The sequence below is a fragment of the Streptomyces sp. NPDC093085 genome, from assembly GCF_040683935.1.
Classification (GTDB): domain Bacteria; phylum Actinomycetota; class Actinomycetes; order Streptomycetales; family Streptomycetaceae; genus Streptomyces.
Map to the genome: position 1 here is coordinate 56883 of NZ_JBFBFB010000017.1, position 56658 is coordinate 113540.

Genomic DNA, 56658 nt, shown 5'->3' on the forward strand with positions numbered 1-56658 from the left:
TGGCCTCGCCCATGCCCTGCGGGACATCCACCGCACCGGGCTCGTCCATCGTGATCTCAAGCCGTCCAACGTCCTGGTCACCATCGACGGGCCCCGCGTCATCGACTTCGGGATCGCACGGGCCCTGGAGACCATGACCGACGGCCGTATCACGCGTACAGGCGCGCTCGTCGGTTCGCCCGGTTTCATGGCACCGGAGCAGGTGAGCAGTGACCGGATCACGCCCGCCTGCGACATCTTCTGCCTCGGCTCGGTCCTCGCCTACGCCGCTACCGGCAAGATGCCCTTCGGCACCGCACAGACCCGGGCCCAGGTGCTCATGTACCGCATCGCGCACGAAAAACCCGACCTGGAGGGATTGCCGACGGCGCTTGTGGACCTCATCGAGGGATGCCTGGAGAAGAGCCCCGCGTCGCGTCCGGGCCCTGAAGAGGTTCTGCGCCGCACAGGCGTGCAGGACGCAGTCGTCGACGGCCGCTTGACCGCGCCGTGGCTGCCAGGTCCCCTGGTCGCCCAGTTGGGCCGGCACGCGGTAAGTCTTCTGGACACGGAGAGTCCGGAACCCCCGGCTCCCGCGCCCCCTCGTGACACAGCCCCAGGGCGGATGCCGGCCCTGGGGGCAGCCTCCGCCGCAGGGGGGCTCCCGGTCCCGGCAGTGGCGCCATCCGGGAAACCGCCCTCTCACAAGCGCGGACGCCGCACGACGCTGATCGTGGCACTGGCCGTGGCGCTGAGCGCGGGAGGCGTGGCCTACACCCTGATGAGAGGTGACGGCACCTCCGGGGACGGCGTGGTGCCGGAGGAGTTCCTGGGCACATGGACCGCCAGTGTCAATGGCAGCCCTCGGTGGATGACCATCAGCCAGGGAAACCCTGGAGATCCCCTCGTCCGCATGTTCGCCAACGGTCCCAAGAAATCAGGCGAAGGCACCTACCACTGTGAAATCTCCAGCGACCTGACGAGTGTGTCCGGCTCCGCGTCAATGCGTTTGAGTGCGACGCGCATGGTCCACTCCGATTCGGCGGAGGACTGCACGGAGGCGAACTCCAGCAGCCTCATACTGAGAACGCACAACACCCTGATCAGAAAGACCGACAAGCAAAACAACGACGGGCTGACATGGACCAAACTGCCCGACGCCTCTTGATTGCACCAGCCTCGTCCAAGCCGTCCTCACCCCGCGTCGCAACCCGAAGCAAAAAGTCAACCCCCGGGCCAGGATGGACGGTAGGGAGGGTGGGGGGAAACAAGAACCACCCACTCCTCACAAGCAGCGCTCGACCCCCGAAGCTCAAGCCCCGAGCCGCCGCTGCCCCATGAACCGCCGCCCCCCGATAGGGCGCATCGGCAGTGGACCTGTTGGGTACGGTCCGACCGGCGGGCCAGGTCGTTCAGCGGCGGAGGCGCATCATGAAGAGCGCGCACGTGGGGCTCTCGGGGTTCGAGACCAGGGCGGGCGAGGCTGCCCGGACCCTGCTGCGCAACCAGGGGTACGACGGCGGGTGGGGCCTCACCCTGACCTCGGTCTCGTCGATCGTCAACACCAGCGAGGTCCTGCCGATTCTGCGCGCCGCCGGCATCGCCGGACAGCCGGTTCGCCAAGGGATCGACTTCCTTACCGGCGCCATCCCTGAGCACTCTCGGCCCCGCCCCAAAGGCGGTCGTGGTGAGCACACCCGGTTCATCGCCTTCGGCCTGGCCGGACTGCTGTCCCACCCCCGCTTCTTCCACCACAACGGCGTCGCGGAGACCGCGGCCTGGTGTGTCGGCTGGCTGGAGGACCACCAGGTCGACCATGGCTGGCCCGAAGTCCTCGGACTCGACGACACCTCGCTGCACCAGACCGCCTTGGTGGTGCACCGGCTCGCCGAACTCAGAGATGCCCTCCATGACTTCGGCCCCGGGCTCCTCTTACCCGGCGGGGTGGAGACCAACAGCCTGCTGGAGCACGTCGAACCGCTGATCGACCACGGAGTGCACGGCCTGCTCTACCACCGGCGTCCCAGCGGGGCATGGGGGTGGCGCACGTACGTCGACACCGATCCGAGCCCGAGCAAGACCGCGCTGTGCCTGCTCGCGCTGTCGGCCGTCTGTGCCGGTACTGGGCCCGGCGGCGAGCCCGCCTACCGGGATGTCCCGCGGGAGGCGGGCGGGGTGCACGGCCCGGTGCGGCGGAAGCGGCTGTCCGACGTGGTCGCCGAGGCCGGCCAGTGGCTGCTGCACAACCATCACCGGTGGGAGGAGTTCGTCGAGGACGACAAGGACGTGCAGGGAACGGCCTGGGAGCACATGGCATACGCGCTGTGCGCCCAGGCCGCCATCCGGGCCGGCGCGAGCCCGCGCGATCCCCGCCTCGCCAAGGCGTGGAAGTTGATGAACGACCTGTGGGACCCGGAGGCGGGACTGTGGAACGAGCCGGGTGCCTCGGGCAAGCGCGCCACCATCCGGGCCGCGTACTACACGGTGTCGGCCTACGAGGAGGCGATGCGGCGGCTGGCCCGGATGAACCTTGCCGACATCACCTCCGAGGACGCGGGCGAGGCATCGGCCGAGATGGTCATCGTCCATGTCGCCCTCGGTCCGGGCCGGACCGTCCTCCTCGGGGCACGCGACAGCGAAGGAAGGGTGGCGTGCGAGCTGTCGGAGCGCCTGTTCGATGTGGTGAAGGTCGTGTACGACGCCCCCGAGGCCGGAATGGCGACCGAGCGGATCGCGGCGAAGCTCTACGTCGCCCCGTCCTCGGTGCCCAAGTACGTTCAGCGCCTCAACCAGGCCGTCTCTGCGGCCTTCGGCGGTGTCCCGGCCCGGCTACTGGTGGCCGGCACGGTGGAGGGGGCCGGCGGGTACCGCCTCGCAGGGCGGTAGGCCCCGCCGCCTACGACGCGGCGCGCTCCTCCGCCACCGGGTGGTTCAGCAGGGCGAACCGCGCCAGGGAACGGACCTGGTCGAAGGTCTTGAGGGTGTCGAGGTCCTCCAGGCCGAACCAGGCAGCCCCGTGCACCTCTTCGAGCTGCGCCTCCACGGCCTGTTCCCGGGTGCCCGGCTGCCGCTGGACGTAGAAGAACTGGACCAGCGCCGGTGTCGGGAAGCCTTCGCGCTCGATGTCCACATAGAACGGCACGGGTTCAGGAGTGGCGTTGTGGTCGGCCGGATGGATGGCCGGCTGGCTGGAGATCGCCTCCACCAGCAGCCCCGTCTCCTCCTTGAACTCGCGCACCGCCGTGCCCGCGAAGGACTCCCCGGGCTCGATATGACCGCCCGGCGGAACCCATTTGTCGAAGCGGTTGTGGTGCACGAGCAGCACTTTGCCACGCTCGACGAGGTAGCCCGAGCAGCAGTACACCAGACCGATGTCGCGGGATGTCCGGCCGTCGTGGATCAGAATCGAGCGAGGCACCCCGCCACGATAGCCCACCGAGAATTACTCGAACTCCCGTGCGGGCTAAGCCGCTTCGGCGCCGTGTCAGCGCCGCGCCGATGACATGTCATCGGCGATGACAGCGCGATGTCATCGCGGACACGTCGCGACGGGGCGGACCGTGGCCGTATCCCTGCCCGGCCCGAGGCTCCCGCTCACAGCCGGGGCTGCCCGCTGTCCGTCGAAGAGAGGACCCCGATGCGTTCTCACCCGTCCGCCTGGCGCGCCCGGTATCAGGAGCGGTTCGCGGCTCCGCAGACCGTGGTGATCCAGCCCACCACTTGGTGCAATCTGGACTGCCGGTACTGCTACCTGCCCTTTCGGAAGCTCAAGCACCAGATGCCCCTGGAGGTGGCCGAAGCCCTGGCGAATGAGGTGGCCCAGTTCGGCGACAGCGGCCACCCGGTCGGCATCGTCTGGCACGGCGGGGAGCCGCTGGCCGTCGGTCGGCGGAAGTTCGCCGCCCTGCTCGCGCCGTTCGAGGCCCTGCGGCGGGCGGGCCGGGTCCACCACTATGCGCAGACCAACGCGACGCTGATCACCGAGACGTGGTGCGACCTGCTGGCCGCGCACGATGTCCGCGTCGGGGTGAGCGTCGACGGCCCTGCCGCCTTGAACGCCGAGCGTGTCGATCTGCGAGGCAAGCCCGCCTTCGACCGGATCCTGCGCGGCATCTCCCACTTGCGCGAGCACGGCATCCCGTTCTCCGTCATCTCGGTGGTCGGCACCCTGGGCATCGCCATGCCGGAGGAACTGCTGGAGTTCCTGACCTCTCTGGGGGGCCATTCGGTGGGCTTCAACCTTGAGGAGATCGAAGGAGTCAACACTGATCGGCAGCCGCCCACCGCACTCCAGGCCGAAGAGTTCTGGCGCCGCACCCTCACCTGGACCCGCGAGCATCCTGGTGCCCCGCCCGTCCGGGAAGTCGAACGCCTCGCCGAGTACCTCCGGCTGATTCGTTCCGGCCGGAGAGCTGAGTGGGACGGGCGCCGCCTCGACCCGATCCCCACCATCTCCTGGAAAGGCGACGTGGTCCTGCTCTCCCCGGAACTCGCGGACACGGTGGCGCCCGAGTACGGCGACTTCGTGGCGGGGAACATCCTCGGCCGTCCCCTGCCCGAGATCCTCCATGATGCCCACCGACTGCGCTACGTAAGCGACTTCCTCACCGGCCTGGACCGCTGCCAGGCAGAGTGCGAGTTCTTCGACTTCTGTCGCGGCGCCCAGGCCGCCAACCGCTACTTCGAGAACGGCGACTTCACGACGACCGAGACCAACTACTGCCGGGCCTCCCGGCAGGCCCTGGTCACAGCCCTGTCCACGCTCGCGGCCAAGGAGGCTGTCGCATGAAGATCCTGGACCGACTCGCCACATCCGACACCCCCGTCGTGATGGAGTTGACAGCCACGCACGACATCTCGACCCCGGCGATCGTTGAAACGAAGTGGGACAACCGACCCACGTGGGACAACTGGCCCAAGAACCCGGCCCCCTTCGACAACCGTCCCACCTGGGACAACTGGAACAAGAAAAGCAAGCCGCGCCGCCGCGCCGAAAGGCTGTTGATGGACACCCGCACAATCCGCCGTACGAGCGTCACGCTCCCCGCCCTGAACGAGCCGGGCCTCTATCTCTCCAACGTCACCTCACTGGAGGGTGGCCGTGGCAGGTTGGCGGAGTTCCATTACGCCGATGCCGACCTGCGGGACCTCGATCTGGTCGACACCCGTCTGATGGATGGGCGGATCACCGGCCTCAAGACCCACCGCACCCGCCTGGAGAAGCTGCGTGTCGACTCCGTGGAGTTCACCGGCTGCGACCTGTCCTCCCTCCAGTGGACCGACAGCAAGGTCTCCCGAGCCGTCTTCCGCGACTGCAAGGTCATGGGCGCCACCCTCGACGACGTCACACTCGACAACGTCCTGTTCGAGAACTGCAAACTCGACTACAGCACCCTCACCCGCGTCCGGGCCACCGGCCCCGTGATCTTCGCCAAGTGTTCGCTGCGCGAAACCACCCTCACCGCCGCTGACCTCGGTGCCGCCCTGATCGACGACTGTGATCTACGGCTGACCGAGTTCGACGGCGGGAAGTATCGCGGCCTGGACCTCCGGGGTAACGACCTCTCCCAGCTTCGCGGCCTGGCCTCGCTCAAGCAGATCGTCATCGACCACGTGCAGACACTCCAGCTCGCCGAGGCCCTCGCCGCCGAGCTGGACGTCACCTTCGGTGAAGACCTCGACGACAAGTAGCACCACCAGCCCCGCACCTGCGATCGGGAGGCACGGCCGTGGGCCCGCGACTCGTATGCGACACGTACGACGACATACGCGGCCGGTGCGACACCGCACCGGTCCGGCAGGCCGGCAGCGAGCCGGGCTACGACCGCGGCGCCATCGTCCCCGGCGTCGCCGTCACCGGGCTGCTCCAGTTGCTCGCCCGCCGCTAGCCTGCGGTTCGGCACCGGCGGCTCCATCGCGATCGCCAGCGGCGCATCATGACGTTCTACCTGGTGGGCGTAGTCCGCTGGGGTCGCCGGGTGGCGTTGGCCGACGATCCGATCCCCGAGCCCCCGCCCGAACTCGACCTCAGCCCGTGGGCATAACCGCGCCCCGCCCTCCTCCGGGAGAGCGGGGCGCCTTCGTGCGTTCAGGGCCGCCGCGCGCAGTACCGTGGATGCACAACCTTCTGGCGGGGGTCCGTATGAACAGCACCATCGGTGACCGTATTCGCTGCCTGCGCGAGTTCCGCGACCTCACTCAAGAGGAGCTGGCAGAGCGCGCCGAAGTCCACGTCGACACGATCCGCAAGCTGGAACAGAACGTCAGGCAGTCAGCCCGCATCAACACCCTGCGGGCCCTCGCACGCACCTTGGACGTCCAGCTTGAGCGTCTAGTAGGACAGCCCACAGTGACCCAAGACCTCTCCGACGACGGCGGCCTGATCGCCCTGCGCGACGCCATCCAGGACGTCACCGCCCTGCCCGGCGTCCTCGCCGACACCGATCTTGAAGACCCGCCGGACGCCGACGAGTGGACCGCAGCGGTGAAGGCCGCCACCACCCACTACTGGGCAGGCGACTACTCGACGCTCGCCGGCACGCTGCCGATTCTCCTGCGCGACGGCCGCGCGGTGGCCCGGCAGACGGAGAGCGAGCGAGTGTGGCAGCAACTCGCGCTCGCCTACCAACTGGCCGCGTCACTGTCGACTCAGGCCGGCCACCCGGACTGGGCGTTCGCCGCTGTGGAGAAGCAGCTTGCTGCCGCGCAGCGCGCCTCCGACCCACTCATGGAGGGCATGGGCATCTCCACTCTGTCTTGGGTGCTGCTGCGCCAGGGCCGCTGGGAGCAGGCTCAGAACGTCGCGGAGCGGAAGGCGGATGCCTTGGAGCCCAGCTTCCGGCGCGCGACACCTGCGCAGCTTGCGGTGTACGGAAACCTGCTGGTGGCCGCCGCAACCCCGGCAGCCCGCCGCGACCGCCGAGAGGAAGCCTTCACCCTGCTCAACTTGGCCGAGTCCGCGGCCACCCGGTCAGGCCCGGTCCGTGCCTACGGCAGCGCGTTCTCGGTCGTCGACGTCCGCACCCAGCAAGTCAACGTGGCGCTTGCCGGGCGGGAGCCGGACCCTGCCGAGGCTCTGAACCTGTCAGGCGGAGTCACTGTCGACCACATCACCCGGCCAGTGCACTCGGCCGCCTATCGCGTCGATGTCGCCCAGGCGCAGTATCAGACGGGAGACGGCGAGGGTGCCCTGGAGACGCTCCTGGCGGTGGAGGAAGACCAGCCCGAGTGGATCCGGTTCCAAACGCTGGCCACTACCACGGTGCGGGAGATGCTGGAATCGGAGCGCCGGCGCAATACCCCGCTGCGAGGTCTGGCGGCACGTCTCGGTGTCGATCCGGCTTTGTGAACGGGTAGGACAACGCGTCCTAGGCGGGCGATAATTGACTCTCCATTTGGGACATCCCGCCACTGGGGTGTAACTGGGCAGCTCCATAGCGTCGCTGCATGAAGTGGCGTCGGCCAACCCCCGGCACGGCCGACGCCGCACTCCATGCATCCGATCTGGAGTCGGCCATGACGCAGTACCACCCACTCACCATCACCCCCGTCGAGCGCTGGCTCGCGAGATCCATCCGGGATCCCGAGTCCGCCTACCGGGACTGGCGCGACGGGCGCCCCGCCGTGCTCGCCCTGGGCGCGATGTTCGACGCGGTGAAACTCCCGCAGCGCCTTGTCCACGCGGCGGCCGGCGCCCCCGAGCGGTCCGCCGTAACCGCTGTGCTGGCCCCGTTGGGCGGTCCGGTGATCTGGGCGCCGCCCGGCTGGTACCTGGCCCTCGTCCCGGCCGGGACGGCGGACACCTGGGACCCTACGTACGCCTCCGTGCTCGGCCCCGGTGCCTATCTCACCGTGCCCCGTTCCGACCGTAGGGGCCCCTCCGGGATCCATTGGGCCGTTCCGCCTGCCCACGCCCGTACCCTCTGTTCCCCGGCCGCCGTCGCCCGGCTTCTGGCCGACGGTCACCGGTGCCAGGGTGGTATCCGGTGACCGGGCCCGGTACGACGCCGGCCATGCCGGGGACCGGTATCGAGGACGCCCTCGCGAAGGCCGCCGCCCTGGGGACCGCACGGGCGGGCGAGGCCGAACTGGCCCACGCCGCCACACTCCTGCGCACCCATATCGCGGCCCTGCTGCCCGCCGCCGAGGCGCATGTGGACGGGCTGTGGCCGGGCGGGGCGGAGTGGTGTCCCCGGCGGGCGCGGCTGGACGCCATCCGGTACAGCCTCGGTGAGCAGGCCCCGGCTCTGACGCCGCTCTCCGCCCAGGTACGGCTGGCTCTCCTGCACCGGGACTGTGCCTGGCTCCTGGAGCACTATGGGAACGCGCGGCCCGAGAACCCCCGAGGGGGCCCGGTGACCCGCGACCACCAGGCGCGCCGGGTCGCGGCGCATCCGCACCGGCGGGCTGGTGAGTCCGGATGACGACGCCCGAACCGCCCGTCTCGCCCCGCCGTCCGCTGGGGCGCCGGGGCCTGCGTCCCGCCCCGTCCACCCCTGAGTCGTCCTCGCTGCCTGCGCTGTCCGGCCTGCGGGTCGGGATGGCGGCGTACGACCGGCGGACCGAAATGCCGGGCGTCATCAGCTCGTTCGCCGGATCGCTGGTCTGCCTCGTCCGCCCCTCCGGGCACACCTGGCAGGCCACGCTGAACGCCGTACGCCCCGCGACGGAGCGGGAGCGGACCCAGCTCCGTGCCCTCGCCGAGTTGCACCGGCGGCAGCGGCCCCCGGCCACACCCCCCGCTGAGCCCCCCACCGGGTGGCGCCCGGCATGAGCACCGCCCGCTTCTACAACGTGACCGTGGTCTGCGAAGGACCCACCGCCACCGGCACCCTGGTACGAGTCGTCCTCGCCGCCCGACAAGCGGTCACCGCCGATGCCGCCCTGGTCTTCCTGCGCCAGCAGGCCCGCCGCATCGCCAACGGCCTCGACCCCGGCCCGGGAGCCGGATGGACACCACGCGGCACCCTCACCCCCGTATGGTCCCCCGACCCCGACGTCCCCACCACCCTCCGCATCTGGTGCCACACCCCCCACGCACAGAGAACCGCCCGGGAACGACTCCTCGCCGGAGCCGAATTCACCCTCACCGCCGACGACTTCAGCGGCCGGTACACCCTCAGAGCACTCCCCGTCCCCGTACCCCTACTGGCACCCCTGTCCGTACCCGGGTACCGGCCCCTGCCCCTGTCCGCATACGCACTCCCGCGCCACGCGCACCCCCAGGGCGGCTCCGGCCGCCACAGACACCGCAAACCCCGATGGCTCGACCACCTCCGCCACTGGCTGCGCCTCCCGTTTCGGCGGCGGGTCCGCACGGCACATGCGGCCTGATCCCGATGACACCGCACGGGCCCTGCGAACGGTACGGACCGTACTCGTCGTCAGCGCCGCCATCGCCGCCTACACGGTCACCGGATGGCTCCTCGCCGAGCACTTCACCCGCTGACGAACGCTCCCGGGGCGGACATCAGTGCCATGTTCCTTATGCGTAGTTCCGAGACCACAATGGAGTACCAGCCTCTCAGGGAGGAGAACCGGTGAACGGTCGACGGACGGCGGCCCAGCGCGTAGAAGGTGGCGGGCACGGCAAGGACGACGACGAGGGCGACGGCCTTCCTGGTCAGCCCTGGAACCCGTCCGACGAGCCCCACCCGGACGGTTCCACGCCTCCCGGTGACGGGACGCACAAGAAGTGACGCGTCCGGCCGAGCAGGTGGGGGAGGCTGGGCAGGCGGGGTGGTCCGCTCGTGGGGAGTTGGGGCGGCTCCTGCTGGACACCGGGTGTATGGCGCCCGACTGGGCGCCCGTCTTCGACGCGGTGCCGCGTTCCGGCTTTCTGCCCGGCCTGATGTGGCCTCATGACATGCGCACCGGGCGGAACGTGACGGTCGACAGGGAGCGGGATCCCGAGGCGTGGCGGAGGTACGCGGACTCCGACGACCCGATCGTCACCCAGTGGGACGACGGCCGGCACGACGGGGCCGAGCCGGGGACGTCGTTCAGTTCGTCCTCGTCCATGCCGAGCCTGGTCTTCTCCATGCTGGCCGATCTCGATGTCCGGCCGGGGCAGCGCGTCCTGGAGATCGGCAGCGGGACCGGGTGGAACGCGGCTCTGCTCGCGTACCGGCTCGGCGCCCCGAATGTCGTGACGGTGGAGGTGGACGGCGCCGTCGCGGCACGGGCCCGGGAGTCCTTGGCGCGCTTCGGGCTGCCGGCCGAAGTGGTGCACGGGGACGGGTTCCTCGGGCATCCGGGGCGGGCCCCCTACGATCGCGTCATCGTGACCTGTGGGATGCGGAAGATCCCGTTCGGGTGGCTGGAGCAGACCAGGCCGGGCGGGGTGATCCTGGTCCCCTGGGGGACGTATTACGGGCCGGGCGAGGCGACCGCCCGGCTCGTGGTCGCCGACGACGGGCGCGGTGCGACCGGTTCGTTCACGCGGCCCGTGGCGTTCATGCGGATGCGGTCCCAACGGCTGCGGTGGCCCCGGCACGAGGAGTACGTCGCCGCCGATGCCATGAGCAGTGCGGAGGTCTCGGGCACGGCGCTGACCGAGGCGGAACTGCTCGGCACCGGGAGTTTCGACGCGGCCGGCTTCGCGCTGGGGCTGCGGGTGCGGGATGTCGTCCACCACCCCGACCGCAAGCGCGACGGACAGCGCGCCGTGTGGTTCTACGGGCTGACGGACAAGTCCTGGGCGGTCGTCGTCTTCCGTGACGACCGCAAGGAGGCCAGGGTGTACCAGTCGGGGCCCCGGCGCCTCTGGGACGAGGTGGAAACCGCACACCGGTGGTGGGTGGAACACGACCGTCCCGACTGCACCCGGTTCGGGCTGACGGTGGACCGAGACGGCGAACGGACATGGCTCGACTCGCCCGAGCATTCCCTCTGACCGAGCTGCATTGAACTGAGCTGAGCCGAGCTGAGCTGAGAGGCCCTCGCGTGGGCGACCTGCCCGACCGCCACTTCCGGCATCTGATCCTGCCGTACACCGGCGAAGTCAGCCACGTTCGGATCCCGGCCCGGGGGTTCGGGTCCGACTTCTCCGGCGTCGTCGACAGCGAGAAGGGGCGGTTCTTCGTCAAGGCCATGTTCAACCGCCCCGGGGGACGGAGGGAATCCATCCTCCGGGAACGGGCGATCAACCCCTGCGTACAGCCCCTCTCCCCGGCCCTGCTGTGGAGCGTCGACGGGGACGACGCCGGGTGGATCATCCTCGGCTTCGAAGCCATCGAGGAGCGCGGCCTCGACTTCAGACCGGACTCACCCGATCTCCCCCTCGCCGTGGAACTCCTCAACCGGGTGGCGGCCATGGCGGAAGCGGCCGGGGTCTGGGCCGACCACCGGGGCGTCCCGGGAGTCACCGTCCCGGGGGCGGGACGGTGACCCCCGGGTGCTCCCCGCGCACGTACCGCCCCCCTATGGCCGCTCCCCCTACGACCGCTCCCCTACGGCCTTTCCCCTACGGCTGCCCCCTACGGCTCCTCCCCTACTGGCCGCGTACGAACGCCCGGGCGAGCCTCGGTCCCAGGCGTCGCTTGAGGCCGCGTACGACCGCCACCCGGCTCGCGGCGCGGTCGAGGCGGTAGTAGAGGGCGGGCGGGAGGTGCGGGAGGAGGGGTGAGTGGCGCTGGCCCAGGAGCGCGAACATCTGCTCCGGGGGCAGGTGGAGGTAGCGCGGCAGGTTCTCGTACCAGTGGGCGCTGTAGCGGGCCGCGCTCTGCACCGGGAGCAGCGCGCGGCGGCGCTCCCGCTCGTAGCGGGCGAGGGCGGCGGGCAGCCGGTCCGGGCCGGGGTGCTCGCCCAGGGCTGCGGCCAGGGCGATGGCGTCCTCCAGGGCGAGGGTGGTGCCCGCGCCGATGGAGTAGTGCGTGGTGTGCGCGGCGTCGCCGGCCAGGACCAGCCGGCCGCCGTACGACCAGGTGCGGTGGGTGAGCGTACGGAAGTTCAGCCACCGCGCGGGGGCCGATGCGGAGGCCGGCTCGGGGGCCGGCCTGGGGGCGGACGCGGGCGCCGACGCGGGGCCCGGCCCGGCGTCCGAGGCGGAAGCCCCGGCCCCGGTGCGGGCGAGGAGCGGATGCCCGTCGAGCGGTACGGCGAAGATCTTCTCCAGCAGGGCCAGCCCCTCGCCCTCCGGCGCCTCGTGGAGGCCGAGCCCGCGCCAGGTCTCCTCGGAGCACTCCACGATGCAGGTGCTCCGCCGCTCGCTGAACGCGTAGCCGTAGCACCAGATCCAGCCGTGCCCGGTCTCCCGGAAGGCGAAGGTGAACGTGTCGAAGACCTTGGTGGTGCCGAGCCAGATGTACTTGTTCCGGCCCACCCTCACCTCCGTACCGAAGTGGTCCGCGTACCGCTCGCGCAGCCCGCTCCGCACACCGTCGCAGGCCACGACGAGATCGGCACCGTCCGGGGGTTCGCTGACGTCGCACTCGTACGCGATACGCACCCCCAGCTCCGTGGCGCGTTCGGCGAGGATGCCGAGGAGTTCACGACGGCCGATTCCGAACCCTTCGTCGCCGTGGTGGACGGTGGTCAGATCGCCGACATGCGCGGTCCCGTCGCTCCAGCGGACCGAGTTCTCGGCGATGGTCCGGGCGGACTCGGGGTCGTGGGCGCGCAACTTCTCGATGAGGCCGCCCCAGTAGGTCACCCCCCAGCCGTAGGTGGAACCGGCCGGGTTCCGCTCGTAGACGGTGATGTCGTGGGACGGGTCCCGCAGCTTCAGCAGGATGGCGACGTACAGCCCGGCGGGACCGCCGCCGACACAGGCGACCTTCACACGTAACTCCCTGACCAAGAACGAACACGCTCGGTGAATGTGTGGCAGCGGATAGTAACAGTCACCGACGCGTCCTCTCGCTCACATCCACAGCCGGGCCTTCATCAGGAGATGCCCGTGGAGGAGGGAGAGGTCCGCGCGGCCGAGGTCGCCGTCGCGCGTGGCGAGGTAGAAGGTGTTGATGGGCGGGAGTTCGGGCTCCAGCAGCCGGACCACCTCGCCCCGTACCAGCTCCTCGGCGGCGAGATAGCTGGGCAGCACCGAGATGCCCGCCGACGACTTGACGGCGGCGAGCACCCCGCGCAGGTCCGGTACGACGAGGGAGGGCGCGCTGGTGGGGCGGGAGCCGAAGACGGTGAGCCAGTAGCGGCGGACGATGGGCAGCGACTCGGCGTACGCGATGAGCGGGTACTTGGCGAGTACGGCCGGGGCCTCCTTCGCCGTGAGCCGGTGGGCCGGGATCTCCTCGGCGAGGCCGGGCGAGGCGAGGAGGACGAACTCCTCGTCGACCAGGGTGGTGGCGGTGATGCCGCGGAGGCGGGGCCGTACGGTCGAGACGACGAGGTCGAAGTCGCCGCCGGCCAGCCGCGCCAGCAGGTCGTCCGCGAGGCCGAAGCCGAAGGTGAGGCGGAGCCCGTCGGCGACGAGGTCGCTGACGGCGGGCAGCACGCGCGAGGTGACCAGTTCGACCGGCCCGCCGACGTAGAGCGGGTGTCCGTCGGGGGCGCCCCCGAAGTGGCGCTCCACGACCGTGCCGAGGGCGTCGACGGGCCCCTGGACCTCGCGGAGCAGGGTCTCGGCGGCGGGGGTGGGGCGGACCCCCTGGGGGATGCGTTCGAAGAGGGGCTTGCCCAGCTCCCGTTCGAGGTTGCGGATCTGGTGGGTGACGGTGGGCTGGGAGAGTTCGAGCCGCTGGGCCGCCTTGGTGAAGGAGCCGAGGCGGTAGACGGTCACGAACGTCCGCAGCCAGCTCAGTTGTACCGCCGTGGTCAAGGCCGTTCCCCCTGTGCGCGCGTGCTCCCACCCCGCGCGGCCTGGGGGCCGGCGGGGTGCCGGTGACACTCGGCGGGGCGCTTCGGGGATGGCCGGGTGTGCTGCCGCCCATGCTGCGGGAAAGGGTGCGCGCGTGCGGGCGAGTCGGGGGAAAACACCCTTAAGGGCCAGGCGAATACGCGGCGAATACGTACGTATGGCCGTCGAATGGCCGCTTCTCGCGCCTGGGAGCACGAGAAGCGGCCATGCGCGTGGGGGAGCGCGCGTCGATGCACGCCCGGCCTGCCCGGATCAGGCCGGTCCGCCGGGTCAGGCGGCGCGGGCCTCCAACTGCTCCACCACCAGTTCGGCGACGCGTACCGCCGAGGCCGGGTTCTGCCCGGTGACGAGGCGCTGGTCGGCGACGGCGTGCGCGGCGAAGTTCGCCGTCTTGGTGATCTTCGCGCCGCGCTCGGCGAGCCTGCTCTCCAGCAGGAACGGTACGACCTCGGTGAGCCCGACGGCCTGCTCCTCCTCATTGGTGAACGTCGAGACCTGCTTCCCCTCCACCAGGTACGAGCCGTCCCCGAGCCGGATGTCGACCAGCCCGGCGGGCCCGTGGCAGACGGCCGCGACGACCCCGCCCCGCTCGTACACCCCGGCGGCCAGCCCTGCGAGCGGCGCGCACCCCGGGAGGTCCCACATGGCGCCGTGGCCGCCCGCGAAGAAGACCGCGTCGTAGTCGCCCGGGGAGAGCTCGCCGGGCGCGGCGGTGGCGGCGAGCGCGGCGGCGGTGGCGGGGTCGGCGAGGAAGGCGGCCTGCACCGCGTCGCCCGCGTCGTACCCGTCCTGCGGCGGCTGCCCGCCCCGTACGGACACGTACGCGACCTCGTACCCCGCCGCGCGGAACACGGCGGCGGGGTGGGCCACCTCGGGGACGTAGAAGCCGGTGGAGCGGCCGGTGTCGCCGAGGGTGCCATGGCTGGTGAGCGCGAACAGAATCTTCTTGGCCATTTCCTTCTCCTTCTCCATTTCCATGAACGGGAATACAGGCAGTGCAGGAAATGTAGGCACCGCCGATTACGGGTGCCAAATAGCCTGTTCGATTGCCCCCATAGGGAAATTCATGGAAGGTATTCGTTAGGGTGAGCCCCTTCCGGAGAATGGAAGAGGCATGAATGAGCGCGGACCGACGCGCGGACCGATGTGCGGACCGACGCGCGGGCTGATCGTGGTGAGCAGCGTCGCCCGGCTGCCCGGCGGGCGGCGGGCGGGGTTCTGGCTGCCGGAGGCGGCGTACCCCTGGCGCGCGCTGCTCGCGGCGGGCTGGGACTTCGCCTTCGCCGGCACGCGCGAGGCGACCCCGCGCATCGGCGGGGCCGACCGTTCCGACCTGCCGCAGCGGCTCTTCCTGGACGACGCGACGGTACGGGAACGGCTCGCCGCGACCACGACGGCGGACCGGTACGACCCCGGGGAGTTCGGCATCGTCCTGATCGCCGGGGGCCATGGCGCCATGCTCGACCTGCCCGAGGACCCGCGCCTGGCCGGCTTCCTCACCCGTTTCCACGGCGCGGGCGGCGTGGTGGTGGCCGTCTGCCACGGCGTGGCGGCCCTCCTGCCGGCCCGCACCCCGCAGGGGACGCCGCTGGTCGCGGGCCGCAGGGTGACCGGCTTCTCCCGTACGGAGGAGGAGGCGGCGGGCCTGGCTTCGACGGTCCCCTTCTTCCTCGACGAGGCGCTGCGCGAACGCGGGGCGCGGTACGAGGCGGGCGACCCGTTCACCCCGTATGTGGTCCAGGACGGAAACCTGGTCACGGGCCAGAACCCGGCGTCGGCGGCGGGGGCGACGGCGCTGGGCATGCGGCTGGCGCTGGGCCGGGAACTCCCGCCGGACTGGCTGCCCGGCCGGGGCCGAGGGGGTCCTGCCAGGGCTTTCACATCTGCCCGCGACCGGCCGCGCTGAGCTTCGCGGTGATGGTCGCGGCGAGGTGCCTGCCCACCGAGTCCAGCGGATCGGTATGTCCGACCGCCCGCGCGAGCGTGACCGCTCCTTCCCAGGACGCGATCACAGCCCAGCCCAGCTCCCGCGCCTCTGACCCGTCGACACCGGCCCGTGTCAGCCTCGCGGCGATCGCCGCCGCCCACGCGTCGAATACGGCATGGGCCGTTTCCCGTATGTCCCGCTGTCCGCTCAGCGCCGCGGCGACGACCGGACAACTGACGGCGCGGCCGGTCTCGTCACGGGTCCGGCGCCAACGCTCGGCCAGAGAACTGAACGGCTCCGAGATGTTGTCCAGATCGGCGGCGTGAATACGCTCAAGAATTCTGTCCCCGACATAGCGGACCGCCTCCGAGACCAGTTCACCGCGCCCCCCGGGGAAGTGGTGGTACACCGAGCCCATAGGCACGTGTTCCGCGGCGGCAAGGGCTCGCAGACTCATCGCGTCGACGCTGCTGTAGGAGATGAACCGAGCCGCCGCGCGGATCATACGGGGGCGGGTCGAGGAAGTCGTCATGCGCTCAGGCTAGGACACGCTAAGACAGGTGTCATAATGCGCGCATGAAGCGTTACGACAACTGTCATAGCCCTCGCATCGTCGCCGGTGACGGCCGCGACGTGACGGCCACCTGGCACTGGCCCGAGGGCCGGCCGCACACCGCCGTGCTGATCGCGCCGGCCCTGGCGACGCCCGCCCGTTTCTACGAGCGGCTCGCCCGCCACCTGGCAGCCGCGGGTTTCCTGGCCGTGACCTTCGACTACCGAGGGATGGAGTCGCGTGCGGCGGCCCTGGCCGAGCGCGGCGACCTGACCCGGTGGATAGCCGACGCCGCGGCCGCGCTCGAAGCGCTGCACGCCGCCGCGCCGTCCGGCACCCCCGTCGTCTGGCTCGGCCACAGCCTGGGCGGGCAGATCCTGCCGTTCGTGCCCCACGAACTCCTCGACCGGGCCGTCTTCGTGGCCTCCGGTGTCGCCTACTGGCGGTGGGCAAAGGGGCCGTTGCGCCTCGCGGCGCCGATCGCCTTGCGCACCGTCGTCCCTCTCAGCACCCGCGCGGCGGGTTACTTCCCGGGGCGCGCGCTCCGTGTGTTCGACGACATGCCGTCGTCCGTCATGCGCCAGTGGGCCCGGTGGTGCCTGCATCGCCGATACCTGGGCGTCGACTTCCCCGACGCGGCCGGCCGGTTCGCCGCCGTGAAGACCCCGGTCACGGCCTTCCGCATAGCGGATGATCAACTGATCACCCAGCGCGCACACGACGAACTCGACTCCTGGTACTCGTCGGCCCCCCTGACGTCCGCGACAATCGAAGCGCCCGAACCGGAACGGACAGGCATCGGCCATCACGGCCTTTTCCGATGCGCGCATCGACGACTATGGGACCTGCATCTCATTCCTTCCCTGCGCGGACAGCCTATGGCGCCACGCGCGGCCACTTCTCCTCGCCCTGAGGGAGCCGCCGGGTGATCCGGTCGAAGAGGTCCGTCAGCGGCTCCCCGACATCCTGCCCGAACTCGGTGAGCCCGTAGGTGACTTGGGGCGGGGTCGTCGGTTCGACCGTCCGCCACACCAGGCCGTCCTGGACCAGCGAGCGCAGGGTCTGGGCGAGCATCTTCTCGCTGATGCCCCTGATGGACTCGCGGAGTTCGTAGAAGCGGAGGTCGTTGCTCCGCAGGGCGATCAGCACCCAGATGCCCCACCGGCTGGTCACATGGTCGACCACGTCGCGGGCGGGGCAGTCGGTGTGAAACACGTCATACCGGGCCACGGTGTCACCTTGTCTGCGCTGCACGCTTCCCGTCATATCCCGAGCTTACCTTCAGGTATGCCCTTACCAAGAGTTAGCTCCATTCGTAGCGTGAAGATCACGGCGGACATCCGCCGGACTTACGAGAAGGAGCTGAAGATGATCACGGTGACAGGGGCAACCGGCAATATCGGCCGCCCGTTGACGCAGGCGCTGGCCGAGGCGGGACATGAGGTGACGGCGGTGTCACGGCACCCCGCGCCGGTGCCGCCCGGCGCCCGCCACGTCGTGGCCGACCTGGCAGGACCGGCCTCCCTCAAGCCCGCGCTGGCCGGGGCGAAGGCGCTGTTCCTTCTCCTCTCCGGCGACCTGCACGCCACCGGGGCCGCCCCCGCCGACATCGTCCGCGAGGCGGCGGACGCCGGCGTCCGCCGCCTCGTCCTGCTCTCCACCCTGGGTGTGGTGACGAGGCCGTTCGGTACGACGCGGATCGCGATGCGCGCGCTGGAGGACACGGTGCGCGCATCCGGCCTGGAGTGGACGATCCTGCGCCCGGGCGGCTTCGCGTCCAACGCCCTCTGGTGGGCGGAGTCCATCCGTACCCGGGGGACCGTCGCCGCCCCGTTCGGCGACACGGGCGTACCGGTGGTGGACCCGGTGGACATCGCCGAAGTAGCGGCGGCCTGCCTGCTGGACGACCGCCACACCGGCCAGACCTACGAACTCACCGGCCCCGAGGTGATCACCCCCCGCGGGCAGGCAGCGGCACTCGCCACCGCCCTGTCCTCGCCGGTGGCCTTCCACGAACTCACCCGCGAGGAGGCCAAGGCGGCCATGTCCCGGGCCATGCCCCCGGAACTGGCCGACGACACCCTGGACATCCTGGGCGCCCCCCTCCCCGCCGAACAACGCGTCAGCCCCCACATCCGCCACGTCCTCGGCCGGGCCCCTCACTCCTTCGCCACCTGGGCCACCCGCAACGCGGCGGCGTTCCGCTAAGCGCCACGGGACGCGGGACGCGGGACACGGGACACGGGACGCGGGGCACGTGTCAGGGGCCACGGGACGCGGGCCACGGCGTGTTACGGGCGCAGGAGGTCGGCCAGGTGGGCTGCCAAGAGGGCGGCCGACTGGGGGTTCTGGGCGGTCAGGAGGCGGCCGGACCGGACTGCGTGGGGGGTCCGGTCGGGGGCCGAGGTGAAGTGGGCGCCGCGTTGTTCCAGGGTGGTCTGGAGGGGGAACGGGACCACGCCGGCCAGGTCCCGGGCCACCTCAGCGGCGTGCGGGAACGCGGTGAGTTCGCGGCCCGCGACCAGGTGGGTGCCGTCCGAGAGGGTCAGGTCGGCCAGGGCCGCCGGGCCGTGGCAGATCGCGGCGACCACCCCGCCCGCCTCATGGACGGCGCGGCCCAGCGTGTGCAGCGCCGGGTGGGCGCGGAAGTCCCACATGGTGCCGTGGCCGCCCACGAAGTACACCGCCGCGTACGCGGCCGGGTCCGCCTCCTCCGCCTTCGGCGTACGCTCCAGCCGGCCCCCGCCCTCCGGGTCGGCCAGGAACGCCCGCTGGTCCGGGTCGTCCGGGTCGTGGCCCGTCATCGGGGGGCGTCCGCCTCGTACGGAAGCGAAGTCGACCTCGATGCCCTCGGCGCGCAGGCGGCGCCAGGGTGTCGCCGTTTCCCCCAGGTGGAAGCCGGTGGGGCGGGCACCGGTGGCTTCCCTGGGGCCCAGCCTGTCGTGGCTGGTCAGGATGAACAAGGCGCGTTTCGGGGTCATGACCGGAGGCTTTCTCGGGTACGGGGCGGCTCCGTCCGGCTCAGGGCCAGCGCGGCCAGGAGCGTGGCGGCCGTCAGCACCGCCAGCATGGGGACAAGGGAGAGGTGAGCGGCGGCCAGTTGGCCTGCCGAGGCGCCGACGAAGAGGGCGAAGGTGTTGACCGCGCCCGCCGTTCCCTTTGCTTGCGGGGCGAGTTGGTGGAGGAGGCCCACGCACCCCGGGACTGTCAGACCCGTACCCGCGACGAAGAGGGCCCCGGCTCCGATCAGCGCGGCCGGCTGGGCCAGCACCGCGGCCAGCAGCGCCAGCAGCAGGCCGCTCGCGGCGGAGAGATAGCCGGTGAGCGCCAGTGCCCTGGGGCCGGCCTCTCCGTAGCGGCGGTTCAGGAGAGGGGCCGCCGCCAGGCCCAGCGCGCCCGCGGCCTGAGCCAGGAGGAGGGCGTTGGAGTCGTACCCGTACGTCGCGCGCAGCTCCCGTTCCAGTACGGCGTAGAACGCCACGAAACTGCCGAACACGGGGAGCGCCGCCGCGAACACCGTCGCCGGACCCCGCGTGCGGAGGAGGACCAGCGCCGTGGCCGCCACCGTACGCGGGGACGCGGAGGAGGGGGACGAGGGGGGCGAGGGGGGCGCGGAGGAGGCGTGGGCCCGTTCCCTGTCCGGGGGCAGCAGGCGCCAGAGGGCCAGTGCCGCCGCCGCGTAGAGCAGGGCCGGGGGCCAGAACGCGGTGCGCCAGTCCGCGTACTCCGTGACGAGCTGGCCGTACACCTGGCCCGCGATCCCCGCCCCCAGCAGGCCGGTGGTGAGGAGTGAGAGGGCTACCGGGCGGCGCGCGGCGGGGGCGCGCTCGGTGACGTACGCGAGGGCCGCGGGCGCGAACGTCGCCGCCGCGAAACCCTGCGCCGCCCGCCCGGCCAGGAACCAGCCGAGCCCCGGTGCCGCCGCCGTCAGCCCCGTGGTCACCGCCGTCGCCAGCGCGCCCCAGGCCAGGACGGGGCGGCGGCCGACCCGGTCCGAGAGCGGGCCGAAGACCAGGAAGCCGACGGCGTACGCGAAGGAGAACGCGGCCCCGGTCCAGGCGGCGGACGCCGCGTCGGTGCCGTACGCCGTCCGGATCCGTTCCGCCACCGGGATCGCCAGATAGAGCTGTGCCGGAATGGCGAACGCCATCGCCACCAGCAGGCCCAACTGCACTCCGAAGGGGAGGGAGGAGGACGGGACGGAGGAAGAGGCGGAGGAAGGGGAGGAGGAAGGGGAGGGAGAGGGGGGTGCGAGCGGGGGTGGAGGTGCTTGTCCGGGGGTGTCCGGCGGGTGCGGGTGGTGAGTGGTCATCTTGGGTCTCCAGCCCCTTGGACAGCGAACGCGGAAGAGCGGCGGGTACGCGAAGGAGGGCGGCCGGTACGGGAGTCGGTGTGCCGGCCGCCCTCCCCGGGGGTGGGGCCCCTCGTGGCGACGGGGCCCCGTTTCAGGAGGTCACCTGGAGGGCTTCGGCGTGCAGGGCTTCGGCCCGGAACGCGTCGGCCTCGAAGGCGTCAGGAGGCGGTCGGGGGCAGCAGGGCCGGCAGGTCCTTCAGTTCCAGGGCCGGGACCTCGAACCGCGCTGCCTCGGCGCGGTGCTCGGGGGTCTGGTACCCCCACCGCGCCCACCACGCGCGGGCGCCCGTCGCCGACACTCTGCGGACATTCGTCAGGTTGTCGTCCACGAATGTCGCGGCCTCCAGCGGGATCCCGCGCCGCGCGCACGCCTCCCGTACGGCCTCCGGTTTGGCCGCGCACTCCCCGTAGACCCCGGCGACGGCCGTCTCCAGGCCGTGCCGGTCCAGGATCGCGCGTACGGAGGGCTCGTCCTTCGCCGTCACGATCACCACCGGCACCCCGGCCCGCAGCAGCAGGTCGGCGACGCCGGGGTAGAGCGTGTGCAGCCCGAGCCAGAAGTCCGGCTCCGTGTTGCGGAACCAGTCCCGGGCATCGGACGCCCCGGCCACGAACCGCTGGATGCGCGGGTCGGGGAACGAGGCGAAGAGCCGGTCGAACTCGGCCTGGGAGCCGATCGCCTCGGCCTCGGGGTGGTGGGCCACCAGGAAGTGGTCCAGCACCCGGGCGTAGTTCCGCACCTTACGGAAGCGTGCGGTGAACTCCGCCGGTACGCGGGCCAGTTGCTCGGGACCGGAGAGCGTCAGGTCGTGCGGGCGGTCGCCGAGCCAGGTGACGAGCGCGCACTCGTCCAGCGCGTCGCACACCACCCCGTCGAAGTCGAGGGCGAGTAAGCCACTTGCCTGTTCCACGCCCCTTGCCTGTTCCACGCCCCTTGTCTGCTCGATTCCGCACGGCGCGGGAGCCGGGGCCGGGGCCGAAGCCGGGGCCGGCAGCGGCGTCTGCGTGTGCCGTGCCATCAGGCCGCGTCCCCGGCGACGGCGAGCTTCCGCGTCGTCTCGAACACGGCGCGCATGAACGCGCCCATGTAGCCGTAGTACGAGCAGGTGATGATGTTGCCGTCCACGATGACGTCGCTGTCCACCACCTCGGCGCCCGCGTTGATCACGTCGTCGCGCAGCCCGATGTACGCACAGGCCCGCCGCCCCCGCAGCACCCCGGCGCTCACCATGATCCAGGGGCCGTGGCAGAGTCCGGCGACCACCTTGCCGGCCTCGTTCATCCCCGCGACGAAGCCGAGCACATGGCGGTCCTGCCGCACCCGGTCCGGCGCCTCGTGGCCGCCCGTGAGGATCACGGTGTCGTACTGGTCGACGGCGAGGTCCTCGTACGCGATGAGCGGCCGGGCCGTCTTGTCCATCGGCAGCGGGACGCCGTACTTCCCGCTCGTCGGGTCGCCGTTCCTGGTGGCGATGTCGACGTGCCAGCCCTCCTCAAGGAGGCGGTAATACGTGAACACCACATCGTGGTCCTGGAATCCCTGGCCCGTGATGATGACAGCAGAGTGAGACATACGATCCCCCCGGATCTTTCAGGTTTTTCCTCTGTTTTTCTCGCCTGTCCCCGCGTTCGCGCTCAGGCGAGACTGACGCACAGATACTGTTTGTCCGCCTGTACGCGCCGGGCGTCCTCCGGGCGGCCGGTCAGGATATCGATGTCCCCGTAGACCGCGCCGGAGACGCAGAGCGGAATGTGGAACAGGTCCTCGGGGCGCCGCCGGTAGAAGACGTCCATTCCCGTGCGGAGTTCGAAGCGGAAACGGCCGTCGGGCGTCCGGTTCCGCATCCGGGTGTTCGGGAAGGCGACGACCTTCCGCATCGGGTGGCGCGGGGTTTCGAGCGAGGTCGACTCGTACGCCGTTCCCGCCCGGTTGTAGTCGTCCCTGAGCCGCATCAGATCGAACTTGTTCCTCGGCGATTCGACCTCGATCAGCTCCAGCGGGTCGTCGCCGGTGTTCCGCGTGCCGTGGAACGCGCCCGGCGCGATCCGTACGACGCTGCCCTGCCGGACCGGGATCGCGACCCCGCCCAGGCCCGTCGTCACGCCCTGTCCCCCGAGGCAGAGCAGATAGGTCAGCTTGCGCGGGTGCACATGGACCGAGGTGCTGTGCGGGGCGTCGATGTGCAGCGCCCAGAAGTCGAAGAACTCGTCCACGAAGGCGCGGTATTCATACCCCCACGGCTTCGGGATGACCTCGTCCAGATGCGTGTCGTCGTCGAACTGCTCGTGCGCGACGCGGGCACCGCGCCGCAGCAGCCGCTTCAGTTCGGCTATGTCGGCGGGGCCGGCGTCCAGCCGGACGGCCGAGCCGAACCGCGTGTTTTCGGAAAGGCTTGTCACCTGTGTGGTCGCCATGTTGTCGTACCCCCGTTTGCGGATTGCCCATGGCCGTTCAATCTCGACACCGCAACTAAAGCACCGATCGCACTTCCGCTCAAATAGGAAGTTCTGGCGGGGGTATGAAGATTTTTTGCTGAGGTGAATCTGATATTCCGGACCCGCGCCGAACGCCTCGCCGGGGACACCTCAAACGGTGCGGCGATTACCGTGAACGCGACAAGAGGAAACGATTTACCGGGCCGTCGGACGGGGAATCCCCCAGGGATTCTCCCGGAGAACCGGGGGCTTCTTCCCCGGCCCCTACGGGCCCTAGGGGCTCTACGGGTCCCACGGGCTGCCCCTTGCGGGCCGCGCTCTCCCTGCCCAATGTCTCGTACGCCCGCTCCACCAGCGCCGGAAGCGGCTCGGGGGTGTCGCCCCCCGCGCGCGCCCACAGCCGGAGCGCCCCCAGGAGCACCCCCGCCCCGGCCCCGACGACCACTACGGGGCGCGGGTCCAGGTCGGGGTCGACCCCGAGCCGGGCCGCGATGATACGGACGGACTCCTCCTGGGCGTCGATCCGCACCCGCTCGAACGCCGCGAAGAGCGCGGGCTCCCGGTCGACCAGGGCGAAGAGCTCCCGGCCGCGCGGGCGGCGGTGCATCCCGGGGCACGTCTCGTCGAGCAGCCACTCGCGGACCGCCAACCGGTAGGCCATCAGCGGGGGTTCGCCGGGCGGACGGTTGCGCAGCGCCTCGTTGACACGGTCGCCGTCGGCCCGGGTCGACTCGACGGCCGCGTCCTCCTTGCCGCTGAAGTGGCGGCTGAACGTACGGCGGGTGACCTCGGCGCGCTCCGCGATCGCCTCGACGGTGACCTCCGACAGGCCCCGCTCCAGCATCAGATCGGCGGCCGCGAACCCCAGCGCCTCCCGGGTGCGCCGCGCCTTGCGCTGCCGGCCGTCCTCGACGACGGCCGCCGGCCCCGTCACCCCATCACCTTCATGAGGGACGATCGTACTCCCCGTGTCCCATGGGGACATGATGCTGCGGGATACGGACATCCGGTACCGGTATCCGGCACCGGGGGGCCGGGCACCGGGGGCCGGCGGGGGCCGCGAGTCCACCGCTCCGGCCCGACCCGTATCACCCCGGATCAGCCCCAGCTCTGCGCGTACTGACTGCGGTAGCTCGCCTTGTCGGCCCACATCCGCTGGGCCATCACCAGCCCGAGCAGGGACACGACGATGATCGCCAGCCCGGGTACGAGCGTCCGGTAGTCCACGATCGAGCTGACGCCCGTCCCCGTGCCGACCCCGGCCCCCACCCCGACGCTGCCCCCGCCGTTCAGCCCCGTACCCGTACCGGTCCCGGCCGGGACGCCGCTGCCCGTGCCCGTACCCGTAGGGGCCGGCACGGCAGGGTCGACCGCCCCGTCCCGGTCCCCCGTGGCCGTCTCGTTGCCGCCGCTCTCGACCCCCGCGAGCCGTACCCCCAGGGCGGCCATCGCCGTCGTCACCGGCTGGAAGAACGTCGTACCGCCGGTCGTACAGTCCCCGCTGCCCCCCGAGGTCACCCCGAGCGCCACCCCCTGGGCGAGGAGCGGGCCGCCGCTGTCGCCGGGTTCGGCGCAGACCGTGGTCTGGATGAGGCCGGTGACGGCGCCCTCGCGGTAGTTCACCGTCACGTTCAACGCGGTGACCTGGCCGGTCCGCAGCCCCGTCGTGGAGCCGCTGCGGAACACCTGCTGGCCGACGACCGGATCCGCCGCGCCGACGATCCGGACGGCCTGGCCGCCGCCGATGTCCACGGTGCTCGTCCCGTCGAAGGCCGCCGGGTTCTCGTACTGCACCAGGGAGAAGTCGCTCTCGGGGAACGTCGAGGCGACCGTGGAGCCGACCAGCGACGCGCCCCCGCTGTCCTGGAACCAGGTGGTGCCGGTCGGCCCGCAATGCCCCGCCGTCAGCGCGAAGTTGGTGGTGCCGTCCGTCACGTTGAAGCCGACGGAGCAGCGGTCGCTGTTGGTGAAGATCGGCGCCGCGCCGTTCACCTTCGTACGGAACTCGCCCTCGGCGCGCTTCATTTCGACCGCGTCTCCGATGCCGTCCGCGAGGCCGGTCAGCCGGGACCAGTCGTCGGCGGAGACGGTGGTGTCGGCCTGCACCACGACCCGGTTGCTCCGGTAGTCCACCGACCAGGCGGTGCCGGGGACCCGGGGAGCCTCGCTCAACGCCTGCGTGGCGGAGGTGAGTTGGTCCATGCTGTGCCGCATGACCTTGGGCCGCGCGCCCTCCCGCCGTACCTCGGCCGCCGCGTCCTCGTCGGTCACGGCGACCACGGGCTGCCCGTCGTCGGCGATCCAGGTACCGGCGGTACGGGCGGTCCCGAGCCGGTCCACCAGCTCGGCCCCGACCTGGCCGACGGACATGCCGGCGGCGTCACTTCCGGCTCTGGCCGGTTCGTTCGCCACGGCGTTCGAGACCAGCAGGCCGCCGCAGAGCAGCCCGCCGACAGCGGCGAGGCGCGTGAAGCGCCGGAGGTGGCGTCGCGCGTGCTTCATCCGTGGGCCCCCAAGGTCGTACCGGTACGACGTTGCCAGCGCCGGAGCCCCGGGCATCGGAAGGGCCCTCCTCCCATACGTACGGCGCGCCGGAACGGTTCAACGCGGGGCGGGGGAAATCTTTGCCCGTAACTTCCTTCAGCGGTCGGGGAGTTGCGCGATCTCCTCGTCGGTCACGACGGCCACCAGCACCATCGGGGCGTCCCCGTCGATCTGGCAGAGGGAGACCCCGACCCAGCGCGGCCCGCCGGCCCCCTCGCCCAGCGGCCCCCAGACCGACAGGTCGCCGTACGCCTCCTGGTCGCAGAGCGCCCGGAACACCGGCGGCATGGGCTCGCCCGCCTGCGCCCGGAAGAGGGGCACATGCATGGCGACCCGCCGGTGCGGGCCCCACCGTTCCTCCAACGCGCCGACGAGGGCGCGGAGATGGCCCTCGCACTCCTCCTGGGCGGCGCTCCACTCGGCCTCGTACACGCCGGTGAACCCCCCGCTCTCCCAGAGCGGCACGATCCGGAACCCGGCGCCGGTGGTGGCGATCCACTCGCCGGTGCCGGGTTCCTCCTCGACGTCGGACTCCGCCGGGACCGGCCCGGCGGCCGGCAACTCGGCGGTGCGCAGCGCCTCGGCCTCGGCGACCGCGCGGGCGAGCACGAAGGTCTCGCCGATACGGACGGTCACAGCACGGCCCGGGTCATGGGCCGGGGCAGCGGCTGGAGCGCGCCGGTCTCCCGCAGCCGCAGCGACGCCCGGAGCACGGCGCCGGTGCCGCCCTCCGGCGCGACGGTGAGGAGGACGCCCCCGCCGCCCAGCTCCTCGCGGACGACGTCCAGGCCGTCCGGAACGAGGGCCGCGCGGGCGGGCGAGAGGTATCCGGCCCACCCGAGGGCGGGGTCGCCGGAGACGAAGCCGCCCTCGTCCTCCAGGACATCGAGCACGTCGTCGTCGGTGACATCCCCGAAGTCCGGCTCCCAGATACCGGCGACGGCGGCGAGCAGCCCGGCGTACGGGAACCCGGCGCCCTCCGCCCCCTCAGGGGCTTCGACGCCGATCACCATCGACTGGAGCAGGAACTCGGAGTCCGCGCCCGCCCGGCCGCTGACCTCCACCTCCCACTTCGCCCCCGCCCCGGCACCGGCACCGGCAGCGGCACCGGCCTCGGCGAAGAGCCGGAGCCCCGCGCCGTCCGACCAGTCGTCGGAGGCCGCCGCCGCGCGGAGGGCGGTGAGCAGGTCCGCCTCCTCCGCCCGGATCCCGGTCGCGGGCCCGTCGGAGTGCACCTGCCGCCAGGCCCACCCCCCGCCGGACCCCCCGGCCGGGCCGCCCGGGCCGAGCCGGCCGAGCTCATCGAGGGTGCGCTTCCACCGGCCGGCGAGCGCCTCGGCCGACTCCACCCGGGGGCCCCAGAAGCCCCGTACCACGCGTCGCATGCCCATCTCCGTCGTCCGTACCGTCCGCGCTGTCCGTACTGTCCGTACTGTCCGTGCTGTCCGGCCGTCCGGACGGCCGGACGGCCGGACGGTACGAGCCATCCGTGCCGTCCGTGCCGTCCGTACTGTCCGTGCCGCGCGGGCCATCGGGCCCGTCCGGCTCCGCCGCCACCAGGCTAGTGCGCGGTTCCGTACCGCCCCGTGGCCCTCCGTCCCGTACCCCTCAGTTGAACGCCTCCGGCTTCCTGGTGCCGCCCGTCTCCTTCTGCACCGTATGGACGACCCGGATCGGCAGCCCCTCCTCGCGGAACGCCTTGCGGGCCGCCTTCGCCACGTCCGGATCGGAGAAGTGCCACTCCACCGGCCGGCCGCCCGACGCGCGTACCTGCTCGCGCGCCTCCTTCACGAACTTCTCCTTGCCCGACTTCGTGAGCGTCCCCTTGTCGCCCTTCTGGAGGTAGCTCTTGTAGCCGTTCTTGGCCTCCAGGAAGGTCTGCCGGCCGGAGTCCCAGCCGTCGTACTCGACCGGCGGCTTGCCCTCCTTCGGGTTCGGTACGACGTACTCCTGGGCCCGGTTCGTGCCGGTGATCTGCTCCTGGTAGCGGGTCCAGGACTCGTTCTTCCAGTTGGGCTTGGGGTTGCGGTCCCGGCTCGCCCAGTAGCCGTCGCCCGCGTCGGCGGACCCCAGCTTGTGGTCCTTCAGGTCCTTCGCCCACTCCGGCGGGTTGTAGTTGCGCGGGTCGGAGGTGTCGCCGTGCTTGGGGTCGGGGTACGGCTTCTTCTTCTCCAGCGCCTTCTTGGCGCGCTCCGGCTCCTCCGCGCGCTTCTTCGCCAGCCACGCCTCCCGCTCCTTCTTACGGGCCTCCGCCGCCTCGGCCTTGGCCTTCTCGTCGCAGCCCGCCTCGGCGAGGACCACCCGGCCCGCGCTCCCGGAGGCGAGCACTCCGGTGCCGGATCCGGGGACGCCGGACCCGCCCGGTACGCCGGACCCGCCGCCGGTTCCGTACCGCTGTCCGCCGCCGGGGCCGCCGCCGGGGCCGATGGCGATGGTGCAGCCGGTCCTGCGGGCCTGGTCCTCCGCCCGGTCCGCCGCCTCGTCGGCGTCCTTGGCCGCCCTGCGCGCACCCTCGACATCGCCCGCCTCGGCGGCCTTCCGGGCCTTGCGCGCCGCCTCGGCCGCCTCATCGGCGGCCTCGGCGACCCGGCTGGCGGCCCTGCCGATCGCGCCGAGCCTGCTGGTCTTGCCGATGACCTTGGCGACGTCGTAGCCCGGGATGAAGAGGGAGCCGACGTTCCACACGACATCGGTGACGGCCCGGGTCTTCTGGCCGTTGTTCCAGCGATCGCGCACGTCGTCGCCGATGAACATGTCGTCGCCGACCTTCACCACGGTCTTGAGGGAGGCCTTGCCCCAGCCCGTGAAGGCCCCGATGTAGTCGCCCTTTTTCCACTTGTCGCCGGCGCCGTCGGAGTCCTTCACCCACTTGTCGCCGAGCTGGCCGCCGTAGTCGGCGATCCCCTTCCAGGTATCGGGCTTGAAGAGATCGACGATCCCGGTCAGGTCGCCCCAGACACCGTCGACGAAGAGCCCCTTGGCGACCTGGGTGGTGCGGTCCCAGGCGCAGCCGAAGAAGCCCCAGCCGCCGCAGTCCTCCTTGTCCTCCTTCTTCTGGCCGGAGCCGTCGGTGTCCTCGGTGTCGTCGGTGTCCAGACCGGGGCCGTCGTACTCCTCCTCCGGCTCGACGCTCGTCTCGGGGTACGTGTCCTCGGAGCCGGCAGTGGCCCCTCCGGGACCGGTACCACCGGAACCGGAACCGCCGGAACCGCCGGAGCCGCTGGAACCGCTGGAACCGCTGGTCCCACCGGAGCCGCCGGAGCCCGAGCCGGAGCCGGAGCCGGAGCCCGCGTCCGAGCCGGGCCCCGAGCGGGACTCGGGGTCGTCCGAGCCGCCGGTCCCGGCCGTCGCCGTACCACCGTTCGCGGCACCGCCGTTCGCCGCGCCGCCGGTCGAACCGTCCGCCCCCGTACCGCCCTTGGCGGCACCGCCGTCCACGGAACCACCCGTGTCCGTACCACCGTTGGCCGCGCCCCCGTTGGCCGAACCACCCGTGTCCGTACCCCCGTCGGCCCCGCCCCCGGAGTCCTCCCCGTCCCCCGAGGCGACGCTCCCGCCGCCCTCCGCCGGGCAGGAGGTCCCCGTCAACGAGCAGATCGCCGACTGGAGTCCGTCCGTGATACGTCCGCCGAGGCCGCCCAGGGTCAGCGCCAGGACGACCGCCGCGACCACCGTGATCAGGCCGAGGTACTCCATCGCCGTCTGGCCCCGGTCGCGCCGCCAGGTGATCATGTGCGGGAGGGAGAACGCGGGCCGGTCCTCCCGCTCGTACTCCGGCAGCCGGAACCACTCCCGGCTCTCCCGCCGCAGCAGGAACATCAGGATCAGCGTCGGCAGGAAGAGCTGCGCGAAGCCGTGCCCCGACCCCGCCGGGATATTGCCCAGCCCGCCGAGGAACAGCCACCCCTGTACGGCGAGCAGCCCGGCCCACACCCCCCGGCCACCGGACCAGACACGCCGCGACAGCACCCACCCGGCCACGCCGGGCACGGCGCCGTACACCAGGACGCCCAGGATCTGCGCGCTCATCGCGTCCGCCGCCAGCGCGGAGCCGAACAGCCCGACGGCGCCCAGCACCGTCGCGCCGAAGAGAACGTGGATCAGCACCCGCGCCACGGCGAGTTCGCGCGGCAGCGCCACCCGCCCGGTGCCCCCGGGCGCCCCTCCGCCCGTACCGCCTCCGCCGGCATACGCCGGTGTACCCCCGAACCCGGACATGTGCTCCCCCATCAGGCCGCGTCTGACCTCGCCATGACAATCCCGCCATGACAGTCCGTCAGGCTACGACCGCACCACGTACCCCGTCACCGGCTCGCGGCACTTCGGTTCAGAGGTGATACAAAACACGGCCATGGGTAAGGCATTCGCCATGAATACGGACACGCGCCCCACCCCGGACGACACCCCCGAGACCGCCCCGGACGACACCCCCCACACCACCCCCGACACCGCCCCGGACACCGCCCCCGAGACCGCCCCCGACACCGTCGCCTTCGACATCGCGGCCGTACGCGCCGTCTATCCCGCCCTCCGCGACGGCACCGCCTATCTCGACGGCGCCGCAGGTACCCAGACGCCCGAGCCGGTGATCGAGGCGATCGCCGCCGCGTACCGCGCGGGCATCGGCAACGTCGGCGGCGCGTTCCCGGCGAGCGAGCGGGCCGGCGCCCTCGTGGACGGCTGCCGCCGCGCCCTCGCGGACCTGGTCGGCGGGGAGCCCGAGGGGGTGGTCCTCGGCGCCAACACCACCACCCTGATCTACCGGTTCGCCGGGATCCTCGCCGCCACCTGGCGGCCGGGCGACGAGGTCGTCCTCTCCCGGCTGGACCACGACGCGAACGTACGCCCCTGGGTGCAGGCGGCCGAGCGGGCGGGTGCGGTCGTACGGTGGGCCGAAGTCGACCCGGACAGCGGGGAGTTGCCGGCCGGACAGTACGACGCGCTGCTCGGGGCGCGGACCCGTCTCGTCGCCGTCACGGCGGCGAGCAACATCCTGGGGACGCGCCCCGACGTCGCCGCGATCACCGCGAAGGCGCACGCGGCGGGCGCGCTGACGTATGTCGACGGGGTGCACGCCACCCCGCACGGCCCGGTCGACGCCCGCGCGCTGGGCGCGGACTTCTACGCGACCAGCGCGTACAAGTGGTCGGGCCCGCACCTCGGCGCGGTCGTCGCCGACCCGGCGCTGCTGGCGTCCCTGCGGCCGGAGAAGCTGGCCTGTTCGCCGGAGACGGTCCCGCACCGCTTCGAGACGGGCACCCTCCCCTTCGGTGACCTGGCCGGGGTGACCGCCGCCGTCGACCACCTCGCCGGGCTGGGGGGTTCAGGAGCCCCCTCCGGAGAGATACCGGGCGAACGCGGCGCACACGGCGCACACGGCGCACGGGTCCCGCGCCGGGCGCGGCTGCTCGCGTCGATGGCGGCGGTCGAACGGTACGAGCGGGAACTCTTCGGCACCCTCCTCGACGGCCTCCGCGCACTGCCCCGGGTCACCCTGTACGGCGCCCCCGCGCGCCGTACCGCCACCGCGTACTTCCGGGTCGCCGGGCACCCCCCGGCCGCCGTGGCCGGACACCTGGCGCGGCGCGGGGTGAACGTCTGGAGCGGCCACAACTACGCCTGGGAGCTGACCGGTTCACTGGGGCTGCGGGACACGGGCGGGGCGGTGCGCGCGGGGCTGGTCCACTACAACGACGAGGAGGATGTGGCGCGTTTCCTCGCCGGAGTGGCCGAATTGGCGGGGTGAGCCGAGGGGTCGAACACGGCGGGACAGAACCCGGACATTTACCGGATCAATTGAAGATCTCCCGAGCCCTAATGTTGACGACGTCAGCAGGACACAGCACACGCACAACAAGCACACCGCCGGCACCAAGTACACCGCGCACAACAAGCACACCGCGCACACCACGGACCGCCGGCGCGAACGCACCACCTGCCAACCCGTCAGCACCCCCGAACCCCCGATGGAGCTCCCGATGCGCCCGCGCCTCGCCCCCCGTACCCGCACCCGTTCCGCCCGTATCGCCCTGGCCGCAGCGGCCATGGTGGCCCTCACCGCCACCGCGACGGCGTGCAACCCGGACGCGGACGCGAACGCGGCGGCCGAGGCGAGCGCCACCGCCTCCACCGGGGGCTCGGGCAGCACCGGCGGCTCGGGCAGCGGCGACTCCGGCTCGAAGGGCTCGGGCTCGGGCGGCTCCTCCGACTCCGGTTCCGGCTCCTCCGGCTCCTCCGGCTCCTCCGGCTCGGGCGCGGACAACGACGTCGACGGCGCCAAGCAGGACTACTACGCGAAGGCGTGCGACAACGGCGACCTGAACTTCTCCCTCACGGAGGAGACCCAGGCGGGCGGCTACTACCTCGTCACCGTCAAGGCCAAGTCCGGCGTCACCTGCTACCTGGAGGGCGCCCCCGACGTCATGTGGGGCTCCGACTCCAGCACCGTCGCGACCGCCATCGAGCGGGGCGCCGCCGAGAAGGTCAAGCTCAAGGACGGCGCCGCCGCGTACATCGGCATCAACCCCGACAGCACCGGTGAGGACGGCCCCGGCTTCCAGCAGCTCTTCGTCTCCGTCTCCCAGAGCGACGCCGGGGAGGGCGGCGCGTTCAAGGTCAGCGACGACGTGACGATCAACAAGCCGCAGGTCACCAACTGGCACGCCAACGCCGCGGACGTCGTCAAGCCGTTCCTCTAAACCGGCGACACCGTCTGCCGGACAACCGGCGACCCCGCCGACCGGACAACCGGCGGCACCGTCTGCCGAACCGCCGCCTGTGGGGGCCGGCGCCCGTGGGTCGGGTGCCGGCCCCCACAGGCGTAATAAGTGATGAATATCACATGTCCGACATGTACTCTTGAGTAATGAACGCACGGCTGGATCTCCTCGCCACCGTGGACCGGGGCATCGCCGAGAGCGAGGTGTTCCGGCTCGCGCTCCAGCACTCCGTGGCCGAGCTGGGCGCCCTGGGCGGGGCCGTCCATCTGCGGGGACCCATGTCCGCGCTGCGGCTCGTGTCGTCCACCGGGCTGCCCCCGCGCCTGGTGGAGACCTGGGAGATCCTCGACCAGGAGGGCCCCACCGCCCCCGCCCGCGCGGTACGCCAGGACGGCACCGTACGGTCCGCCGGCACCCCGGGGGTGTGGCTCCCCGTGCCGCCCGGCGACGACGGGGGCCCGGTCTGGCCCGGCTCCGGCTTCGCCTCCGTACCGGTGGCGGGCCGCGACTACGAGCCCGCCGCGCCCCACCCGCACCGTACCGTCGGCGCCCTCACCCTCCTCCTCGCCGACCCCGTAGCCCCTACCTCCCCCACCGGACCCACCGGACCCACCAGTCCCACCGGCCCCACAGGCCCGGCCGGACCCGCCGGCCCCACCGCCGCCCAGTGGGACTTCCTCCGCGCCGTCGTCGCCTGGGCCGAGGAGCGGATGGCGCAGGCCCCGCCGCCCGCCCGTGCCCGTACCCCCGGCGACGAACCCGGCGGCCGGCTCCGTAAGGCGCTCAAGGCGGTCCAGGTCGGCACCTGGGACTGGGACATCCGCACCGGCGAGCTGGCCTGGGACGACGCCGCCATGGACATCTACGGCACCGACCCGGCCGACTTCGTCCCCCGCGTCGAGAGCTGGATGAAGATCGTCCACCCCGACGACCTCCCCCCGACCCTCGCCGCCGCCGGGAAGGCGATCAGGAACCGCACCGTCTTCGAGGCCGAGTACCGGGTGCGCCGCCCCGGCGGCGGCTACGGCTGGACCCAGGCGCGCGGCCGGGTCGTCCTGGACGACCGGGGCGAGCCGGTCCGTATGGTCGGCCGGGCCTGGGACAGCAACGAGGCCCGCACCTCGCGCGAGGCCCTCAGCCGCGCCCTGCGCCATATGACCGACGGGTTCCTCTCCGTCGACGAGGAGTGGCGCATCACCTTCGCCAACCTGTCGGCCGAGCAGACCCTCGGCTCCTCCGAGGAGGAGTTGTACGGCCGGATCCTCTGGGAACTGCCCTCCGTGCGCGGCGTCCCCGGTCTGGAGGCGCGCTGCCGGAAGGCCGCGGCGGCGGGCCGGGCCACCGGTTTCGACGTACGCTCCCCCGGCACAGGGCGCAGCTTCCACCTCCGTATCGTCCCCGTGCCCGACGGCCTCACCCTCTACTTCACCGATGTCACCGAGCGCCGCCGCCACCAGTCGGAGCGCGCCGCCGCCGAGCGGGCCGCCGCCGCCCGCGCCACCCGGATCGCCGAGCTGACCTCGGCGCTCGCCGGGGCGACCACCTCACGCGATGTGGTGGAGGCCGTCGCGCGCCGGGTGCTGCCGCCGTTCGGCGCCGGCGGGCTGATGGTGCTCGCCGTCGAGCGGGGCGGCGACCGGCTCTCGCAGATCGGATCCGTCGGCTATCCACGGGGGTTCATCGACGCGATCACCCGGGAGAGCTCGGCGCGCGGCGGCCCGATCTGGGAGGCGGTCAGGAGCGGGACGCCGCTCTTCCTCTCCTCCGCCGCCGAGTTCATGGCCCGCTACCCGCGACTGCGCCAACGCCCCTCCCAGGCCGCCAAAGCCTCCTGGGCGTTCCTGCCGCTGATCGCCTCCGGCCACACCTTCGGCGTCTGTGTGATCGCCTTCGACCGGCCGCGCCGCCTCCCCGACGAGGACCGCACCCTGCTCACGGCGATCAGCGCGCTCGTCGCGCACGCACTGGAGCGGGCCCGGCTCTACGACGCCGAGCACACCCGCTCGCAGGAGCTCCAGCGCGGGCTCCTCCCCCGTACCCTCCCCGAACTGCCCGCGTGCACCGCCGCCGCCCGCTATCTGCCGGCCGGGCAGGGCATGGACGTGGGCGGCGACTGGTACGACATCATCCCGCTCTCGGCCGGGCAGGTCGCCCTGGTCATCGGGGATGTGATGGGGCACGGGCTGCCGGAGGCCGCCACCATGGGGCGGGTCAGGACGGCCGTCCACACGCTCGCCGGGCTCGAACTGCCGCCCGACGAGATCATGGGGCACCTCAACGAGATCGTCGGCGACCTCGGCGAGGACTCGTACGCCACCTGCCTCTACGCGCTGTACGACTCGACCACCGGGATCTGCTCCTTCGCCCGCGCTGGCCACCCGCCGCCCGCCGTGGTCCACCCGGACGGCACGGTCGACTTCCCGCTCCTCGCCCCGGACCCGCCGCTCGGCGCGGGCGAACCTCCTTACGAGACGGTCGAGTTGAAGATTCCGGCGGACGGGCTGCTGGTCCTCTACACGGACGGCCTGGTGGAGGCGCCGGGCCGGGACTTCGACGAGGGCATGGCCGCGCTGGCCGGTCTGCTCCGTACGGCCGACACCTCCCCCGCCGCCGATCTGGACCGGCTCTGCGACACCCTCACCGCCGGGCTGCTCCCGGCCGGCCGGACCGCGCCGGACGACGCGGCGCTGCTGGTCGCACGGGTCCACGCGCTCGCCCCCGACCAGATGGCGTCCTGGCCGCTGCCCACCCATCCGCAGGCGGCCGGTGAGGCGCGCCGGCATGTCCGGGAGCAGCTCGCGGCCTGGGACCTGGACGAACTGGCGGTGACGACGGAGCTGCTGGTCAGCGAGTTGGTCGGGAATGTCGTACGGCACGCCAAGGGCCCGGTACGGCTCCGGCTGCTGCGCGGCGCCGCACTGGTCTGCGAGGTCGGCGACGGCTCTCTGACGACCCCCCGGATCCGGCGCGCTTCGGCGACGGACGAGGGCGGGCGGGGGCTCCAGCTCGTGACGGCGCTGACCCAGCGGTGGGGGACGCGGTACACGGCGACGGGCAAATGCATCTGGACGGAGCAGGCGCTCCCGGGGGCGTAATTCCGCCATATCTGAGCAACGGCCGCGCAGACCAAGGGAATTGATGCGAGCATCGCCGTCCTGAACTCTCCGAGGCCAGAAGCCTCAGGAGGAACGGAACGCCGGGGGAACCGGGTCCGGCGAGACGCGCCGCATCGCGCCAAACCGCCTGTCGCGCGTTTGCGGCCCCGTATTCGGCCCCATCTCCCTTTACGAAAAACTCACTTGTTCAACTACTCTTCCACTAGTCACACCACGACATCACCCTCGCACCACCCAAAACTCCTCCCCCATGGCCGTGTTGTGCTCGGCCATCCGCGTCCCCGCGACGCCCGGATCCGCGTGTTCCCCGTCCCCCGAGGGAAACGCTGGAGGCAAGCTGCGCATGTCAGAGATGAGCGGCGCCGACCCCACTCGGCCCATCGACCCCCGCCCCGTCGACCAGGAACCCCCCGCAGGCCCGCCCGGCGCCGTCCCCGTGCCCCCGGGCGGGCTGCCCTCGTCGGCCACCCCGTCCGCCGCCCCCGGCAAGGGGATCTCGGCCCTGATGGCCGGGTTGAACGGCCGTACGGGCACCCCTAAGGGGGCCCGTAAGGGGGCGGCCAAGGGCGGCAGCAGGCACGCCGCACCGCCCCCCGGCCCCGACCCGGCCGACCTCGAACTCTTCGCGGACCCCGACCCGGGCCCCTGCCCCACCCTCGCCCCGGCCCGCGCCACCCCCGCCGCGCTGCCGAGCGCCCAGAACCGCCCGCGCGCCCTGCCCCGGGGGCTCCCCCCGGAGCGGATGCCGAACGGCCTCGGCTTCCCGGGCGGTTCGGGCGGTTCGGGCGGGGCCTCCGTCCCCGCCGGGGCGGCGCTCTCCGCCGGGGCCACCGGCCTGCTCCCCGTACCCCCTACGGGAACCCCTACGGGTGGCGGCGGCCCCCACACCCCGTACGACCCCTACGGGCACGCGGACCCCTACGGGCCGTCCGACCCCTACGGGCCCCAGGGGCCGCACGGCTTCGCGGACGCGGCGGCGAAGTCCGAGGAGGACGAGCGGTATCCGCGCTCCCTCTGGGTCACCGTGCTGGTCGGCGTCGCGGCGCTGGCCTGCGGGATCACCCTGATCACCATGACCGGCGGCAACGACCGTGAGGCGGGCCGGGCGTCGGCGCCCGTCACCGACCTCACCGTGCCCGGACTGCGCGGCTACCCGGTGCCCCCGGAGGGGAACCCCGGGGACAGCCACGACTCGGCAGGCTCGCTCTCCGACGCGGAGAGCTCCGGCTCCGACACCCAGAACAAGGACAGTTCCAAGGAGGCCCCGCACGCCACGGGGAGCCCCGACGCCCCGGCCGAGGAGAGCGCGGGCGGCTCGGCGGGCGGCGCGCCGGCCGACGACAAGGGCGACTCGGGGACGGACAAGGGCAAGGGCGAGGGCTCGGGTACGGGCTCCAAGGAAGGCTCGGACCCCGGTCCGGGCACCTCGCCCGCCGGATCCGGCGGCTCCTCCTCCACCGGGGGCGGCAAGGGCGGCTCGGTCGGCCAGCCCGTCAACTCGCCGAACCGGGAGGCGTCCATGCAGGCCGTCAACTACCCGGACCGCTACTGGAACATCCGGGGCGACGGCCTCGGCTACCTCGACTCCGTCAGCCGGAACAGCGCCGCCCTCACGGTCAAGAAGGGCCTCTCCGACGAGCGGTGCTACTCCTTCACCCTGAGCGACGGCCGCTACGTACGCCACCAGAACTTCCGGCTGCGCGCGGCGAAGAACGACGGCAGCGCCCTCTTCGGCAAGGACGCCACCTTCTGCCCGCGCACCGTCGGCTACGGCTACGGCTATGGCAACGGCAACGGCAACGGCGGCCAGATCATGCTGGAGTCCGTCAACTACCCGGGCCGCTACATCCGGCACCGCAACTTCCAGCTCTGGCTCGACCCGTACCAGAACAGCAACACCTACCGGGCCGACTCGGCCTTCCGCATGGTCACCGACTGACCGACTGCCTGACCGACCGACTGCCCGGTTGCCCTGCTGACCGACTGACCTGCGGGGCAGCCACGTGCACGACGGTCCCGGCCCCCCACGGGCCGGGACCGGACCACCCAGGGCGATGACATAAGGTCACACCGCCGGGGGATTCGAACACCCGAACTGGGGGGACAGCGTGGGGAACGGGCGGTGGGTGATCCCGGTGCTGGCCGGGCTGGTCATGGCTCCGGTCTCGCTCGGCCTGGGCTATCTGATGATCTCGACCGTCAACGACGGCGACGCCCAGGTCGGCACCGGCGCGCCCGCGCCGATGTCCACCGAGCTCAAGGACGGGGACGGCGGCGTACCGCCCGAGTACGGGCAGCTCATCCTGGACGCGGCGGCCGACTGCAAGCCCAAGCTCCCCGCCACCGTGCTGGCGGCCCAGCTCAAGCAGGGCAGCAACTTCCAGCCGCGCGCCCAGTCGCTGGAGTCCGGGGACCGCCCGCCCGCGCAGGGCATCGCGCAGTTCCGCCCGGACGCGTGGAAGCTGTACGGGTACGACGCCGACAAGAACGGCACCCCGGACGTCTGGAACCCGGCCGACGCCATCCCCGCCCAGGGCCGCGCCATGTGCGCCCTCCTGGAGAAGGCGAAGGAGCACCCCGACTACCGGGGCAAGCCGATGGAGATCGCCCTGGCGGCGTACCACGCGGGGTGGGACACCGTGGCCGAGGCGGGCGGCGTGCCGCGCGCCAGCGGCGAGGACGGGGCGACGTTCGACTACGTACGCGGGGTGCTGAAGGTCTCCGCGTACATGGTCGTCCCGGCGGGCGGCTCGCTCCCGGGCCAGTGGACCCTCCCGGTGACGGGCCCGGCCGGCGCCCCGTACCACCAGAAGGGCCCGAACTGGTCGACGGGGCTCCACACGGGCCTCGACTTCCTCGTGCCCACCGGCACGGAGGTACGGGCGATCGGCCCCGGGGTCGTCACGACGGCGGGCGACGGCGGCCTCTACGGCAACCAGATCGTCATCCGCCACGACGACGGCACGTACAGCCAGTACGCCCACCTCTCGCAGATCCAGGTCGCCGAGGGCCAGCGGGTGGAGGGCTCCACGGTCATCGGCCTCTCGGGCGCGACGGGCAATGTGACCGGCCCCCACCTGCACTTCGAGATCCGCACGGGCCCGTCCTTCGGCTCGGACCTCGACCCGCTGCCGTACCTGCGCGAGAAGGGCCTGATCAGCTAGGCCCTGCTCGGGCAGGGCCTGGCCAGGGCCTGTTCAGGCAGGGCCTGCTCGGCCAGGGGCCGGCACCCCGCGACGGAGGGCGCCCGGGGGCCGGTTGCCGGTTGCCGGTTGCCGGTTGCCGGTTCAGACGGTCACGACGGTGACGTTCCCCGACTCCCGGAACGGCGCGAGCTGTTCCTCCGTGGCGCCGGTGTCGGTGACGAGCGTCCAGGCCCGGTCGAGCGGCGCCCAGGCGGTGAAGGGGCGCTGCCCGAACTTGCCGCTGTCCGCGAGGACATAGACCTCGGCGCCGCGCGCCGCCATCAGCTCCTTGAGCGAGGTCTGCTGGAGGCTCGCCTCGCAGATCCCGAGCGCCGCGTCGAGCCCGTCCGCGCCGAGGAAGACCTTGTCGGCGGTGAGGCGCGAGAGGGCGAGTTCGGCGAGCGGGCCGACGAAGCCGTGGCTGACATGGCGCAGGGTGCCGCCGAGGGTGACGACCTCGATGCCGTCCGCCTCGGCGAGCTCGACCAGGGTGGTCAGCCCGTTGGTGATGACGGTGAGTTCACGCCGCCCGCGCAGATGACGGGCGAGCCGCCCGGTGGTCGTACCGGCGTCGAGGATGACCGTATCGCCGCGCGCGATCCGCGCAGCCGCCCACCGCGCGATCCGGTCCTTCTCGGCCACCGCGAGCCCTGAACGCTGGTTGAGGGAGGGCTCGGGGGCGTGCCCCGGGGTGATGGCCCCGCCGTACGTACGGGCCAGCTTGCCCTGCTCGGTGAGGAGGGCCAGGTCGCGCCGGATGGTGGAGGGGGTGACCGCGAGCGTACGGGCCAACTCCTCCACGGCCACGGTGCCGTCGGCGGCGACCATCCGCAGGATCAGCTCCCGGCGGTCCCCGGCCCGGGGCCGCTCACCGGGGGCGGCGGGGCCGGAGGTTTCGGGGCCGGGGGCGGCGGGGCCGGGGGCTTCGGCTGCGTGCTGCGGATCCATCGCGTCGTCATCCTCTGGTCGCCCGGGGTCACCGGACAGGTTAGCGCCCGCCGCGTGCCTCGGGCGGGCGTCGTCGGACGCCGTGGGACGCCGTCGGACAGGGCCGCCGGCGTCCTCGTCTCAGAAGACAGCGTACAGAGTCTTGCGTACTTCACGCAGCACATGTCAGCGTTCTGCACGCAACGCGCAGCACTCGGTATTCGGTGTGCACAGCATCCGGTGCTCACGGCATTCGGTGCGCACGGCATTCGGGCGCGCCCAACGGCGGGCGGCGAGGCGGGAGAAGCATGACGACGGCAGAGACGACGGACCACGCACCGGACGACCGCCCTCCGGGCGCCCCGGACACCCCCGGCTCCCGGGCCGCCCCGGCCTCCGCGAGCGCCCCGGCCGCCCCCGACCCGTACGCGCTCCGCCCCGCCGACGCCGAGGAGCCGCCCACCGGCTTCCGTGGCACCGTACGGCGGCTGGGCCCCGGCATGGTCCTCTCGGCGGCCGTCGTCGGCTCCGGCGAGCTGATCACCACCACGGCGCTCGGCGCGAAGGCCGGGTTCGTGCTGCTGTGGCTGGTGATCATGAGCGCGCTGGTCAAGGTGTGGGTGCAGATCGAACTGGCCCGCTGGACCATCCTCACCGGCCGTACCGCGCTGGCGGGTTACGCCCAGGTGGGCCCGAGGCTCGCGGGCCGCCGCCGTACCGCCGCCGAAGCCGACGGCACCTCCGCCACCGGCACCTCCGCCGCCACCGGGGTCGGCTGGATCAACATCCTGTGGATCCTGATGGACTTCGCGAAGATGCTCCAGCGCGGCGGCCTGATCGGCGGCACCGCGGCGGCGTGCAGCATCCTCCTCCCCCTCGGCGGCCCCGCCCTCGGCACCACCTCCCTCACCATCTGGACCGTGATCACCGTCGCGGCCGTGATCGCCCTGATGTACTCAGGCCGCTACAGCGCCGTCGAGAAGACCGCCTTCGTGACGGTGGTGATCTTCACCCTGATCACCGTGGGCCTCGCGCTCGGCCTCCCGTGGACGGACTTCTCGTACGGCACCGGCGAGCTGGCGGCCGGCCTGACCTTCGCGATCCCGGCCGGCACGGTCGGCTTCGCGGTGGCGATGTTCGGGATCACGGGCGTCGGGGCCGACGAGATGACCACGTACACCTACTGGTGCCTGGAGAAGGGGTACGCGCGGTGGACCGGCCCCGACGACGGCACCGAGGAGCGCGCCCGGCGGGCGGAGGGGTGGATCCGGGTGATGCGGATCGACGCGCTCCTCTCCTGGGCGGTCTGCACCCTCTGCACGCTCGCCTTCTACGTGATCGGCGCGGCGGTGCTCCACCCGCAGGGCCTGGTGCCGCAGGGAAACGAGATGATCACCACCCTCTCCCGCGTCTACACCGACACGCTCGGCCCCTGGGCGCACGTCCTCTTCCTGGTCGGCGCGATCGCGGTGCTCTTCTCGACGCTGGTCGGCTCGACGGCGAGTGTCCCCAGGCTGTGGACGAACACGCTGGGCCTGCTGGGCGTGATCGACTGGACGGATGTACGGGTCCGTACGCGCGCCGTCCGCGTCCTGACCGTGGCGCTGCCGCCGCTCTGGGCCTCGTTCTACCTCTTCATCCGGTCACCGGTGCTGATGGTCCAGATCGGCGGGGTGGCGGGCGGGATCTTCCTGCTGGCGGTGGTGATCGCGGTCTGGCACCTGCGCGCGGCGGACGTCGACGAACGGTTCCGGCGGAGCAGGGGCCTCAACACGGCGCTGGTGGCAAGCAGTACGGCGATCGGGGCGCTGGGGGTCTACTCGGTGCTGGAGGTCTTCGGCCTGGGAATCGGCTGACACGGAGCGCACCCACGGGAGGAAGGGACCCCCATGCAAGAGAACAACCACCCCGAGCAAGCCCCCCAGAACAACACTCAGAACGATGCCCGGAACGACCTCCAGAACGACGCCCGGAACGACCCCCGGGGCACCCCCCAGAACAGCACCCGGAACGCCCCCCTGAACCGGGAGAACACCCCCACCGGGGAGAGCATCCTGATCACCACCCCGAGCTTCGCCCAGACGTCCCGGGCCCCCTGGGAGATCTTCGAGGCGGCCGGCTTCCCGGCCCACCGCACCCCGAGCACCCACCCCCTCCCCGAAGCGCGACTCGCCACCGAGGCGGCGGAGATCACCGCCCTGGTGGTCGGCCTGGACCCGGTGACGGCGGCGGTGTTCGAGGCGGCGCCCCGGCTGAAGGTCGTCGCCAAGCACGGCGTCGGCACGGACAACATCGACCTGGACGCGGCGCGCGAGCGGGGCGTAAGGGTGGTGAACGCGCCCGGCACCAACACCGGCGCCGTGGCCGACCAGACCTTCGCCCTGCTGCTCGCCGTCGCCCGGAAGATCGTCCCGGCCCATGTATCGGTCACCGAGGGCCGCTGGGACCGCTTCTTCGGCAGGGAGCTGGCGGGCCGGACGCTCGGGGTCGTCGGCTTCGGCAGGATCGGCCAGGCGGTGGCGCGGCGCGCCCGGGGTTTCGACATGGAGGTGGTGGCGTACGACCCGCACCTGCCCCCCGAGGTCTTCGCGGAGGCAGGCGTACGCTCCGCACCGTTCCCCGATCTCCTCCCGGCCTGCGACGCCATCACCCTCCACCTCCCCCTCGCCCCGGACGCCGGACCACTGCTGGGCCGCCAGGAGCTGGCGGCGCTCCGCCCCGGCGCCCTGGTCCTCAACACGGCGCGCGGCGGCCTGGTGGACGAGGAGGCGCTGGCCGAACTGCTGCACAGCGGCCACCTGGGCGGCGCGGGCATCGACGTCTTCAGCGCCGAACCCCCGGCCGGCAACCCGCTCCTGGGCGCGCCCAACACCGTACTGACCCCGCACTGCGCGGCCTTCGGCGACCAGGCGAACCGGGCGATGGGCATGGCGGTGGCGACCGACGTGGTACGAGTCCTCCGCGGCGAGCCCCCGCGGAACGCGGTGGTCTGACACGGCCCCACCCGCCGCCCGGAATGTCCCCCTCCACCCGGAACCACCCCCTCCAAAGCCCGTCCCCCACCCCAATGCAATACCTCTGACCTGGAAAAACAGACAGTCTTTGGCAGGTCGGCTGTCGAACGCCCTGACAAGGTGTCATAATGGGTCGCGTAGCCCTTCGTGCATCCCCCGTCGCGAAGGGCTACACCTCTGCCCAAAGCTCATCAGCATCAGGAATGGGCCCCCAGAGAGCGGACGAATTGCCGCAGAACCCCTCCCCCAAGAACGCGCCACCCGCGCAGCCCTCGTCACCCACATCGGCCTCATCGGCCTCATCGCCCTCATCGACCTCCGAGTCACCGTGGGCCCGGGTGACAACGGACATCCTCCAGCCCAGGAACGTCATCCTGGCCGGCATGCCCGCGATAGGCCTGGCCACGGCGGGCGACTGGACCGGCATCCTGTGGGGGCTGCTGGCGGGGGTGTGCGCGGGGCTCGTACCGGCCGGCTACATCTCCTGGCACCTGAAGCGCGGCGCCTGGGCCGACCGCCATGTGGCCGACCGTACGAAACGCGCCCCGATCTTCTTCGTCATCCTGAGCTCGATCGGCACCGGCACGCTCATCATGGTCCTGGCGGACGCCCCGGCCGGCATCCTGGCGTCGATGCTCGCCCTGTGGCTGATGACGGTAGGTCTCCTGGCCGTCAACACGGCATGGAAGATCTCCGTCGACGCGGCGGTGGCCTCCGCCGTGGTGGCCCTCCTCGCGGCAGCCCACTCCCCCTGGTGGCTCCTGGCCTACGGGCTGGTGGCGGCGGTCTGCTGGTCCCGCGTGGCCCTCTCGTACCACACCCCCGCCCAGACCCTCGCGGGCACGGCCCTGGGCGCGACAACGGCATCAGCCCTCCTCTTCCTCTGAAGCCCCGCCCACTCCCCCGTCCCTCTTACCCCCCGTCTCCTCCCCTTCCTCTCACTCCCCCCACCCTGACGTGACATCCAGCGTCTCCAGGCGTCCGGCCACCGGGGCGGAGGCCGCGGCGGCGGCGATCTCGTCCTGGATCTCGCTGTTCCGCAGGGCGAGGTGGCGGAGCCGGGGCAGTCGGGCGCCGGAGAGAATCGGCGCCAGGTCCGCGACCGTACCGTCGCCGCCGTATTCCGAGGTCCCCAGCCACAGTTCCAGGAACTCCAGCGCGGGCAGCTCGCTGGCCCCTATCCCCCGGACGACCTCCGCCGACAGCCCCGCGCTCTGCACGGTCAGCCTGCGCAGGCCGTCATGGCGGAGCGCGGGAAAGGCCAGGGTCAGCTCCTCCCCCATGCTCTCGCCCTCCCCCGCCCGCACCCCGAACTCCTCCAGCGCGGGGAAACCGGCCAGCAGCGGCGTGACATCGGTCTGCCCGATCCGGGAGAGCTCGCACTCGTCGTCCAGGATGTCCCCGAGGAACACCGCCCGCAGCGCGGGCAGCCGGTCCCGCGCGGCCAGCAGCGCCCCGATGGCCTCGGAGGGGTCGGTGTCCTGGGCGTCCCCCCAGTCCCCGACGATCAGGGCCCGCACCCCGGCCGTGTCGACGGCGTCGAGGAACCTCCCGAAGGTGCTCTCCCACGTGTCCTCGCGGCGGTACGTCTCCCCGGGTATCAGCCAGTGCGAAGTAATCCGCCAGGCCACGGCCCCGGCAGCGGGCAGCGCCCCCTCTTCTTCCCCGAGTTCTCCCCCGCGTTCCCCGGGCGCGGGAAAAGTGAACGCGGGCAGGCCGTGCCACTCGTCGAGGTACTCGTGGAAACTCATGCGCGCTGCTCCTCCCGTCACGACGCGTCAGAACCGGGGCGTCCGTCCACCGCCCCTCAGTTCTACCAAGCCGCACTGACAACGCCCCCGCCGACAGAACGCACCGGCCCACCGCCCCGGCGGCTCACCGCAGGGGGATATCCCCACCCCTCACCCACACATCACCCGCACCACCGATGCGCAGGCCAGCCGCATTCCGCGACCGCCCGACCCCTCAAAGAATGGACACCGCACGGCAGCCGCGCCGGCCCCCCTCCCCCCTCTCCCCCAACGCCCAGAGGATCCCCCATGCCCCGCATCACCCCCCACACCCACCCCCACCCCCGCACCCACTCCACGAACCGATCCCGACTGACCCCGGCCCTGCTCTCCTTCGCCCTGCTGGCGCTGACCGCCGTCACGGTCAGGGCCTGGAGCGACAGGGACTCCCCCGCCACCCCCTCGCCCCCGCATCCCGTCCGGGCGGCCGAAGGGCAAAGGCCGCATCTGGTCGACAACGACGGTCACCGAGTGGCCTTCTACGTGACGCGGGGCAAGGGCCCCACGGTCGTCCTGGACTCGGGCGGCGGCGAGGACTCCTCGCAGTGGAAGGACATCGTTCCCCGGCTGCACGCGGCGACCGGTGCCACCGTCATCACCTACGACCGGGCCGGGCTCGGCAAGAGCGACGTGGTGCCCGGCCCGTGGAAGGCGGAGAACGCCGTAAGCGACCTCAGGGCGGGTCTCAGGGAGCTGGGCGTCACCGGGAACATAACCCTGGTGTCCCACTCCCAGGCCGGCGAGATCGCGACCTGTCTGGCCAGGGAGAACCCGGAGCTACTCTCCGGGGCGGTCCTGGTGGACGCCAATGTGCCGCAGTTCTTCACGGACGAGGAGATCCCCCGCCTGGTGGCCGCGACCCAGCCGCAGGTCGACGCGGCCAGAAAGGCCCCCGAGCGCCCGGAGAACCGCCAACTCCTAGCCACCGCTAAGGACTTCGCCCCTGCACACAAGGCGTACCACAAGGTGGCGTGGCCGGACTCGGTACCGGCAACGGTCCTGGTCTCGGAGAAGACCCCCTTCGAGGCTTCCCCCGAGGACGCCCGACGCTGGCGCGAAGCCGCCGCGTCCTTCGTCCGGGCGGCACCGAACCGAACGCTGGTCACCGCGAAGAGCACATCCCACGAAATCCCGGCCGAGCGCCCCGACCTGGTGCTCCAGGAGATCGAATCAATGCTGCCCGCACCACACTGACCCCACGACCCCACAGGGCCCCACCGCTCACCCCTCACCCTTCGCGCCCCCGCAACGCCGCCACGAACACCCCGAACGCAGACGCGGCGAACACCAGCACCGCCCCCTCAGAAACCTTGGAATCCCGCACAGGCACGACACCGGCGACCCCATGGGCCACCTCCACGCACTGCCCGCCACTGCCGTCGCTGTAGGAGGACCTGATCCACTCAACCGAGTCGGGACTCAAGTCAGCCCTCGCTCCGCCGCAACGCCGCCACGAACACCCCGAACGCAGGCGCGGCGAACACCAGCACCGGCCCCTCAGAAACCTTGGAATCCCGCACGGGCACGACACCGGCGACCCCGTGAGCCACCTCCACGCACTGCCCGCCGCTGGCGTCGCTGTAGGAGGACCTGATCCACTCTGCGGTGAAGAACTTCGAGCCAGCGCTCATGCGCGGTACTCCTTCGACAATGTCCTGATCAGCGCCAGTGACCGACACGGTGACAACGCGTGTGCTCTGAGCAGATCATAATCATCCAGTGCCGGGGTGACCGTCCGGGGAGAGTCGTGCATCCTGCCTCCTACCCGGGTCTCCGTGTACAACACGGCAGGCGAGTCCGCGAATTGCAGCACCGTGAATTGCTTGCTGTGCGCAGCCGGAGCGCCCGCACTGAACGGCAGGACCTGAAGGGTGATGTGCGGCGACGCGGCGGCCGCGACCAGATGGTCGAGCTGCCCGGCCATGACCTCGGCGTCACCCACAACGGTGCGCAGGCAGGCCTCGTTGAGGATGGCCCACAGCAGCGGCGGGTTCTCCCGCTCGAACACCTCCCGTCGGCGCAGCCGCGCGGCCACCTTGCCTTCGATGACCTCGGGCTCCTCCTGAACGAAGTACGCCTCGAAGATGGCCCGCGCGTACTCCTTCGTCTGGAGGATGCCCATCACGAGGTTGGACGAGTAATCGAGTATCCGCGTCGCTTTGCGCTCCAGGTCGAGGTACGGCGCGAACCAGCTCGGGTGGTCCCCCTCGTCGATCCGGCGCAGCATCCCCACGAAGAGCCCGTTCGTACCGAAGGCCAGGTCGCAGCCCCGGGCGAACTTCTCGCTGGCCATCCACTGGCCGCTCTCCACCCGGCTGACATACGCCTCGGAGTACCCCGTCGCGTTGCCCAGCCGCTTCTGCGTCAGCTTCCGCCCGAGCCGGACGGTTTTGACGTCAAGTCCAAAGCGCTGGAGCGGATTCAAATGCTCGACCGCCGTCGCCTCGTCCACTGCTGTGACCTCCTGCTGAGCTGATCACGCACGGCATTGCAGCAGGCAACCGCCTTGCGTGATGCCGCTCAAGTAGGCCCATTCTATTGGCTCCTCCGTTTTTCCGGTGAGCAAATGACTACACCCGGTACACGACCGGGTGAGGAACCAACCGGACAAGGAGCTGCGCAATGGCACAAAGCGAGGCCCGGCGGCGCATGTCGCTGCTCATCGAGGCGTACGGGACGGACGGCGTCCTGGTCGTACAGAAGACGGCGCCCGCCGCGCCGCTGACGTGGCCGCCCTGCGAATGCGGCAACCCCGTATGCCCCGACTACCGCGGCCCCGACGGCGGACAACCGCCCGGCGAACGGCCGGCCGGCGGCCGAGCGGCCTGCGGCGGGGACGGCACCGAGCCGGGTGCGCGATGAGGCCCGTACGGACGTGGCTGTCGGCCAAGCGCGAGGCCGCCGCACGGTGGTGGGCCCTCCGTGACCGAACTCTCCGGGACCGAACTACCCGGTACCGAACCCCCCGGGACCGGGGCCTGTGGCGCGAGGCGCGCGCGCTGTACGCGGACCCGGTCCACGGCCCCGCCGAGCGGGAACTGCTCCGCCGCCGCATCGACCTGTGGCACCACCGCGAGGCCGCCCGCGCCGAACTCGACTCCGTACGCGCGGAATTGGTACGGGCGGAGCTACGCGCCCTGGACGAACCCGCCCTCTTCCACCGAATCTTCGGCGACCCCCCGCCCCCGCCGCCACCCGGCTAGACCGCGCCCGGGGGATACGCACCCCCCGGGGCTACGGCACCTCCGGTCGCACCAGCGCGCGGGCGTACGGCTCGCCGGTCCTCTCCGCGTACACCATCCGTTCGCGCACCTCGCCCAGCGTGCGCGGACGGTAACCCGGGCCGCCGCAACAGCTCTTGTGGAAGCGGACCCCGGCGTTCAGCAGCACCGAAAGCGTCCGCCAGCCCGCCGCGTCCCGCCGCCGGGGCGGCGCGAAGGCGGAGCCCACGTGAATCAACACCCGTGCACAGCGCGGGCAGAGCCGCTCGCGGTCATCGCCGTACCCGCCGTAGGGCTGCTTGTACGAGGCCCGGCAGGGCAAGCAGACATAAGAACTCTTCCCATGGCCCATACCGCCCAGAGTAGAAGCCGGCCCGGCACGAACTCGACCGGATTTCTCGGCCGGGGGCGGGACGCGTTCGACGTAATCGACGGCGACCGTGTCGTACGACTCCCGTACGGCGGCCAGATAGGAGGGCTCGGCCATGCGGACGACCGTAGACCAGGCCACCGACAGCCCAGGGCACAACCACAACCTTCGCCCGATCAGAACGACAAGCCCCGCCCACTGCCGCCCCCTCCCATCCCCTCAACTCGGCTCCAGCGCCTCCACCCACCCGTCATCCCCCGCCGGCGGAACGAAGAAGTACCCGCCCCCGGTGGTCAGCAGGTACTTGGCCATCGCCTCCCCCTCCAGCCGCCTCTGTACGGCTTCGAACCCCTGGGCCAGGTCGCGCTGGAAGCAGGAGAAGAGCAGCCCGGTGTCCCCGTTCCCCCGGTCGTAGCTGTACCCGCGCCGTACGAGCGGGGCCGGGTGGCGCCGATCGGGGGTGGCGAGCCGTACATGGGAGTCGAGCGGGGTCAGCCGGCCCCGGGGGTCGGCACGGTAGTTCGGCTGCTCGTCCACGGGCGCCCCGTCGAGCCAGCGCCCGTCCCGCCGGCGCCCGACGATCCGCTCCTGCTCCTCCACGGAGTCCTTGTCCCACAGCTCCGTCGCCAGCCGTATGACTCGTACGACCTGATAACTCCCCCCGACCGCCCACCGGGGCTCCCCCCTGCCCCGCCCGTACGAGCGCCCGGTCCAGCGCCTCGCGCTCCGACGCCGGATTACCGAACCCCTCGGTGAAGTGAAACGGATTCCGGGCCAGCGCCCGACCGCCCTCCACCCGGTTCCCGGCCCGGCTCCCCTCCACCCGCCACCGCACCCGCCACCCGGCCAACCCCCCGAGGACCCGCTCGGCCCCCGCCCGTACCTCACCGGTGCGCTCCCCGGCGACCTGCACCAGCACATCCCCGTGCGACTGCGCGGGATCCAGCAGATCCCCCGCGAACCCGGGCATCGCGACAAGTTGCCGGGGCCGCTCAGTGGCGCCCCGGAACACCCCCGCCCCCAGGGCCACCCCCACGGAGACCCCGCCCCCTCCGGCGGCCTGAGCCCCGGCCACCACCGCCCGCAGCGACCCACCCCGCCGATCCAACGCCACCAACACCACCCGAGACGGAGCCTCAACCCCCCGCAACTGCACCGGAGTCCGAGAACCACCATTCTCCCGCCAGCCATCGGCCCCCTCCCCACGGGCCAACAGACCGCCGACGGCAACGGCCCCCACCGCCAGCCCGGCCGACGAGGAACCCAGCAACAGAGCCCTGCGCCTCACCCCACCCCCTCAGGAGAGGGATCGTTCGCATGCGTCACCCGCGAGTGGGGGCAAGCACCGACCTCCCTCCCCGCATGCACACACCGGTGATTCTGATCTTCAGCGCAGACCGCAAGCCTCATTTAAAACTTCCGTTCCCTTCCCACGAGGCCGACCCGCCAGTACCGGCCCCCTCTCGCCCATCGAGGAAACAGGTCAGTCTCCCCCAAGGTGGAGTTCCACCGAAACATCCTCCGCGCAGCACGCGGCCAGCCTCCGGATGGCAGTCAGGATATCGCGCCCCGATTCACCGTCGACCGAGCCTCGCATCCGCACCTCGCCAATTTCCGTCAACATCTGAAATCCCCCTCGAATTCTGCCCACCAACAGGCGAAATCCTCGCGCCCGTGAAGATATTTTCCAGGAGATTCGAGCAGATCCGCACCCGCAAGCTGATCCAAAGCGCGCCAGATCTTTGAATCAACAGCCTCAGCGCTCTCCTGTTCCATGACACGCAGCGCCCAATCGGCTGCCTCGCCGGGAGAAACCACACCCTCAGCAAGGCGCTCCAAATAACTGCCGACCAGCTCTCGAAGATCTTCTCTCATGACACCCTCAGAATGTTCCTGTGAAGTTTCCCTCAGGGTCGAACATGTAGTGCACCTTACGTCCGCCTGTAACACTGACGTCAGGCCGAACGATTCGAACATTCCCGGAGGCATCGAGCGTCTCGTGCCAGATCCGAGCAGAATCCGTCCCGGGATCCCATTCACGCACGAGGCGGCGGCCAATCATTTCGCCAGGATTGCGGGCTCGCGCGACACTCCCATAGAAGCGAATCCTCCCGTTCTGAAGCTCCTTTATCCCGCCCTGCCCATATTTTTCGGCCTGCGAATAGAACCGCTTCAGCCGGGCGGCATTCATGGCATCACTTGCGCCACTACCGCAATTGTGAACGAGAACCGGCGTCTCGCCCGCCACCGCATAGTACGTATGCAGGTCGTCGACGGTCAGGTTGTAGACCGTGGTCGACTCCGTGCGGTGGCTGATCGCTGTGATCTGCGTCCAGGTGCCCGCGCTGGTGCGGAGCCACTGGCCCGGGTGAAGGTCACCCGCGTCGACCCACGCGTCGAGTTCCGGGAGCCAGAAGGGGTGGCCGTCGGTGGCGGTTATCTTGCTGGGGGTGCCGTTCTCCTTGGTGGCCAGGGTTATTTCCGTCAGGGCCTTTGTGCCCGTGCCCGCTATCAGGGCCGTTACGCGGCGCACGCCGGTCTCGCCCGTTTTCGGGTCCGTGGCCCGAACCTTGTCGCCGATCCTGACGTCCTTGATGGGCTTCTGGGTGCCGTCCGCCATCAGGACCGGGGTGTCGGCCGTGAAGCTGTTGAAGGGAGCTTTGCTGAGGCAGCCGACGCCTTGCGCCGCCTTTCCGCCGATCCCCGCGCCCAGCATCCCGCCCAGGCAGCCCATCGCCGCCGCGCTGCCCACCTGGCCCCAGTTGACCTTGCGGCCCGAGAGGCGTTGCGCCAGCCAGTCGATGCCGCCGTCGAACAGGGCGTTGCCCGCGCAGGCGGCCAGCAGGGGGTTGTTGCCGCTCGGGTCGGTGTACGTGGTGGGGGAGCTGAGGGCGTATTCGTAGAGGTTCGTGCCGCCCGCGTAGCCGATCGGGTCCTGCGAGATGAAACGGCCCGTCTCCGGGTCGTAGTAGCGGTTGCGGTAGTGGAGCAGGCCCGTGCCGTCGTTCTCGCGGCCCGTGAAGGTGTACGGGTTGGCCGACTCGGCGCCGGTGGCGGTGGGTTGGCCGTTCGGGTCGTACGTGTAGCGGGTCGCCACCGTGCCGTCCGGGTCCGCCAGGCCGACCACCGTGCCGAGCGCGTCCGTGAGGTAGACCTGGGTCCTGCCGTTCTCCGTACGGGTCAGGTACTCGTCCAGGCCCGATGTCGCCACCGTCGCCGTCGTGTCGCCCGAAGCGGACTGCTCCGCAAGGGGGTTGGAAGCGTCCGTCAGGTAGCGGCTGGTCGTGCCGCCGACCGTTCTGGACGAGCGGGTGCCGAGCGGGTCGTAGGTGAAGGCGCTGTTCAGGCCGGTGTCCGCCGCCGCCGTGCCGGTCAGTTCGCCTCGGGCGTTCCAGGTGTACGTGCGCTTGCCGTCGGAGAGGAGCCGGCCCTCCGCGTCGTACGTGAAGGAGCGGCCGTTGAACGTCGTCAGGCGGTTGTCCTTCCCGTACTCCGCGCCCGTCTCCGCCGCCGGGAGCGCCACGCTCGCCAGGGAGCCGGTCAGGCCGGTCTGGAGTGACCGTTCGTCCCGGGTGTAGGTCAGGTCCCCGATGGGGGTGCTTCCCCGCGCGTAGGCGATGGCCTGCGTGGTGCCCGTCTTGTCGTAGGTGGTCGCGCGCGTGATCCCACCGGGCAGCGTCGCCGACCTCTCGCGGCCCACCGCGTCCAGCGCGAAGGTCACCGCCTGGTCGCCGGTGGTGACCGACGTGAGGATGCCGGCGGCGTCGTAGCCGTAGCGGGTCGTCGGCGCGGCCGGGGTTCCGGAGGGCGTCATCTCCGTACGGCGGTCCGCGGCGTCGTAGCTGTAGCCGACCGTGCCGGTCGGGCCCGTCACCGTCTTCGTGCGGTCGTACGCGTCGTACGTGAAGGACTGCGTGACCGGGGCCGCGCCTGCCGCCGTGTCCGTGACCGTCTTCGGGAGGTCCACGCCGTCGTAGCCGTAGGTCGTCGTGGACTCGGCGCCGCCCGTGACGTTCACGCCGTACTTGCTGCTCGTCGGGCGGCCCAGCAGGTCGTACTCGGCCGTCGCCACCTGGCCCGTACGGCTGGTCGCGCGGGTCAGGCGGCCCGCCGCGTCGTACCCGAACAGCGCCTGCGCGCCGAGTGGGTCCGTGGCCGACTTCGGGCGGTCGGCGTTGTCGTACGCCCAGGTCGTGGCGTGGCCCCGGGGGTCGGTGAGGGTGGTGAGGTTGCCGTTGTCGTCGTAGGCGAGGATGGTCCGGCGGCCCAGGGGGTCGGTGAGCTCGCGGGGCTGGTTGAGGGCGTCGTACGTCACCTCCGTACGCGCGCCGGCCTCGTCCGTGGTCGCCGTCGGCCGCCCGGCCGCGTCGAGGAAGCGTCGGGCCGTGCGGCCTTCGGCGTCCTTGACCGATACCAGGTCGCCGCGGTCGTAGGTGTACTCCGTGACCGCGCCGGACGCGTCCGTGACCGTCGCCAACTGGCCCTGGGAGGTGTGGGTGAAGGCCGTGGTCCGCTGCTCGGGGTCGGTGACGGTTCGGAGGTCGCCGGCCGCGTCGTACGCCAGGGTGGTCTCGTTGCCCAACGGGTCGGTGACGGAAGTGGGCTGGTCGTACGGGCCGTCGTAGACCGCCGTTCCGGAGGAGCGTGCCTGCGGCGTACCGGCCAGTTCCGTGGCGGAGGTGACGTAGCCGTGGGCGTCGTAGGTGAGTTCCGTGCGGCGGGCGTACGGGTCGACCACCGCGTCGATCCGGTGGTACGGGCCACGCTCGTAGACCGTCTTGCGGGCGAGGGGGCTGCCCAGGGCCTGGGTGTCGGCCACCCCGTAGCCGTCCGCGTCGAACTCGACGCGCCGCACGGAGCCGCCGGGCTGGGTGACGGTCGCGGAGGTGACCTTGCCGGCGCCGGTCTGCGTGTACTCGAAGGCGTACTTCGCGCCTTCGGTGAGGGTCTGCACCTTGACCCGGCCGTCGGCGTCGAAGGTGTTGGTCATGTACGTGATGCCGCGTGCGTCGACGGCTCCGGCGATGCGGTTGGTCGTGCCGTCGTACTCGTAACGGCTGGCCTTGCCCGCCGGATCGGTGACGGTCTCCAGGCGGCCGGACGTGTCGTAGGTGTAGCGGGTGGTGCGGCCGGTGTTGTCCTTGGCCGAGGAGACGCGGTGCTCGGCGTCGTAGGAGAGGGAGATCCAGCGGCCGGAGGGGCCGGTGATGCGGGTGAGTTCGCCCCTGTTGCCGCTGAGCCGGGTCAGCTTGGTGGTATTTCCGTGCCGGTCCCGAATCTCTTGCAGAGCTGCGTACTGGGGGAAGACCCAGGCGGCCCCGTCGCGGAACTGGAGTTCCCAGTGACCGTCGACGTCGAGGATTTTCGTGCCCCGGAACGCGGATGATGTGTCAAGAGGCTCGAAGACCGCGTCCCGGTAGCCGGTGCCGGCCGATGTGCGGACGAAGTGCACCTTCGCGCCGCCCGGCAGATAGAGATCGACCTCCTCGTACTGTTTCTCGGCATGCAGGAAGGCGTTGTACGACAGGTCCCGGCCGATCCCGAACGCACGCTTACGCGTGTCCCCCTGCCAGTAGGTACGGCTGACATCGATCGACCCCAGGGCATCGGGGACCGCCAGGTCGGTTCGGGAGTCCGTGAGCATCCCTGTGGACAGCTCCACGGGGTCACCGGAGAGCCAGTCGACGGCCTCCTTGACCCACGGAACGTCCCAAGGAGTCAGGTCACTGATGTTGAACATGGCCCCGTGGAAGGCCCAGATCCGCGTTTTCGCGTCGGGTACCACCTGCCGACCGTCCGCGCTGACCGCACCGCGGCCGTAGACGTACCAGCCCTTCTTCTTCGGGTCGTAGTCCATGAACTCGACGCGGCTGCCCGGGGCTTCCCGCGTGTAGTTCGGATAAATGACCTGCGCGCCCTCTGGGAAGACGTAGGTGCCGCCGGGCTGGACGGTGAAGTAGACCGGAACAACACCGTTGGTGGGCAGCGGGAACGGCGGCCGGTCGATCGGGATCGCAGTGATGCCCAGCTCGGTGACAGGCTCGCCGTGTTCGTCACGTACCACCGAGCCCTTGGGAATACGGACCTCAAGGCCGGGGATCTTCGGGGTCCTCAGTACGACTTCTGCCTTGGCCGGGGCGTCGAATCGTACGGTGTGCTTGGTGTCCAGCGGGGTCATCCACACCGGGAAACCGAGGTCGGTGGTGGTGCCGGGTGTGGGTTCGATGTGGATGTCGAAGCGGCCGTACCTACGCTGCTGGGTGTTGGCGCTCGCACCGTCCACGACCAGGGTGGCCGTTTCCGCGTCGATCCCCGCCAGCAGGAATCTGCCGCGCGCGTCGGTACGGGTCGTCTTCTTGCCCGCCTTGACGGTGACTCCGGCCAGCGGCTTTCCATCAAGTTTCAGGACGTGACCGGTCAGCGCCGTCTTCCCGGGCGGTCCGCGCAGCGTCGGCGGGGACTTGGGCGCCTTGCCACGGAGCGTGAGCCAGTCACGGCCTTCGAGTTGGGAGGCGTTCGGCTGCCAGGCGTCCGGGCCGGTGGGGACGGCGCCGGGAGCGGGCTCCGTCTTCTGGGCGGCCTTCTTCGCCGTTGTCTCCGATGCCGCCGATGACTTCGCCGTTCCGGCCGTCTTCTCCGCGGCAAGGCTCTGAGTGGCGGCCAGGCCCACGTTGTATGTACCGGTCTGGCGCGTGGTGGGGTCGACCGTGACCGTGTACGTGCCGTCGGCGGGTAGTTCGGCCAGCGCGTACGAGAGCGTGGTGGCGCTCATCGAACGGGCGTTCACCAGCCAGGTGCCGTCCGGGTTGCTCACGGAGAGGCTCCATGCCGACGGCGGCTGACCGTAGCCGAGCGTGAGTTTCTGACCCTTGGACCCGGTGAAGGTGTAGTGGCCGTTACCGCCCGCAGTGGCGATCTGTACCGGCCGGAGGCCGCCGCCCACCGTGAGCGTCCCGCCGCTCACGTCCGGGATCAGGGTTGCCGTCAGTTTTCCTGTGGTGGGAGCGGTGGGCCGGATGTAAAGGTAATGCGTACCGGCGGCCAGCGGGGCCCGTAGGGCCACGTCGACAACCGTGCTGAGCACGGATCCCACGGATGCCTCACCACCCCCGCCCGGAGGAAGATGCTTGATGAGCGACGACTTGGTGAGGGTGGATTCGCTGAACACGACTGCGGCGCCGTCGCCCGCCGCCGCTTCGGTGGCGAACCTGAGGAACTGGCCGGGGCGGGTGATGTCGCCGGTGGCTTTCGGGACGGACGCGGAGAGGCTCACGGGGACGGCCCCGGAGAGCCAGAACGTCAGCGCGCCGGTCACGGGGGTGCCAGGCGTCAGAAGCAGGGTGTACGTCGCACCGGCGGTGAGGCCGGTGGCGTACACCGCGCCGTCGCTGTTCTTGCTCACCGAGGTGAGCACCGTCCCGGTGCCGCCCGTCGGCCCGAACAGCCGAAGCGCGGTGGCGTCCGGCATGGTGTTGGCGGTGAAGCCGAACCCGAGTGTCCCGCTGTCCGGCGCCGTGAATTCGGCCCTGGCCCGCTGCCCCGGCCGGGCGAGGTCCAGTCGCGCCGACGCTCCGTCCACGGCCGGGGTGATCTGTACGTCGGCCGAGAGAGTCAGGGACAGGGACCCGGTGGCGCCCTTGTACGGGTCCACGACCAGCCGGTAGACACCCGATTCCGGCAGATCGGAAAGGCTCACCGTGGTCGCGGAACCGGCCCCGATGTTCTGCTGGTTCACTACTTTTGTACCCGAAGGAGCGAAGACGGTCAGGTACGAAAGAGCCGTGAACGTGTTGTCGGTGACGCCGACCGAGAGGTCGTCCCCAGCCTCTGCCCGGAACGTCGCCTCGCCGTCCTGGCCGAAGCGGTCGACCACGAGAGGCGCCTTCGCGCCGGTCGTCGTCAGCTCACCCGCGTACGACGGGAGCGAGAGCGCCAGGGTGAGCGTGCCGGTCCCCAGTGACTGCGGCTGCATGACTACGGTGTATGTGCCGGACACAGCCAGAGTCGGGCTGTCCCATTCCGCACTTGCCCCCGAAGAGACGACGAGACTGTCTCCGAACCGCTGTCCGTCAGGCCCCCGGACCTCCACCGAGGTGGACGAGGTGAATCCCGCCGCAGCCACGCCGAGCGACACCCGCCGACCGGCCTGGCCGGTGAAACGGGCGATGCCGTGCTGACCGGGCCGAGTAACCGGCAGCGTGCTCTCCGGTCCCACCACACCGAGATCGCCCGCATCCACATCGCGGGACAACGTGGCCAAGAGCCGTCCCGTACTGGCCTGGAAAGGATCTGCTCGTACCGTGTAGCGGCCCGTCCCGGGCAGCGACTCAAGACGGGCGCTTCTCGTGAGCCCGTTCGAGAGGCTCGTGCTGTAGATCTGGGTTCCGTCCGGTCCGTACACGGTGATCGCGGTCGACCTCGACATCGCGGTCGCGTCGAAGCCCAGGCTCCGCGACTCGCCGGCCGTGGCCTCGAACGTAAGCTTCCCGTCCTGTCCCTCCCGGGCGAACAGCAGCTCGGCGGTGGGCTCGTCCGGATCGAACACCGGGGTCACGGGCCTGGAAACCGTCACCTTCACGGCTCCGATGTTGCCCGTCCCAGGAATGAGGATCAGCGAGTACCGACCGCTGAGGGGTACGTTGAAGAACTCCAGGTCAGCAACGGGATCGTAGACCGTCTTCGTTCCGCCGACCGGATTACCCTGAGGATC

Annotated in this window: 51 protein-coding genes and 3 pseudogenes (2 of these 54 running past the window's edge); 28 read left to right on the forward strand and 26 right to left on the reverse strand. The window is 71.4% G+C overall.

What is annotated here, in order from left to right; all coding sequences use genetic code 11:
* Both AB0O07_RS32195 and AB0O07_RS32200 read left to right on the forward strand, forming a co-directional pair.
* A protein-coding gene (locus AB0O07_RS32195) for a serine/threonine-protein kinase (protein WP_365640059.1) crosses the window boundary here: on the forward strand, positions 1-1147 show its 3' portion. The gene continues 359 nt to the left of window position 1, outside the view; only the last 1147 of its 1506 coding nucleotides appear in the window; its start codon lies off the left edge, out of view; it ends in the stop codon at positions 1145-1147.
* A 263-nt stretch (positions 1148-1410) separates the two neighbouring features.
* Positions 1411-2865 (forward strand): hypothetical protein, encoded by a 1455-nt coding sequence (locus AB0O07_RS32200; RefSeq protein WP_365640061.1) that lies wholly within the window; start codon positions 1411-1413, stop codon positions 2863-2865.
* 10 nt (positions 2866-2875) lie between these two features.
* Here the strand turns inward: AB0O07_RS32200 and AB0O07_RS32205 are convergent, their stop codons facing one another.
* On the reverse strand, positions 2876-3397 hold the full coding sequence (locus tag AB0O07_RS32205) for an NUDIX domain-containing protein (protein ID WP_365640063.1): 522 nt from the start codon (positions 3395-3397) through the stop codon (positions 2876-2878).
* A 219-nt stretch (positions 3398-3616) separates the two neighbouring features.
* Here AB0O07_RS32205 and amcB point away from each other — a divergent pair, with 219 nt between their 5' ends.
* The 12 genes from amcB (at position 3617) to AB0O07_RS32265 (ending at position 11367) form a co-directional block, all read left to right on the forward strand.
* Positions 3617-4768 (forward strand): cyclophane-forming radical SAM peptide maturase AmcB, encoded by a 1152-nt coding sequence (amcB, locus tag AB0O07_RS32210; RefSeq protein ID WP_365640064.1) that lies wholly within the window; start codon positions 3617-3619, stop codon positions 4766-4768.
* Entirely contained in the window at positions 4765-5670 is a 906-nt protein-coding gene (gene amcA, locus AB0O07_RS32215) for a multiple cyclophane-containing RiPP AmcA (protein WP_365640066.1), read from the forward strand. The genes amcB and amcA overlap by 4 nt, the downstream gene beginning before the upstream one ends.
* Positions 5671-5708: 38 nt before the next feature.
* Positions 5709-5867 carry a hypothetical protein gene (locus tag AB0O07_RS32220; RefSeq protein ID WP_365640068.1) on the forward strand — a complete coding sequence of 53 codons (159 nt, stop codon included), beginning with the start codon at positions 5709-5711 and terminating at the stop codon, positions 5865-5867.
* Between the two features lie 254 nt (positions 5868-6121).
* Positions 6122-7327 (forward strand): helix-turn-helix transcriptional regulator, encoded by a 1206-nt coding sequence (locus tag AB0O07_RS32225; RefSeq protein ID WP_365640071.1) that lies wholly within the window; start codon positions 6122-6124, stop codon positions 7325-7327.
* Positions 7328-7494: 167 nt separating this feature from the next.
* A complete protein-coding gene (locus AB0O07_RS32230) occupies positions 7495-7968 on the forward strand; it encodes a hypothetical protein (protein WP_365640074.1) in 474 nt (157 codons plus the stop codon).
* Between the two features lie 23 nt (positions 7969-7991).
* Positions 7992-8402, forward strand: a complete 411-nt coding sequence (locus tag AB0O07_RS32235; protein WP_365640077.1) for a DUF6415 family natural product biosynthesis protein — start codon at positions 7992-7994, stop codon at positions 8400-8402.
* Complete coding sequence (locus AB0O07_RS32240; protein ID WP_365640079.1) at positions 8399-8752, forward strand: hypothetical protein; 354 nt, start codon at positions 8399-8401, stop codon at positions 8750-8752. Before AB0O07_RS32235 ends, AB0O07_RS32240 begins: the two co-directional genes overlap by 4 nt.
* The gene (locus AB0O07_RS32245; RefSeq protein ID WP_365640082.1) at positions 8749-9312 is read left to right on the forward strand and encodes a hypothetical protein; all 564 of its coding nucleotides are present in this window, start codon (positions 8749-8751) and stop codon (positions 9310-9312) included. Before AB0O07_RS32240 ends, AB0O07_RS32245 begins: the two co-directional genes overlap by 4 nt.
* On the forward strand, positions 9302-9427 hold the full coding sequence (locus AB0O07_RS32250) for a hypothetical protein (protein WP_365640084.1): 126 nt from the start codon (positions 9302-9304) through the stop codon (positions 9425-9427). The genes AB0O07_RS32245 and AB0O07_RS32250 overlap by 11 nt, the downstream gene beginning before the upstream one ends.
* 91 nt (positions 9428-9518) lie before the next feature.
* A complete protein-coding gene (locus tag AB0O07_RS32255) occupies positions 9519-9677 on the forward strand; it encodes a hypothetical protein (RefSeq protein WP_365640087.1) in 159 nt (52 codons plus the stop codon).
* An 89-nt stretch (positions 9678-9766) separates the two neighbouring features.
* Positions 9767-10873 carry a methyltransferase domain-containing protein gene (locus AB0O07_RS32260; protein WP_365640283.1) on the forward strand — a complete coding sequence of 369 codons (1107 nt, stop codon included), beginning with the start codon at positions 9767-9769 and terminating at the stop codon, positions 10871-10873.
* 50 nt (positions 10874-10923) lie between these two features.
* Positions 10924-11367: a hypothetical protein gene (locus AB0O07_RS32265; RefSeq protein ID WP_365640090.1), complete on the forward strand. Its 444-nt coding sequence runs from the start codon at positions 10924-10926 to the stop codon at positions 11365-11367.
* A gap of 103 nt (positions 11368-11470) precedes the next feature.
* On the opposite strand, the gene AB0O07_RS32270 is transcribed toward AB0O07_RS32265, so the two are convergent.
* The 3 genes from AB0O07_RS32270 to AB0O07_RS32280 form a co-directional block, all read right to left on the reverse strand.
* Complete coding sequence (locus tag AB0O07_RS32270; RefSeq protein WP_365640092.1) at positions 11471-12760, reverse strand: FAD-dependent monooxygenase; 1290 nt, start codon at positions 12758-12760, stop codon at positions 11471-11473.
* An 81-nt stretch (positions 12761-12841) separates the two neighbouring features.
* The gene (locus AB0O07_RS32275; protein ID WP_365640093.1) at positions 12842-13753 is read right to left on the reverse strand and encodes a LysR family transcriptional regulator; all 912 of its coding nucleotides are present in this window, start codon (positions 13751-13753) and stop codon (positions 12842-12844) included.
* Positions 13754-14062: 309 nt separating this feature from the next.
* Positions 14063-14746 carry a type 1 glutamine amidotransferase domain-containing protein gene (locus AB0O07_RS32280; RefSeq protein ID WP_365640094.1) on the reverse strand — a complete coding sequence of 228 codons (684 nt, stop codon included), beginning with the start codon at positions 14744-14746 and terminating at the stop codon, positions 14063-14065.
* Between the two features lie 160 nt (positions 14747-14906).
* Between AB0O07_RS32280 and AB0O07_RS32285 the strand changes: the two genes are divergently transcribed.
* Positions 14907-15698, forward strand: coding sequence for a type 1 glutamine amidotransferase domain-containing protein (locus AB0O07_RS32285; RefSeq protein WP_365640096.1), 792 nt, complete (start codon positions 14907-14909; stop codon positions 15696-15698).
* Here the strand turns inward: AB0O07_RS32285 and AB0O07_RS32290 are convergent.
* Positions 15670-16251 carry a TetR/AcrR family transcriptional regulator gene (locus tag AB0O07_RS32290; protein WP_365640099.1) on the reverse strand — a complete coding sequence of 194 codons (582 nt, stop codon included), beginning with the start codon at positions 16249-16251 and terminating at the stop codon, positions 15670-15672. The two genes, AB0O07_RS32285 and AB0O07_RS32290, sit on opposite strands and share 29 nt — an antisense overlap.
* A gap of 44 nt (positions 16252-16295) precedes the next feature.
* Between AB0O07_RS32290 and AB0O07_RS32295 the strand changes: the two genes are divergently transcribed.
* Positions 16296-17201, forward strand: a complete 906-nt coding sequence (locus tag AB0O07_RS32295; RefSeq protein ID WP_365640102.1) for an alpha/beta fold hydrolase — start codon at positions 16296-16298, stop codon at positions 17199-17201.
* Here the strand turns inward: AB0O07_RS32295 and AB0O07_RS32300 are convergent.
* Positions 17149-17538: a helix-turn-helix domain-containing protein gene (locus AB0O07_RS32300; RefSeq protein ID WP_365640103.1), complete on the reverse strand. Its 390-nt coding sequence runs from the start codon at positions 17536-17538 to the stop codon at positions 17149-17151. The two genes, AB0O07_RS32295 and AB0O07_RS32300, sit on opposite strands and share 53 nt — an antisense overlap.
* A gap of 102 nt (positions 17539-17640) precedes the next feature.
* Between AB0O07_RS32300 and AB0O07_RS32305 the strand changes: the two genes are divergently transcribed.
* Complete coding sequence (locus AB0O07_RS32305; RefSeq protein WP_365640286.1) at positions 17641-18480, forward strand: NAD(P)H-binding protein; 840 nt, start codon at positions 17641-17643, stop codon at positions 18478-18480.
* Between the two features lie 83 nt (positions 18481-18563).
* Here AB0O07_RS32305 and AB0O07_RS32310 read toward each other — a convergent pair whose 3' ends face one another.
* The 10 genes and pseudogenes from AB0O07_RS32310 to AB0O07_RS32355 all read right to left on the reverse strand — a co-directional run bounded on the left by AB0O07_RS32310 (position 18564) and on the right by AB0O07_RS32355 (position 29824).
* Complete coding sequence (locus tag AB0O07_RS32310) at positions 18564-19253, reverse strand: type 1 glutamine amidotransferase domain-containing protein (protein ID WP_365640106.1); 690 nt, start codon at positions 19251-19253, stop codon at positions 18564-18566.
* A complete protein-coding gene (locus AB0O07_RS32315; protein WP_365640108.1) occupies positions 19250-20584 on the reverse strand; it encodes an MFS transporter in 1335 nt (444 codons plus the stop codon). Before AB0O07_RS32315 ends, AB0O07_RS32310 begins: the two co-directional genes overlap by 4 nt.
* A 200-nt stretch (positions 20585-20784) precedes the next feature.
* Positions 20785-21537, reverse strand: a complete 753-nt coding sequence (locus tag AB0O07_RS32320) for an HAD family hydrolase (RefSeq protein WP_365640111.1) — start codon at positions 21535-21537, stop codon at positions 20785-20787.
* Between the two features lie 107 nt (positions 21538-21644).
* A complete protein-coding gene (locus AB0O07_RS32325) occupies positions 21645-22199 on the reverse strand; it encodes a type 1 glutamine amidotransferase domain-containing protein (RefSeq protein WP_365640114.1) in 555 nt (184 codons plus the stop codon).
* 62 nt (positions 22200-22261) lie between these two features.
* Positions 22262-23041, reverse strand: a complete 780-nt coding sequence (locus AB0O07_RS32330; protein ID WP_365640117.1) for a cupin domain-containing protein — start codon at positions 23039-23041, stop codon at positions 22262-22264.
* Positions 23042-23378: 337 nt separating this feature from the next.
* Positions 23379-24047, reverse strand: a pseudogene (locus tag AB0O07_RS32335) (TetR/AcrR family transcriptional regulator); the annotation flags it as partial.
* 113 nt (positions 24048-24160) lie between these two features.
* On the reverse strand, positions 24161-25564 hold the full coding sequence (locus tag AB0O07_RS32340; protein ID WP_365640120.1) for a S1 family peptidase: 1404 nt from the start codon (positions 25562-25564) through the stop codon (positions 24161-24163).
* Positions 25565-25702: 138 nt separating this feature from the next.
* Positions 25703-26242, reverse strand: coding sequence for a hypothetical protein (locus AB0O07_RS32345; protein ID WP_365640123.1), 540 nt, complete (start codon positions 26240-26242; stop codon positions 25703-25705).
* Positions 26239-26991: a hypothetical protein gene (locus AB0O07_RS32350; RefSeq protein ID WP_365640125.1), complete on the reverse strand. Its 753-nt coding sequence runs from the start codon at positions 26989-26991 to the stop codon at positions 26239-26241. Before AB0O07_RS32350 ends, AB0O07_RS32345 begins: the two co-directional genes overlap by 4 nt.
* Positions 26992-27214: 223 nt before the next feature.
* Positions 27215-29824: a Tox-REase-5 domain-containing protein gene (locus tag AB0O07_RS32355; RefSeq protein ID WP_365640128.1), complete on the reverse strand. Its 2610-nt coding sequence runs from the start codon at positions 29822-29824 to the stop codon at positions 27215-27217.
* A 151-nt stretch (positions 29825-29975) separates the two neighbouring features.
* Here AB0O07_RS32355 and AB0O07_RS32360 point away from each other — a divergent pair, with 151 nt between their 5' ends.
* From AB0O07_RS32360 to AB0O07_RS32380, 5 genes are all read left to right on the forward strand, one after another.
* Positions 29976-31352: a cysteine desulfurase-like protein gene (locus AB0O07_RS32360; RefSeq protein WP_365640130.1), complete on the forward strand. Its 1377-nt coding sequence runs from the start codon at positions 29976-29978 to the stop codon at positions 31350-31352.
* Positions 31353-31584: 232 nt separating this feature from the next.
* Complete coding sequence (locus AB0O07_RS32365) at positions 31585-32304, forward strand: DUF4232 domain-containing protein (protein WP_365640133.1); 720 nt, start codon at positions 31585-31587, stop codon at positions 32302-32304.
* Between the two features lie 167 nt (positions 32305-32471).
* Complete coding sequence (locus tag AB0O07_RS32370; RefSeq protein WP_365640136.1) at positions 32472-35420, forward strand: SpoIIE family protein phosphatase; 2949 nt, start codon at positions 32472-32474, stop codon at positions 35418-35420.
* Between the two features lie 364 nt (positions 35421-35784).
* Complete coding sequence (locus tag AB0O07_RS32375; RefSeq protein ID WP_365640138.1) at positions 35785-37380, forward strand: AbfB domain-containing protein; 1596 nt, start codon at positions 35785-35787, stop codon at positions 37378-37380.
* 187 nt (positions 37381-37567) lie between these two features.
* A complete protein-coding gene (locus AB0O07_RS32380; protein WP_365640140.1) occupies positions 37568-38605 on the forward strand; it encodes a peptidoglycan DD-metalloendopeptidase family protein in 1038 nt (345 codons plus the stop codon).
* Between the two features lie 123 nt (positions 38606-38728).
* Here AB0O07_RS32380 and AB0O07_RS32385 read toward each other — a convergent pair whose 3' ends face one another.
* Positions 38729-39574, reverse strand: coding sequence for a DeoR/GlpR family DNA-binding transcription regulator (locus AB0O07_RS32385; RefSeq protein WP_365640142.1), 846 nt, complete (start codon positions 39572-39574; stop codon positions 38729-38731).
* 287 nt (positions 39575-39861) lie between these two features.
* On the opposite strand from AB0O07_RS32385, the gene AB0O07_RS32390 reads away from it, so the two are divergent.
* The 3 genes from AB0O07_RS32390 (at position 39862) to AB0O07_RS32400 (ending at position 43454) form a co-directional block, all read left to right on the forward strand.
* Complete coding sequence (locus tag AB0O07_RS32390; protein ID WP_365640144.1) at positions 39862-41409, forward strand: Nramp family divalent metal transporter; 1548 nt, start codon at positions 39862-39864, stop codon at positions 41407-41409.
* 33 nt (positions 41410-41442) lie between these two features.
* Positions 41443-42546: a phosphoglycerate dehydrogenase gene (locus AB0O07_RS32395; protein ID WP_365640146.1), complete on the forward strand. Its 1104-nt coding sequence runs from the start codon at positions 41443-41445 to the stop codon at positions 42544-42546.
* 359 nt (positions 42547-42905) lie between these two features.
* On the forward strand, positions 42906-43454 hold the full coding sequence (locus tag AB0O07_RS32400) for a hypothetical protein (protein WP_365640148.1): 549 nt from the start codon (positions 42906-42908) through the stop codon (positions 43452-43454).
* Between the two features lie 63 nt (positions 43455-43517).
* Here the strand turns inward: AB0O07_RS32400 and AB0O07_RS32405 are convergent.
* Positions 43518-44318: pseudogene (locus AB0O07_RS32405) on the reverse strand (leucine-rich repeat domain-containing protein); the annotation flags it as partial.
* A gap of 288 nt (positions 44319-44606) precedes the next feature.
* On the opposite strand from AB0O07_RS32405, the gene AB0O07_RS32410 reads away from it, so the two are divergent.
* On the forward strand, positions 44607-45551 hold the full coding sequence (locus tag AB0O07_RS32410) for an alpha/beta hydrolase (protein WP_365640150.1): 945 nt from the start codon (positions 44607-44609) through the stop codon (positions 45549-45551).
* 34 nt (positions 45552-45585) lie between these two features.
* Here the strand turns inward: AB0O07_RS32410 and AB0O07_RS32415 are convergent, their stop codons facing one another.
* The 3 genes from AB0O07_RS32415 to AB0O07_RS32425 are packed head-to-tail and all read right to left on the reverse strand — an operon-like array spanning position 45586 to position 46809.
* Positions 45586-45780 (reverse strand): DUF397 domain-containing protein, encoded by a 195-nt coding sequence (locus tag AB0O07_RS32415; protein ID WP_365640151.1) that lies wholly within the window; start codon positions 45778-45780, stop codon positions 45586-45588.
* Between the two features lies 1 nt (position 45781).
* A complete protein-coding gene (locus AB0O07_RS32420) occupies positions 45782-45988 on the reverse strand; it encodes a DUF397 domain-containing protein (RefSeq protein ID WP_365640153.1) in 207 nt (68 codons plus the stop codon).
* Positions 45985-46809 (reverse strand): helix-turn-helix transcriptional regulator, encoded by an 825-nt coding sequence (locus AB0O07_RS32425; protein WP_365640156.1) that lies wholly within the window; start codon positions 46807-46809, stop codon positions 45985-45987. Before AB0O07_RS32425 ends, AB0O07_RS32420 begins: the two co-directional genes overlap by 4 nt.
* Positions 46810-46979: 170 nt before the next feature.
* On the opposite strand from AB0O07_RS32425, the gene AB0O07_RS32430 reads away from it, so the two are divergent.
* Both AB0O07_RS32430 and AB0O07_RS32435 read left to right on the forward strand, forming a co-directional pair.
* Positions 46980-47219, forward strand: coding sequence for a hypothetical protein (locus tag AB0O07_RS32430; protein ID WP_365640159.1), 240 nt, complete (start codon positions 46980-46982; stop codon positions 47217-47219).
* Positions 47216-47560 carry a hypothetical protein gene (locus tag AB0O07_RS32435; RefSeq protein ID WP_365640161.1) on the forward strand — a complete coding sequence of 115 codons (345 nt, stop codon included), beginning with the start codon at positions 47216-47218 and terminating at the stop codon, positions 47558-47560. Before AB0O07_RS32430 ends, AB0O07_RS32435 begins: the two co-directional genes overlap by 4 nt.
* Positions 47561-47591: 31 nt before the next feature.
* Here AB0O07_RS32435 and AB0O07_RS32440 read toward each other — a convergent pair whose 3' ends face one another.
* The 5 genes and pseudogenes from AB0O07_RS32440 to AB0O07_RS32460 form a co-directional block, all read right to left on the reverse strand.
* Complete coding sequence (locus AB0O07_RS32440; protein WP_365640288.1) at positions 47592-47930, reverse strand: deoxyxylulose-5-phosphate synthase; 339 nt, start codon at positions 47928-47930, stop codon at positions 47592-47594.
* Between the two features lie 237 nt (positions 47931-48167).
* Positions 48168-48869 carry a Dyp-type peroxidase gene (locus AB0O07_RS32445; protein ID WP_365640163.1) on the reverse strand — a complete coding sequence of 234 codons (702 nt, stop codon included), beginning with the start codon at positions 48867-48869 and terminating at the stop codon, positions 48168-48170.
* A pseudogene (locus tag AB0O07_RS32450) lies at positions 48823-49236 on the reverse strand (Dyp-type peroxidase domain-containing protein); the annotation flags it as partial. The pseudogene AB0O07_RS32450 and the gene AB0O07_RS32445, both read right to left, overlap by 47 nt.
* 329 nt (positions 49237-49565) lie before the next feature.
* The gene (locus AB0O07_RS32455; RefSeq protein WP_365640165.1) at positions 49566-49823 is read right to left on the reverse strand and encodes a DNA-binding protein; all 258 of its coding nucleotides are present in this window, start codon (positions 49821-49823) and stop codon (positions 49566-49568) included.
* A 7-nt stretch (positions 49824-49830) separates the two neighbouring features.
* Positions 49831-56658, reverse strand: partial view of an RHS repeat-associated core domain-containing protein gene (locus tag AB0O07_RS32460; RefSeq protein WP_365640166.1) — the 3' portion only. It continues 1110 nt past the right edge of the window; 6828 of the gene's 7938 nt are visible here — the last part of the coding sequence; the start codon falls outside the window, past its right edge — the gene reads right to left on this strand; the stop codon is at positions 49831-49833.

Excerpts from the sequence above, each read along its gene's own strand:
- AB0O07_RS32200 (WP_365640061.1), top strand. The coding sequence starts at position 1,411 with ATGAAGAGCGCGCACGTGGGGCTCTCGGGGTTCGAGACCAGGGCGGGC.
- amcB (WP_365640064.1), top strand. The coding sequence starts at position 3,617 with ATGCGTTCTCACCCGTCCGCCTGGCGCGCCCGGTATCAGGAGCGGTTC.
- amcA (WP_365640066.1), top strand. The coding sequence starts at position 4,765 with ATGAAGATCCTGGACCGACTCGCCACATCCGACACCCCCGTCGTGATG.
- AB0O07_RS32225 (WP_365640071.1), top strand. The coding sequence starts at position 6,122 with ATGAACAGCACCATCGGTGACCGTATTCGCTGCCTGCGCGAGTTCCGC.
- AB0O07_RS32230 (WP_365640074.1), top strand. The coding sequence starts at position 7,495 with ATGACGCAGTACCACCCACTCACCATCACCCCCGTCGAGCGCTGGCTC.
- AB0O07_RS32235 (WP_365640077.1), top strand. The coding sequence starts at position 7,992 with ATGCCGGGGACCGGTATCGAGGACGCCCTCGCGAAGGCCGCCGCCCTG.
- AB0O07_RS32240 (WP_365640079.1), top strand. The coding sequence starts at position 8,399 with ATGACGACGCCCGAACCGCCCGTCTCGCCCCGCCGTCCGCTGGGGCGC.
- AB0O07_RS32245 (WP_365640082.1), top strand. The coding sequence starts at position 8,749 with ATGAGCACCGCCCGCTTCTACAACGTGACCGTGGTCTGCGAAGGACCC.
- AB0O07_RS32250 (WP_365640084.1), top strand. The coding sequence starts at position 9,302 with ATGCGGCCTGATCCCGATGACACCGCACGGGCCCTGCGAACGGTACGG.
- AB0O07_RS32260 (WP_365640283.1), top strand. The coding sequence starts at position 9,767 with ATGGCGCCCGACTGGGCGCCCGTCTTCGACGCGGTGCCGCGTTCCGGC.
- AB0O07_RS32280 (WP_365640094.1), bottom strand. The coding sequence starts at position 14,746 with ATGGCCAAGAAGATTCTGTTCGCGCTCACCAGCCATGGCACCCTCGGC.
- AB0O07_RS32285 (WP_365640096.1), top strand. The coding sequence starts at position 14,907 with ATGAATGAGCGCGGACCGACGCGCGGACCGATGTGCGGACCGACGCGC.
- AB0O07_RS32290 (WP_365640099.1), bottom strand. The coding sequence starts at position 16,251 with ATGACGACTTCCTCGACCCGCCCCCGTATGATCCGCGCGGCGGCTCGG.
- AB0O07_RS32295 (WP_365640102.1), top strand. The coding sequence starts at position 16,296 with ATGAAGCGTTACGACAACTGTCATAGCCCTCGCATCGTCGCCGGTGAC.
- AB0O07_RS32300 (WP_365640103.1), bottom strand. The coding sequence starts at position 17,538 with ATGACGGGAAGCGTGCAGCGCAGACAAGGTGACACCGTGGCCCGGTAT.
- AB0O07_RS32305 (WP_365640286.1), top strand. The coding sequence starts at position 17,641 with ATGATCACGGTGACAGGGGCAACCGGCAATATCGGCCGCCCGTTGACG.
- AB0O07_RS32310 (WP_365640106.1), bottom strand. The coding sequence starts at position 19,253 with ATGACCCCGAAACGCGCCTTGTTCATCCTGACCAGCCACGACAGGCTG.
- AB0O07_RS32315 (WP_365640108.1), bottom strand. The coding sequence starts at position 20,584 with ATGACCACTCACCACCCGCACCCGCCGGACACCCCCGGACAAGCACCT.
- AB0O07_RS32325 (WP_365640114.1), bottom strand. The coding sequence starts at position 22,199 with ATGTCTCACTCTGCTGTCATCATCACGGGCCAGGGATTCCAGGACCAC.
- AB0O07_RS32330 (WP_365640117.1), bottom strand. The coding sequence starts at position 23,041 with ATGGCGACCACACAGGTGACAAGCCTTTCCGAAAACACGCGGTTCGGC.
- AB0O07_RS32340 (WP_365640120.1), bottom strand. The coding sequence starts at position 25,564 with ATGAAGCACGCGCGACGCCACCTCCGGCGCTTCACGCGCCTCGCCGCT.
- AB0O07_RS32350 (WP_365640125.1), bottom strand. The coding sequence starts at position 26,991 with ATGCGACGCGTGGTACGGGGCTTCTGGGGCCCCCGGGTGGAGTCGGCC.
- AB0O07_RS32355 (WP_365640128.1), bottom strand. The coding sequence starts at position 29,824 with ATGTCCGGGTTCGGGGGTACACCGGCGTATGCCGGCGGAGGCGGTACG.
- AB0O07_RS32360 (WP_365640130.1), top strand. The coding sequence starts at position 29,976 with ATGAATACGGACACGCGCCCCACCCCGGACGACACCCCCGAGACCGCC.
- AB0O07_RS32365 (WP_365640133.1), top strand. The coding sequence starts at position 31,585 with ATGCGCCCGCGCCTCGCCCCCCGTACCCGCACCCGTTCCGCCCGTATC.
- AB0O07_RS32370 (WP_365640136.1), top strand. The coding sequence starts at position 32,472 with ATGAACGCACGGCTGGATCTCCTCGCCACCGTGGACCGGGGCATCGCC.
- AB0O07_RS32375 (WP_365640138.1), top strand. The coding sequence starts at position 35,785 with ATGTCAGAGATGAGCGGCGCCGACCCCACTCGGCCCATCGACCCCCGC.
- AB0O07_RS32385 (WP_365640142.1), bottom strand. The coding sequence starts at position 39,574 with ATGGATCCGCAGCACGCAGCCGAAGCCCCCGGCCCCGCCGCCCCCGGC.
- AB0O07_RS32390 (WP_365640144.1), top strand. The coding sequence starts at position 39,862 with ATGACGACGGCAGAGACGACGGACCACGCACCGGACGACCGCCCTCCG.
- AB0O07_RS32395 (WP_365640146.1), top strand. The coding sequence starts at position 41,443 with ATGCAAGAGAACAACCACCCCGAGCAAGCCCCCCAGAACAACACTCAG.
- AB0O07_RS32410 (WP_365640150.1), top strand. The coding sequence starts at position 44,607 with ATGCCCCGCATCACCCCCCACACCCACCCCCACCCCCGCACCCACTCC.
- AB0O07_RS32420 (WP_365640153.1), bottom strand. The coding sequence starts at position 45,988 with ATGAGCGCTGGCTCGAAGTTCTTCACCGCAGAGTGGATCAGGTCCTCC.
- AB0O07_RS32430 (WP_365640159.1), top strand. The coding sequence starts at position 46,980 with ATGGCACAAAGCGAGGCCCGGCGGCGCATGTCGCTGCTCATCGAGGCG.
- AB0O07_RS32435 (WP_365640161.1), top strand. The coding sequence starts at position 47,216 with ATGAGGCCCGTACGGACGTGGCTGTCGGCCAAGCGCGAGGCCGCCGCA.
- AB0O07_RS32440 (WP_365640288.1), bottom strand. The coding sequence starts at position 47,930 with ATGGGCCATGGGAAGAGTTCTTATGTCTGCTTGCCCTGCCGGGCCTCG.
- AB0O07_RS32445 (WP_365640163.1), bottom strand. The coding sequence starts at position 48,869 with ATGTGCTGGTGCAGGTCGCCGGGGAGCGCACCGGTGAGGTACGGGCGG.
- AB0O07_RS32455 (WP_365640165.1), bottom strand. The coding sequence starts at position 49,823 with ATGAGAGAAGATCTTCGAGAGCTGGTCGGCAGTTATTTGGAGCGCCTT.